Source organism: Candidatus Nitrospira neomarina, from assembly GCF_032051675.1.
Lineage (GTDB): Bacteria > Nitrospirota > Nitrospiria > Nitrospirales > UBA8639 > Nitrospira_E > Nitrospira_E neomarina.
In genome coordinates, this window is sequence record NZ_CP116968.1 from 2,017,318 (window position 1) to 2,074,988 (window position 57,671).

Annotated in this window: 42 protein-coding genes and 2 pseudogenes (2 of these 44 only partly in view); 28 read left to right on the forward strand and 16 right to left on the reverse strand. The window is 52.4% G+C overall.

The features are described from left to right. Both PQG83_RS08880 and PQG83_RS08885 read left to right on the forward strand, forming a co-directional pair. Positions 1–188 carry the 3' portion of an AbrB/MazE/SpoVT family DNA-binding domain-containing protein gene (locus PQG83_RS08880; RefSeq protein ID WP_312748617.1) on the forward strand. It extends 52 nt beyond the left edge of the window, so only the last 188 of its 240 coding nucleotides appear in the window; its start codon lies beyond the left edge, outside the window; it ends in the stop codon at positions 186–188. Next, a complete protein-coding gene (locus PQG83_RS08885; protein ID WP_312748619.1) occupies positions 185–583 on the forward strand; it encodes a type II toxin-antitoxin system VapC family toxin in 399 nt (132 codons plus the stop codon). Before PQG83_RS08880 ends, PQG83_RS08885 begins: the two co-directional genes overlap by 4 nt. A 58-nt stretch (positions 584–641) precedes the next feature. Here PQG83_RS08885 and PQG83_RS08890 read toward each other — a convergent pair whose 3' ends face one another. The 4 genes from PQG83_RS08890 to PQG83_RS08905 are packed head-to-tail and all read right to left on the reverse strand — an operon-like array spanning position 642 to position 6,901. Continuing rightward, a complete protein-coding gene (locus tag PQG83_RS08890) occupies positions 642–2,771 on the reverse strand; it encodes a site-2 protease family protein (RefSeq protein WP_312748620.1) in 2,130 nt (709 codons plus the stop codon). Then, a complete protein-coding gene (locus PQG83_RS08895) occupies positions 2,772–4,214 on the reverse strand; it encodes an efflux RND transporter periplasmic adaptor subunit (RefSeq protein WP_312748621.1) in 1,443 nt (480 codons plus the stop codon). Positions 4,215–4,265: 51 nt separating this feature from the next. Continuing rightward, complete coding sequence (locus tag PQG83_RS08900) at positions 4,266–5,123, reverse strand: efflux RND transporter periplasmic adaptor subunit (protein WP_312748623.1); 858 nt, start codon at positions 5,121–5,123, stop codon at positions 4,266–4,268. Further along, the gene (locus tag PQG83_RS08905; protein ID WP_312748625.1) at positions 5,120–6,901 is read right to left on the reverse strand and encodes a TolC family protein; all 1,782 of its coding nucleotides are present in this window, start codon (positions 6,899–6,901) and stop codon (positions 5,120–5,122) included. Before PQG83_RS08905 ends, PQG83_RS08900 begins: the two co-directional genes overlap by 4 nt. 798 nt (positions 6,902–7,699) lie before the next feature. Between PQG83_RS08905 and PQG83_RS08910 the strand changes: the two genes are divergently transcribed. The 6 genes from PQG83_RS08910 to lipA all read left to right on the forward strand — a co-directional run bounded on the left by PQG83_RS08910 (position 7,700) and on the right by lipA (position 28,148). Further along, positions 7,700–13,723: a DUF4347 domain-containing protein gene (locus PQG83_RS08910; RefSeq protein ID WP_312748627.1), complete on the forward strand. Its 6,024-nt coding sequence runs from the start codon at positions 7,700–7,702 to the stop codon at positions 13,721–13,723. A gap of 573 nt (positions 13,724–14,296) precedes the next feature. Beyond that, positions 14,297–20,671: a DUF4347 domain-containing protein gene (locus PQG83_RS08915; RefSeq protein WP_312748628.1), complete on the forward strand. Its 6,375-nt coding sequence runs from the start codon at positions 14,297–14,299 to the stop codon at positions 20,669–20,671. Beyond that, positions 20,668–23,208: a hybrid sensor histidine kinase/response regulator gene (locus tag PQG83_RS08920; RefSeq protein ID WP_312748629.1), complete on the forward strand. Its 2,541-nt coding sequence runs from the start codon at positions 20,668–20,670 to the stop codon at positions 23,206–23,208. Before PQG83_RS08915 ends, PQG83_RS08920 begins: the two co-directional genes overlap by 4 nt. A 229-nt stretch (positions 23,209–23,437) precedes the next feature. Then, positions 23,438–25,270: a putative bifunctional diguanylate cyclase/phosphodiesterase gene (locus PQG83_RS08925; protein ID WP_312748630.1), complete on the forward strand. Its 1,833-nt coding sequence runs from the start codon at positions 23,438–23,440 to the stop codon at positions 25,268–25,270. A 510-nt stretch (positions 25,271–25,780) separates the two neighbouring features. Next, positions 25,781–27,013, forward strand: a complete 1,233-nt coding sequence (locus tag PQG83_RS08930) for an EAL and HDOD domain-containing protein (RefSeq protein ID WP_312748632.1) — start codon at positions 25,781–25,783, stop codon at positions 27,011–27,013. A 220-nt stretch (positions 27,014–27,233) separates the two neighbouring features. Next, positions 27,234–28,148: a lipoyl synthase gene (gene lipA / locus PQG83_RS08935; RefSeq protein ID WP_312748634.1), complete on the forward strand. Its 915-nt coding sequence runs from the start codon at positions 27,234–27,236 to the stop codon at positions 28,146–28,148. A gap of 462 nt (positions 28,149–28,610) precedes the next feature. On the opposite strand, the gene PQG83_RS08940 is transcribed toward lipA, so the two are convergent. Together PQG83_RS08940 and PQG83_RS08945 are read right to left on the reverse strand one after the other, a co-directional pair. Next, positions 28,611–28,955, reverse strand: a complete 345-nt coding sequence (locus PQG83_RS08940) for a hypothetical protein (RefSeq protein ID WP_312748636.1) — start codon at positions 28,953–28,955, stop codon at positions 28,611–28,613. Positions 28,956–29,342: 387 nt separating this feature from the next. Beyond that, positions 29,343–29,942 (reverse strand): Spy/CpxP family protein refolding chaperone, encoded by a 600-nt coding sequence (locus tag PQG83_RS08945; RefSeq protein ID WP_312748638.1) that lies wholly within the window; start codon positions 29,940–29,942, stop codon positions 29,343–29,345. Between the two features lie 211 nt (positions 29,943–30,153). Between PQG83_RS08945 and PQG83_RS08950 the strand changes: the two genes are divergently transcribed. The 4 genes from PQG83_RS08950 (at position 30,154) to PQG83_RS08965 (ending at position 35,113) form a co-directional block, all read left to right on the forward strand. Further along, entirely contained in the window at positions 30,154–31,293 is a 1,140-nt protein-coding gene (locus PQG83_RS08950) for a citrate synthase (RefSeq protein WP_312748640.1), read from the forward strand. Positions 31,294–31,355: 62 nt separating this feature from the next. Further along, positions 31,356–33,071 (forward strand): FAD-binding protein, encoded by a 1,716-nt coding sequence (locus PQG83_RS08955; protein ID WP_312748641.1) that lies wholly within the window; start codon positions 31,356–31,358, stop codon positions 33,069–33,071. Between the two features lie 115 nt (positions 33,072–33,186). Further along, a complete protein-coding gene (locus PQG83_RS08960; protein WP_312748643.1) occupies positions 33,187–34,146 on the forward strand; it encodes a succinate dehydrogenase/fumarate reductase iron-sulfur subunit in 960 nt (319 codons plus the stop codon). A gap of 82 nt (positions 34,147–34,228) precedes the next feature. After that, a complete protein-coding gene (locus PQG83_RS08965; protein ID WP_312748644.1) occupies positions 34,229–35,113 on the forward strand; it encodes a CoB--CoM heterodisulfide reductase iron-sulfur subunit B family protein in 885 nt (294 codons plus the stop codon). A gap of 48 nt (positions 35,114–35,161) precedes the next feature. Here PQG83_RS08965 and PQG83_RS08970 read toward each other — a convergent pair whose 3' ends face one another. Next, positions 35,162–36,121 carry a DUF2891 family protein gene (locus tag PQG83_RS08970; protein WP_312748646.1) on the reverse strand — a complete coding sequence of 320 codons (960 nt, stop codon included), beginning with the start codon at positions 36,119–36,121 and terminating at the stop codon, positions 35,162–35,164. Positions 36,122–36,300: 179 nt separating this feature from the next. On the opposite strand from PQG83_RS08970, the gene PQG83_RS08975 reads away from it, so the two are divergent. From PQG83_RS08975 to PQG83_RS09015, 10 genes and pseudogenes are all read left to right on the forward strand, one after another. After that, positions 36,301–36,735, forward strand: a complete 435-nt coding sequence (locus PQG83_RS08975; protein WP_312748648.1) for a hypothetical protein — start codon at positions 36,301–36,303, stop codon at positions 36,733–36,735. Positions 36,736–37,011: 276 nt separating this feature from the next. Further along, positions 37,012–37,398 (forward strand): SET domain-containing protein, encoded by a 387-nt coding sequence (locus PQG83_RS08980; protein WP_312748649.1) that lies wholly within the window; start codon positions 37,012–37,014, stop codon positions 37,396–37,398. Between the two features lie 133 nt (positions 37,399–37,531). Next, positions 37,532–37,711, forward strand: a pseudogene (locus PQG83_RS21155) (glycosyltransferase); the annotation flags it as partial. Next, on the forward strand, positions 37,681–37,770 hold the full coding sequence (locus PQG83_RS21160) for a glycosyltransferase (RefSeq protein WP_502572807.1): 90 nt from the start codon (positions 37,681–37,683) through the stop codon (positions 37,768–37,770). The pseudogene PQG83_RS21155 and the gene PQG83_RS21160, both read left to right, overlap by 31 nt. Positions 37,771–37,954: 184 nt before the next feature. Continuing rightward, complete coding sequence (locus PQG83_RS08990; protein WP_312748651.1) at positions 37,955–38,488, forward strand: glycosyltransferase; 534 nt, start codon at positions 37,955–37,957, stop codon at positions 38,486–38,488. Positions 38,489–39,051: 563 nt separating this feature from the next. Further along, complete coding sequence (locus PQG83_RS08995) at positions 39,052–41,325, forward strand: LTA synthase family protein (RefSeq protein ID WP_312748653.1); 2,274 nt, start codon at positions 39,052–39,054, stop codon at positions 41,323–41,325. A 78-nt stretch (positions 41,326–41,403) separates the two neighbouring features. After that, entirely contained in the window at positions 41,404–42,729 is a 1,326-nt protein-coding gene (locus PQG83_RS09000) for a BamA/TamA family outer membrane protein (protein ID WP_312748654.1), read from the forward strand. Between the two features lie 60 nt (positions 42,730–42,789). Next, positions 42,790–43,311 (forward strand): ankyrin repeat domain-containing protein, encoded by a 522-nt coding sequence (locus PQG83_RS09005; protein ID WP_312748656.1) that lies wholly within the window; start codon positions 42,790–42,792, stop codon positions 43,309–43,311. Positions 43,312–43,416: 105 nt separating this feature from the next. Further along, positions 43,417–43,863 carry a Spy/CpxP family protein refolding chaperone gene (locus PQG83_RS09010; protein WP_312748658.1) on the forward strand — a complete coding sequence of 149 codons (447 nt, stop codon included), beginning with the start codon at positions 43,417–43,419 and terminating at the stop codon, positions 43,861–43,863. A 410-nt stretch (positions 43,864–44,273) separates the two neighbouring features. Continuing rightward, positions 44,274–44,645, forward strand: coding sequence for a hypothetical protein (locus tag PQG83_RS09015; RefSeq protein ID WP_312748660.1), 372 nt, complete (start codon positions 44,274–44,276; stop codon positions 44,643–44,645). Positions 44,646–44,701: 56 nt separating this feature from the next. Here PQG83_RS09015 and PQG83_RS09020 read toward each other — a convergent pair whose 3' ends face one another. Beyond that, positions 44,702–45,142 (reverse strand): HIT family protein, encoded by a 441-nt coding sequence (locus PQG83_RS09020; protein WP_376753558.1) that lies wholly within the window; start codon positions 45,140–45,142, stop codon positions 44,702–44,704. A gap of 309 nt (positions 45,143–45,451) precedes the next feature. Between PQG83_RS09020 and PQG83_RS09025 the strand changes: the two genes are divergently transcribed. After that, entirely contained in the window at positions 45,452–46,261 is an 810-nt protein-coding gene (locus PQG83_RS09025) for a dioxygenase family protein (RefSeq protein ID WP_312748663.1), read from the forward strand. A gap of 43 nt (positions 46,262–46,304) precedes the next feature. Here the strand turns inward: PQG83_RS09025 and PQG83_RS09030 are convergent, their stop codons facing one another. From PQG83_RS09030 to PQG83_RS09065, 8 genes are all read right to left on the reverse strand, one after another. Then, entirely contained in the window at positions 46,305–46,970 is a 666-nt protein-coding gene (locus PQG83_RS09030; RefSeq protein ID WP_312748664.1) for a glycerophosphodiester phosphodiesterase, read from the reverse strand. 971 nt (positions 46,971–47,941) lie between these two features. Next, on the reverse strand, positions 47,942–48,670 hold the full coding sequence (locus PQG83_RS09035; RefSeq protein WP_312748666.1) for a ZIP family metal transporter: 729 nt from the start codon (positions 48,668–48,670) through the stop codon (positions 47,942–47,944). A 124-nt stretch (positions 48,671–48,794) separates the two neighbouring features. Next, positions 48,795–49,298 carry a hypothetical protein gene (locus PQG83_RS09040; RefSeq protein ID WP_312748668.1) on the reverse strand — a complete coding sequence of 168 codons (504 nt, stop codon included), beginning with the start codon at positions 49,296–49,298 and terminating at the stop codon, positions 48,795–48,797. Positions 49,299–49,777: 479 nt separating this feature from the next. Beyond that, entirely contained in the window at positions 49,778–50,296 is a 519-nt protein-coding gene (locus PQG83_RS09045) for a c-type cytochrome (protein ID WP_312748670.1), read from the reverse strand. Between the two features lie 95 nt (positions 50,297–50,391). Next, positions 50,392–50,988 (reverse strand): superoxide dismutase family protein, encoded by a 597-nt coding sequence (locus PQG83_RS09050; protein WP_312748672.1) that lies wholly within the window; start codon positions 50,986–50,988, stop codon positions 50,392–50,394. An 82-nt stretch (positions 50,989–51,070) separates the two neighbouring features. Beyond that, positions 51,071–51,535, reverse strand: coding sequence for a c-type cytochrome (locus PQG83_RS09055; RefSeq protein WP_312748674.1), 465 nt, complete (start codon positions 51,533–51,535; stop codon positions 51,071–51,073). Between the two features lie 514 nt (positions 51,536–52,049). Next, the gene (locus PQG83_RS09060; RefSeq protein WP_312748675.1) at positions 52,050–53,336 is read right to left on the reverse strand and encodes a DUF2130 domain-containing protein; all 1,287 of its coding nucleotides are present in this window, start codon (positions 53,334–53,336) and stop codon (positions 52,050–52,052) included. 82 nt (positions 53,337–53,418) lie between these two features. Then, positions 53,419–53,907 (reverse strand): toll/interleukin-1 receptor domain-containing protein, encoded by a 489-nt coding sequence (locus PQG83_RS09065; protein WP_312748676.1) that lies wholly within the window; start codon positions 53,905–53,907, stop codon positions 53,419–53,421. Positions 53,908–54,061: 154 nt separating this feature from the next. Here PQG83_RS09065 and PQG83_RS09070 point away from each other — a divergent pair, with 154 nt between their 5' ends. From PQG83_RS09070 to PQG83_RS09085, 5 genes and pseudogenes are all read left to right on the forward strand, one after another. Beyond that, the gene (locus tag PQG83_RS09070; protein WP_312748677.1) at positions 54,062–54,754 is read left to right on the forward strand and encodes an SDR family NAD(P)-dependent oxidoreductase; all 693 of its coding nucleotides are present in this window, start codon (positions 54,062–54,064) and stop codon (positions 54,752–54,754) included. Positions 54,755–54,984: 230 nt separating this feature from the next. After that, positions 54,985–55,494, forward strand: a pseudogene (locus PQG83_RS20920) (heme-binding beta-barrel domain-containing protein); the annotation flags it as partial. A gap of 342 nt (positions 55,495–55,836) precedes the next feature. Next, entirely contained in the window at positions 55,837–56,271 is a 435-nt protein-coding gene (locus PQG83_RS09075; RefSeq protein WP_312748679.1) for a hypothetical protein, read from the forward strand. Between the two features lie 523 nt (positions 56,272–56,794). Continuing rightward, positions 56,795–57,148, forward strand: coding sequence for a TraR/DksA family transcriptional regulator (locus tag PQG83_RS09080; protein ID WP_312748680.1), 354 nt, complete (start codon positions 56,795–56,797; stop codon positions 57,146–57,148). 91 nt (positions 57,149–57,239) lie between these two features. Beyond that, on the forward strand, positions 57,240–57,671 hold the 5' portion of the coding sequence (locus PQG83_RS09085) for a class I SAM-dependent methyltransferase (protein WP_312748682.1). It continues 303 nt past the right edge of the window; only the first 432 of its 735 coding nucleotides appear in the window; the start codon lies at positions 57,240–57,242; its stop codon lies off the right edge, out of view.

Consider the following 57,671-nt stretch of genomic DNA (forward strand, 5'->3'; position numbering starts at 1 on the left):
TCCGAGAACAATTACAGCTACAACCCGGGGACCGGGTGGAATTTCTTGTGGAGCCTGATGGGCGGGTTACCGTGTGGCCGGTGACCTCAGATGTCACCATCTTAAAAGGTCTGATTCCTAAGCCCAAACAACCAGTCACTCTCGAAGCCATGCGGGCTGCCATTAAGCAACGAGATGGCCGACCATGACCGGCCTCGATACGAAGGTGCTCGTGCGCTATCTCGTCCAGGACGCGCCCGCCAAATCCAAGGCTGCTACGCAACTTATTGAAAAGCAATGCTCGCAGGAAAACCCCGGCTTTTTAAACCACTTGGTGTTGTGTGAAACGCTTTGGATTCTTGAGGGCTGTTACCGCCAAACAAAAGAGACTCTCGTAAAGACCATCGAACACGTGTTGCGTGTCGCCCAATTACGAGTGGAAGATCCTCAGTTAGTCTGGCAAGCTTTGGACGATTACCGAAAGAGCCGTGCTGATTTTGCCGACCATTTATTGAGCCGAATGAATGGTGGTCATGATTGCACCACGACTGTGACGTTTGATCGTGATGCCGGGAAATCTCCAGGATTTTCCTTGTTGCAGTAGCCAAAGAAATGGCCGCTCGAGCAGCGCATCTCCCCAACCCCACTGTTCCTTCTAACAATCAGGCTCCGCTTTCACGAATGAGAATGGAGGCCGCACGTGCCCAGAGATGTCCCATCACACTTTGCCCATTGCCCTTCACATGGACCACCCCTCGCACCACCTGATGCCAGGATGGCTCCTTGTCCGTCACATCCAGTTCCACCCGATACACGGAATGCTCGGGAATCAATCTGCCCCGCGCATCCTGGCGCACGGGCACACCTCCGGAATAGGTGGAGGCTAAATACGGTAATGCCATTTCCGATTCATCCACATGACGAAGGTCCCGAAGCTGCCCCTGTCGGGCAGGTCGCGTAGGGTCGTCCGGATAAAACCATCCTTCATTCCCCACCGAGAGCCGGGCTTTTTCTTTTTCCGTGGCGAGGGCCAGCATCACGGATGGATGTTCCCCAATCACATGGGCCACCGCCATGTCGGTATTCACCCACAGCCCTGGATGGAGTGACGACGCCAGATCCGTGACCACCCCGGAGAACGGAGCACGCAAAATCAATTGCTCCCGGAGCGTAACCAAGCCGGCCAACGCCTTTCGTTCGCCCACCAGCGTCTCCCAAATCACCAGATGATCATCCCGATCATCCTGATAGGCGACTTCTCGTTCCGCGCGCAATTCCAACGCCGCAATGCGATGTCCGATAATGTCAATCTGATGTTCCACCTGTGGCGACTGTAAGATCAAAAGCGTTTGACCGGGTTCGACCCGATCTCCCTCCTCAACCAACACCTCCACCACCATTGCCGGAGCCGGTGGAAACAGAGTCGTGCGTTCCGGAGCCTCAAGAATCGCCGGAACCTCCACTGTCGTATCCAAGGGCATCACACTCACCAGCACACATCCCATGAGCGCGACTCCGACTCCCCGCCCCCGCCAGGATTTGATCACAGCCGCCCGACGGGTCCACCAGACCTGCAGTTCTTCATAGACCGGCCATGCCAGAAACCAGCCTATTTCCACGAGAAAGAGGATGACGCCCAAGACTTTGAAAAAAAGGTAATACACCAGGACCGCAATGCCGAGGAACACGACGGCCCGATAGACCCACACCGCCCACGCATAGGCGATCAGCACCGATTGCCGTTGCGGGGGCATGTGTTCCGGAGGAGCATCTCCCCAGGCAAACAACCATTCCCGTAATTTCCAACGACCAAACCCGAAGGCCCGTGATTGCAAATTGGGAACACCCAGCCAATCGGAGAGGACATAGTAGCCGTCAAAACGGAGCAGCGGATTTAAATTGATCAGCAGCCCCGTCACCCAACTGGTGGTCGCCAAGACAAAGAGCATGCTTTTGACAATGCCCTCAGGACAGAAGTTCCACAAAAAGGTCGCGAGCATCGCCACACTGAGTTCAACCACCATTCCCGCAGCGGCAATGGCCGCGCGTTGCTTCCGGACCGTGAGCCGCCAGGAATCGGTCGTGTCGGTATAGAGGACAGGCACCATAATGAGGAATCCGAGGCCCATCGTGGGAACCCGGCACCCGTATCGAACGGCGGTGTAGGCATGCCCCAGTTCATGCAATATCTTAATGGCCACCAACCCGACGATATAACCGGTCATCCCTTGAAACGTAAAAAAGTATAAAAAGACATTGGCAAACGATTCCCACTGCCGCACGACTCCCATACACCCGATCACACCCAGGATGATTACGCACCATAAGGCCCAGCGACTAAACAGCGGAGTGACGAACGGAAGCGTTGTTCGTAAGAACCGGTCGGGATTACATACGGGAATTCTGAAAAATAAATAGTTGTGGAGCACTCTCAGCAGCCAATGTTGTTTCGCCTGTTCGGCCTGTCCTAAAAACCCCTGACTTCCACCGGCTAAGGAATCCCGGGTTAAATTGTTCCGATAGAGAAACTGGATCAACTCCATCACATTCCCGGTTGAGACCCTGGCCGAGGTGGTTCGGGTCACCAGATCCACCAGTCCCTCGGCCGTTCCCGCCTGCCAATGTGAAAGCAGTTGGAACGCGGACCATTCAATTTGGAAAAATTGATTTCGAACCGTGTCCACGATCGTCCAGGTGGGGACGCCATCGGGCGTGGGGGTACCCGGCAGGATCTGAAGATCTTCGCGCAAAGGTGGAAGGGGAACGTCTTCTTGAGGCTTTGGCTGACCCATTTAGAAACCTAACGTTTGTCGAAGAACTCCGAGAGGGCGCCGGAAGAGATGGAAAAAGAGGGTGACCGGTTCCCCATAGATTTTGGCGGTGCCTTGCCAGCCGATTCGAATATCGTCAGGCGGGTCGATGAACGCGGCTTCCACCCGATAGGCCAGGACATTCGTCGGGAGAATACTCGCATGGTAACTGGCATGGATTAATTGGGCAGGAATGGCTCGTAAGGGATTGGCATTCAAAAACACCTCGACGTCGGCGCCCTCCCGTAACACGATCGCGTCTTCCACCGGCAGATCAATTTTCAATTCAAACTCCCGGGGATCGGCCACTTCCATAATGCGTTCGCCCACCACCACCGGCTTGCCGACCCATTCCGATTTATCCGTGAAAATCACGATGCCCGCCCGGGGAGCTTTAACCTCCACTTGCTGTAACATGTCCCAGGCGTAATCCCGCTCGGCTTCTTTCAGCCGGACTTCCGAAGCTTGCACGGGCATGCCCGCACCGGTGTCATGGTCGACAAAGGCCCCCTGCGACACTTTGCGATACTCCATCCAGGTGACGGACAGATTCTTTTCCGCCACTTCAAATTGATTCCGGAATGTGGTGTCCTCATAGCGAAAGAGGGTTTGCCCCGTCTGAACCAGGGTATTCGGGTGGACAAGGATTTCTCCCAGCACCCCATCCAATGGAGCCGTCACCACCGACGGATCCCGCGGCACCACTTCCACCGGAGCCAGCGTGGACAATCGCACGGGGAGCCACATGGCGGCCATCACGACCACCAGCACTCCCCATAGCCAGTTTTTAAGAACCTTCCAGTTGTTCACTCTCCGTTTCGTGCCCCCGAGCGCCTGCCAGGCATGAGCCACCGTTTCGGCAAACCGCCGGATCAATTGCACTTCCCCATCTTGCCAGGGTATCTCCCTGCTCAACCACAGGCCACCAATCACCTGCTGATCCTGGCGGATCAATGGACACCAGAGGACGTGCGGAAATGCAAAGGACTTCCAATCAGGTTGGAGGTCTGTCGAACAATGAGTGGAGGAGAGAGGACCGGGATCTTTGAGGCTGCCTTGTTCCCATAATTCTGAAATGACGCGTTCAATCCAAGTGACCATCGGCGCATTGCGGTCAACCACGGCCACACTGGACACTGCTTCCACTCTGCCTCGCATCCGCCCCTTCGGGGTGATGGAAAAAATACAGGCTTGTCGAAAGTCCACGAGACGCCGGGTCTCATTGGCTAGAAGAAAACAGAGTTCTTTCACCGTTTGGGCCTTGCGAACCTGACTTTCCAGGTGAAGAAGTGCCAGGAAAATACTTGAATCTTTTTCTGGTTTGACCTTGGACGCGATGGAAGGGCCGCCGGCCAGACCGGAAGAGGGCTTAAAGTCCTTCCCGGTCCCTCGCGAAGGGGACTCTGTCTGGGTTGCTGTATGCACCACCCTCGTTTCCCTCCTTTGGATCAACAGAGAGGTCGATCCGGGAAGGAGTTAATGTTTGGCAGTCTGTTTACTCGTGGACGTCGGTGAGGCTGCAGGCTTCGTGCTTGGCGAAAATGTTGATTGAGCGGGAAACGTGCCTTCCGGAAATTTCGCGCTTCCACTCATACCGGCTAAGACACCTGTGGGATGTTTGTGAAATCGGCCAAAAACCCGAATGGTTTGACTCACAGGATCAACACGAGGACCAATTTCCACCACTTCCGCAGAATAGTCCTTTTGAGTCTCATCGATACTAAATGAAAACGGACTGTTCTTGGCGATCCACTGCAGCGAAGACGACGGGAGAATCAATTCAATATCCAGATCCTGATTACTGACAATACTCACCAGATCATCGTACGGATTCACGCTTTCATAAGGGTTGACCAACGTCTTGACCACATGTCCCGCAAAAGGGGCTGGAATCCGGCAACCTTGAACAATCACCTGGGCTCTGGTGAGAACCGCCTGAGCTTTTTTTAATTCGGCCAGCGAAATGTCCACTTCCAACCGGCCAATCCCGTGAAGAGCGGCCAGCTCCTCGTTATTGATGACGGTCTTTTGCCTTGCATCCAAATCCGCTTGGGCGGCCGATAATTCCGCCCGGTATTTGGCACATTCAAATTCAACGAGAATGTCTCCCTTTTTAAAAGCGTCCCCGTCTCGAAACGGCATCCGCTTCACTAATGCCTGGATTTCACTGGCAAGCACCGCTTCAACCACAGGTTTCACGATGCCCCGAATCGTCTGAAGATCCGATGAGGGCACACTGCTGCGTCCTCCGCCTTTTGCCAGACTGAGGCCTGAAGTCAGCATGATCAGACTCAGGACTAAACACAGAATCGTGATTGGGTGTCGATGTATCATGGATTAACTCTCTCTTGGGGTTGAGTGGTTGTCTCTTGGGGTTGAGTGGTTGTCTCTTGAGGTTGAGTGGTTGTCTCTTGTGATTGCGCGACAGTCTCTTGAGATTGAACCTCAGGTCCTTGAGAAAGCCCGCCAGCCTCTTGGTATTGGGCCTCAGGTTCTTGAGATAGCGCGTCAGCCTCTTGGGATTGCCCGACCGTATCTTGGTGTTGAGGCCCGGCTCCTTGGGATTGGGTGGTTGGCGCTTGAGTTTGGGCGTCAGTTGGATGAATCTGCGCGAAGACCTCGGGGCGTTCAAGCCATTCCCAACGTTCCTGTAAGGCCACGGCCAATTCTTCGACACCATCTCCCGTGATGTCCGTGGGGAAGGGGTCTTCTCCGATCGCGGCTAACACATTGGCATAGGCCATTTCCAATTTGGCCAGTGCCGATTCATACCGTAATTCGGCTACCAGGCCTTGCATTTTTTCCCGGATGACCAGATGCTCACTGAGCCGGTTCAGGGACCAGGCACGTTGGACCTGTTCGGCAATGGCCATTTGGGTCTCGAGGTAGCGCTTCCCGGTGGTCACATCCTTCATGGCTGCATGATATTGCGCCACCGACACATGGACTTGACTCATCAAAGCCATCGTCAACGCCAGGCTTTGCATCTCCAACACCTTCTCCTGGGCGTCAATGACCTGCAAGCGGACAGGATGCCGGAACACATTCAACAGATTCCAGCTGACTTTGGCTCCGTAATTCAGCCAATTATTATGAAACAGAAAATTGTTGCTATCGTAATTGCCTCCCATATACACATTAAGGTTGGGGAGCAATTCCAGGATGGCGGCTTTGGTTTCTTTGGCGTTAATGCGTTTTTGGTAGTCGACCTTTCGCAGTTCCGGACGATTCATGAGAGCCCGGTATTCCAAATCTTCCAGCTTCTCAGAGACCTTCGACACGAGGGGTGGATGGTCCGGCACCGCCAGTTCATAGGGCTCACCGGGATCCAGGTTCATGAGTTCGGCGAGGTGAATTCTGGATAGCGATAATTCCTGATACAGCTGTTGAATTTCCCGTTGCGCGCTCAGGAGTTCTCGCTCATATTGTAGTGAAGTGAGTGGATCCGCCAGGGCCCGCTCCCGGATCAGATGAACTTCACCCAGCGCTTGCGTCACCCAATCCTGAAGAAACGCCAGGCGACCCAATGCCCGTTCCGCCCCCACGGCCTTCCAAAAGGCTGAACGGACATCCTGAATAACCCGATTGGCAATGCGACGTTTATCTTCTTCGGCAATAAGCACGTCGTTGGCCGCTTGTTCCGCCCGGACATACGACAGTCCGAAATCCAGCACATCCCAGCTGAGGGCTAAATTGGCCGTGAAGATATTCTTGTCGGAAGACGTGGAGGACACGAGGGATTGTTGGCCTGTTTCTAACGACCGGCTGCTCGCTCCCGCAAAGTTGCTGCGTCCATTATAGGCCGCATCAGCCACCACTTTTGGCAGCATATCGTAATGCGCCAGATCCAGTTGCCGATGCGTGACCATTTCCTTTAAACCCTGGACACGCGTTTCCAAATTATATTTCAATGCCCGCGCCATCGCTTCAAAGAGCGTAATGGGACGAGCCACGGGTTCCTGATATTGCGTGAGTTGAGCCAGGTCCTCTTGGACCCGCTGTTGAATTTCTTCCTGAGTGAGTGGAGTGGGCATCACAGCACAGCCGGAGTCCAGCAGGACCAATCCCATCACCACCACACCGACCAGAAATTTTTGAATGTGTAATGTCATAGTTAAAAAATGCACGATCAGTCGCTACAATTTATTGGTGCACAGATCTCATGGCCCCAAGCACTTGTTTGCGAAACGTCACCACCCGCATGACTCCACAGATCCGCATGTCACATCTTCCGCAACTCAAGTCCGTCTTCCCTTATCGGTCTTTTGACCATTTTTTACACATTAGAAACCGGAACTACCCCTTTGGGGCATTCCAGTTCTGTTTCTCGGTTTTTCTTTTGTCAAGATTAAATAGCGGGTGATTTTTATTCATTCGACTCCTGGGCAGGCGTACAATAATGCGCAATAACTTCTCCCAACCTCTTGTATCCGCATACGTTGAAAGACAAGACAGCCCAAAATTATTTTTCACATCCACCTCATTTTTTCCCTCAAGTCTTTATTTCACTATCCTTATGAAGCAGATCCCGCCCGGGTTGTTGTCAACCAAGGACGAAAACTCATTGGATCAACCGGACTCCTCACTGCTGAGAATCCCTTGCATCCCCGACCAGAAGAAATGTCTATAGGCAAATTTTTCCGTATTTCGTACAGAAAGCCAAACCATTGACCGAATAAGGAGATGGCGCAATCTCGTGCCATGGGCATGCGTCAAAAGAGGCAACAAAACAAGATGTCAGATGTGCCATGGAGGATCGATAGAAATCATGTCTGCTGGTGAAATACGACAAGAAGAATGGCGACATCAGGATTGGTGCATGATATCAGGGGAACCAGCAGAAGCAGAACGAATGTCTGCAACACGCAACGTCTGCGCCAGCACCCATCGGCAGTAGGAATTGCATTGCAATGAAGGCACTGTTAGCGCTTGAACCCAGGATACTCTTTGATGGAGCCGCTTTCGTTACCGGGGCGGAAGTGGCTCAGGATCAGACCACCCAAGATCAACCTGACCCGGATATCAATGCAGATACAAAAAATAGTTCCGGTGAAAACATAGCCACTGATCATGACGCCTTCTGGGCGTCCGGTCTCTCACTGGCCACACCAGCGGATCGTCGGGAAATGGTCTTCATCGATACGCGTGTCGAAAATTACACAGCCCTCATGGACGGCATCGATCCGGCCACGGAAGTCATTCTCCTGGATGCGAGACGGGACGGGATTGAACAAATTGCAGAGGCGCTCAAGGACCGAAGTGATATCGATGCCATTCACCTTATTGGGGAAGGCACCGAGTCGGAGATGCATTTGGGAACAGCCTTCCTCACGCAAGAGGCCATCAGTGGCCGCTACGCCAACCTATTCACCCAGATTGGACAGAGTCTGTCTGCCGACGCCGATCTGTTGATCTATGGTTGCAACTTTGGCCGTGGTCAGGCCGGCCTATCCGCGATGCAAACCATAGCCCAACTCACGGGGGCGGATATTGCCGCAAGCACGGATCGAACGGGCCACATCAACGAATACGCCAACTGGCAACTGGAAGTCTCCACCGGGTTTATTGAAACATCAATCGTCATCGGCCAGGCCACCCAGGACTCCTGGGAAGGCGTGTTGGCCACTTTCACGGTAACAACGACGGCTGATGGCGGCGCCGGATCGCTGCGCCAGGCTATTCTCGATGCCAATGCCAACTCCGGCACCGACTCAATAATCTTTGTGGGAAGCGGGACCTATCTGCTCACCATTACCGGAACAGGCGAGAATTCCGCGGTCACGGGAGACCTGGACATCACGGAGAGTCTGACTATTACCGGCAACGGCGTCGGGAACACCATCATCGACGGCGGAGGGATCGACAGAGTTTTCGATGTCCGTTCCAGTTCCGTCGCCACCATATCGAACGTCACCGTTCAGGGCGGAAATTCTTCCTCAGGTGGAGGAATAAGTGTTGACAGCGGGACCAATGTGACGCTGTCAAACGTGATCGTGAGTGGGAATACCACGAGTGTTGGCGGAGGAGGAATATCTAACAAGGGAACTCTAACCCTTACGGACACCGCCATCAGCGGCAACTCTGCAGTCTGGGGCGGAGGTATTTACAATGAAAGTGGAGTCGTCACGCTTAACCGGGTGACCATCGGTCCCGGCAATACCGCCACCAACGATGGAGGTGGCATTTATAATTTTGGCGTCGGTGCCGGTTTATCCCTGACCAATGTGACGATCACCGGAAATTCAGCTGGAATAAATGGCGGGGGGATTTGGACAAACAGGACTGTCGATATCACCAACTCCACCATTGCTTCCAACACGAGTGGGGGTGGCATTTATGGATCGGGGGCTCAAGGTAACGTGACCCTCAAGAATACGATTCTGGACAATAATATCGGGGGAAACGCGAATAAAGCGATGACATCGCTTGGAAACAATATCGATAGCGACGGCACTGCAGGGTTAGGAGATCCGTTGGACGGCCAGGATCCCATGCTGGCAGGCTTGGCCGATAACGGGGGGCCTACGCAAACTCATGCTCTTCTGGTCGGCAGCCCGGGCATTGATGCCGGAACGGCCGTAGGTACACCCCTTACCGACCAGCGTGGAGTAAGCCGCGTCGGAAACGTCGACATCGGTGCATTTGAATTCACGTCGACCAACCAGGCACCGGTCAATGTGGTGCCCGTAGCTCAGACGACCAATCAAGACACCACGTTGGTGTTTTCCAGCGGTACCAGCAATCAGATCTCAATTTCGGACCCCGATGCCGGCACCAGTGAAGTAGAGGTGACATTGTCCGCCACCAATGGCACCGTGACCTTGGCTGGCACTGCGGGACTTACGTTCAGTATCGGTGATGGCACGGGGGATACAACCATGACCTTTGCCGGTACCGTCGCCGCCATCAATACCGCCTTGAATGGCCTGATGTTTGATCCCCCCACAAGCTACACCGGCCCTGCTAGTGTGGACATTACCACGCGGGATCAGGGCAATAGTGGCGCCGCTCCGCTCGATGGGGACGCCAACATCACGACGAAATACACCTTCGATGTCGATGGCACAGACGCGATCGGCATTAATGACGCCACGCTGAACAACGGTGCCGCCATTGTCACAGATGGCGAGCGCGGCAACGTCCTCAGCACCGATGGAATCAATGACTATGCGAGAGTTCCAGCCGCTGCCACGAACGGATTAGCGCAATTCACTTTCAGTTTCTGGGTGAAAACGACGGAGAGCCGAACGAACGCCACCTACTATAACCGTCCTACTCTTTTCGGGATGGAGCTCGCCGGGTTCGGCAACAACGACCTGGCGCTCAACACAAACAATGGCTTTATTGGTTTTTGGACGGGGCTGGCGGGGGCGGGGGACGGCAATTATCTCTCGACCACCACCCAAATCAACGACAACCAATGGCATCAGATCACGGTTTCCAACAATGGTGCCAGCGCTAGCCTATACGTAGACGGGGTGTTGGAGACCTCTCTGGCGACCGGAAATGGCCTGGCCAACTCCGCCTTCTTCATCGGGGCATTAAATAACAGTGGGGCTCCAGGACGCTACCACAGCGGATTTTTCGACGACGTTCGTATTTTCAATCGCTCGCTGACGTCTCAGGAAGCCAACGATCTTTATAGCCTGAGCGACACCGATAATGTGGCGATTACTGTTTCTGTTGCCCCCACGCTTGATCTGGATGCCAATGATAGTTCCGGGGCGACGGGCAATGACTACCAGTTCACCTTTACCGAAGGCGACGGCCCTACCGCTATCGCCGACACCGATACGGACGTGGTCGATCCCGACAGTACCACCTTCGCCTCGGTAAAACTGGCTGTCACCGGACTCCTGGACGGAAACGCCGAGACGCTTGTTCTCGATGGCGACACCTTTGCCCTGGCCACAGCAAATGCGGGACAAGACACCACCGGCGGCAACTATCGTGTCGTCATCGCGACTGGCGCCGGGACGGCCTCGGTCACCATCACCAAACAGGGCGGCGGCACATTTACTGAAGCCGAGACCGAAACCTTGATCGAGGCGGTGCAGTACCAGCACACGGATACCAGCACTCCCACCGACGGCAACCGGCTGATCGACATCATCGTCAATGACGGCTCCGCCGACAGCGCCCCAGCCCGCACGACCATTAACGTGAACCCCGTCAACGATCAACCAACTTTTGCCGGCCTGGACAACGCCCCCACATTTACCGAAGGCGGCACACCAGCGGTGCTTGATGGCAATGTCACGATTGCGGACCCGGAGTTGGATGCAGCCGACAATTACAACGGCGCTACCCTCACGTTGGTGCGCAACGGGGGAGCTAACGCGGAGGATATTTTCGGAGGTAGCGGCACCCTCAATTCTCTGACCCAAAGCGGATCCCTTGTGGTCGGAGGGACCACAATCGGCACAGTCACGACCAACGGTGGCGGCACACTTGTGCTCACCTTCAACGGGAATGCCACCACAGCCCGGGTCAACAGTGCACTCCAGCAACTCACCTATGCCAACAACAGCTTCACACCACCCGCCAGCGTCCAGATCAACTTCACAATTAACGATGGAAACAGCGGGGGTCAAGGTGGTGGCGGGGCCTTGAACGGTTCAGGCTTGGTCACGGTCACCATTCTCGCAACCAACACCGCGCCGGCCTTCAGTGGGCTGGACAACACCCCCACTTTTACGGAAGGCGGCCTCCCGGTGGTTCTTGATAATAACGCCATCATCGCCGATCCGGAACTGGATGCGGCCAATAACTACAACGGGGCCACCCTCACCCTGGTGCGCTACGGCGGCGCGAATGCGGAGGATCTCTTTAATGGCAGTGGCACCCTGCTACCGCTAATTGAAAATGGCAACGTTTGGATCGGTATTACCAATATCGGTACCGTCACCACCAACAGCGGGGGGACGCTCGTGCTCACCTTTAACGGCAACGCCACCACCGCTCTGGTGAACAGTGCGCTCCAGCAGCTCACCTATGCCAACAACAGCCCCACGCCCCCGGCCAACGTGCAAATCGATTTCACCATTGACGACGGCAACGCCGGCGCCCAGGGTAGCGGCGGCGCCCTTACGGGTACGGGTTCGATCACGGTCGGCATCAACGCAATCAACACTCCACCCGTCGCTGTGCTGGACGTCTTTGTGGTCAACGAAGGTTCGACCAACACCTTAAACCTTGCCGGCAATGACATCGATCTTGATGACGGCCTGGACCTGACCAGTATTACCATTATCTCCGGGCCTACCAACGGCACCATCTCCGCCATCAATCCCGATGGGACCATGGACTACCTCCACAATGGCTCCGAAACCCTCAGCGACAGTTTCACCTACACCATCAATGATCTGGCCGGGGCCACGTCCAATACCGTGACGGTGAGCTTGAATGTGACGCCGGTCAACGATTCGCCGACGCTACGAAACGTGCCGTTGGCGCTAAATCCGAGCACCGAAGATACCGGCTTCCCGGTTGGAGCCGTTGGCACGTTGGTTTCAAGCCTGGTGGATTTGGACACGATACCTGGCGGACACGACAACGTCACCGATCCGGATCCCGGCGCACTCACCGGAATGGCCGTGACTCAGGTCGACGAAACGAACGGCTCGTGGCTCTACAGTACGGATAACGGGGTGAACTGGTTGGGGCTAACCGGGGTCAACCCCAACGCAGCGCGTTTGTTGGCTGCTGATGGTGCAACCCGCCTCTATTTTCAGCCGAATCCAGACTTCTTTGGGACGGTCTTATCTGGGATTACCTTCCGAGCATGGGATCAGGTTAATGGGAGCAACGGGGCGATTGGCGATACGACACCGCCAGGGGGCACATCAGGATTCAGTACAGCGCAGGGCACCGCCGATATCACCATCAATCCGGTTGGCGATCCCCCCATCATCACCTCCAATGGAGGTGGCGCCAGCGCCACTGTGACCGTTCTTGAGGGGAGCACCGTGGTGACCGATGTGAATGCCGGCGATGCCGATGGGGATATTCTGACCTACAGCATTATTGGTGGTGTCGATGCTGCGCGCTTTAGCATCGATCCTTCCACCGGAGTGCTCACCTTCCTCACGGCGCCCGACTTCCGAACCCCGGGTGATGTGGGATCTGACAATGTCTATGACGTAATTGTCCAGGCCTCCGACGGTACCGCCGTCGATACACAAGCCCTTGCCGTCACCGTCACCCCGGCTAACGTCGCGCCTCCCATATTCAATCCCTCGCCGCCGGACTCCCCGCCTTCTTCAGATCCGCCACCGAGAGAGACCGGGGGAGAGCCAGCGGGGGACCAGGCTCCGGTCAATGGGGGCAGTCTTGATCCCGGCTCGCCCGGACAAATCGCTCACGGCGGACAGGGCTTCACAACCACTGGTGCCAGAGAGGCAGACACGGGGAATTCTCCGGGACAATACGATGTGTCCGTTAAGCAAGAGGGTGAAGAACGGATCGGACCCGTGGAGATGATGAGTGACATAATGGGGTTTCTACAGAAACCATTTGACGTCACAGCTCTTAAGAGTGAAATCCAGTCCTTACTGCACCGATCAGGATTCCTTCAGGGCCTCGATCGGGTCCGGGACGATGTTCAGGAGGTCACGGCATCCGAAAAGACCTCTTTGGCCTCCAGCATTGCCGTGTCCACAGGGCTATCGATCGGTTATGTCGTCTGGCTCCTTCGCAGTGGGGTGCTGTTGACGGCCCTGCTCTCTTCCGTGCCTGCCTGGCAGTTTGTGAATCCGCTGGTGGTGCTGGATTCGGCTGCGAAGAAGAACCGTCAAAAGGGGCAGAAAGATGTGAAAGACGATTCGGTTGAGTCCCTGTTTGAGGAATCCGCGGCAGCTACCGGAACATCTGAGGCAAAGACCGGAGACCACACCAGGCATCATCGAGCCCGGTGGTTCCGAAACAGACCATGAACATCTTGTCAAAAAACCAGCTTCACATTTGAAAATTTGGTAGTCCTCCCGGTTCAATCCTGAATTCTGAGTTTCATGAGGTTCTATCCGGATGTTGCATAACGCGTAATAATGTCCATGACCATCCATCTATGCCCTCTAATCTGAGCTGAAAACCCCCACGATATTTCAAGGTCAATTCCCTCCCTTTTTTCACGTTGAGTCAAAAAGGCTTCTCCAAGCCGTTGGTGAAAAATCACAAGCCCGATTCAGCTCTCTCAATCTAATTTGTCGTTTTCTCCGGAGTCTTCCAATTCTTGAATGAGGGAAAAAAGGGTATGGGAAAATTTTTCCTCATGAAGTCCAGTAATCATATAAATGGCCGAAAAGAAAGGGAAAGCCTTCTTCTATTTTTTGAAAGAATAAATAGGGAGAGAGTATGAACCGGGCAAAATTTGCCGTTCTGCCGGTAAAACATCAATCCCACGGCACAACGACGTTTTACTTTTCAAGTGGACAAGAATCACAGAGACGCATGGATTGGGAACAACACATCTGGGCGACCACGCACACGGGGTGGAGGCGGCCGAGGGCATGAAAACACTATTGGCTCTCGAACCAAGAATTCTCTTTGATGGAGCCGCCCTTTCCACGGGAGCAGAAGTGGCTCAAGATCAGACTGCTCACAATCAAACTATGGCGGGTACCGATGGTCATGCAGATACCGATTCCGATGCCCTCATGGCCACTGACCATGAAGCCGATTGGGCCGAGAGCTTCTCACTTGCCGCCCCCACTCAATCCGGTCGTCGGGAAATTGTCTTCATCGATACGCGGGTTGAGGATTACCAGACCCTCATGAACGGTATCCATCCTGGCGCAGAAGTTGTTCTTCTGGATGCGGGGCGGGACGGACTTGAACAAATTGCCGAGGTGCTCAAGGATCGAAGTGCTGTGGATGCCATTCATCTCATTGGAGAAGGCACCGAAGCGGAACTGCATTTAGGCACGGCCTTTCTCACCAATGATTCGATCAACAATCACTATGCGGCGCTGTTGAGTCAGATCGGGCAGAGTTTGTCTGCCGACGCCGATCTCTTGATCTATGGCTGTACCTTTGGACGCGGTCAGGCCGGCTTCTCTGCGATCCAAACCCTAGCCGAACTGACAGGGGCTGATATTGCCGCCAGCACGGACCGGACCGGGCACGTCAGCGAATATGCCAACTGGGAATTGGAAGTGGCAACGGGTTTCATTGAAACGTCGATCGTCATCGGCGAAGCCACCCAAGAAGCCTGGGAGGGTGTCCTCGCGACCTTTACCGTCACCAATACCAATGACTCTGGAGGGGGTTCACTGCGGCAGGCCATCATCGACGCCAATGCCGCGCCCGGAACCGACACGATTATCATTCCGACAGGAACCTACGTATTGACCTCGGGAAAACTTGTCATTGATGACGATGTAATCATCACCGGAGCCGGCGCCGCAACAACCATCATTGATGGCAACGCAAATGAACGAGTGTTTGAGACCACAGGAAGCACTACGACCACCATGAGCGGGGTCACGATTCAAAACGGCCGGGCGAGCGGGAATGGGGCCGGTGTGTATGTGAATAACTCGAGCATTCTGAATTTGAGCGACGCCAGGTTGACGAACAACGATGGCACGGGTGGCGACGGCGGGGCTTTCCACGTACATGGCACGCTGAACCTTAACCGGGTCCTCATTGACAATAACCAGGCAAATAACGGCGCCGGAATCTACTTTCACGGGGCCGATGGAGGCACCCTGACGAATGTCACGATCAGCGGCAACACCGCAAGCAACGAAGGGGGTGGGATCTGGACGGACATTCCGATCACGATTATGAATTCCACCATCGCGTTCAATACGGCACCTGTTGGGGGTGGCGTGTATGACAAGGATGGCATGGAAATCACGATCACGAATTCCATTCTCCATAATCCAGGATCACCCAACAGCTTTGGCACGTTAATCTCGGGTGGGAACAACATCGATAGCGACGGCACGGCGGTATTAGGAGATCCGTTGGATGGCCAGGACCCTATGCTGGGCGGTTTGGCGGACAACGGGGGGCCGACCTGGACCCATGCGCTCTTGGCGGGCAGCCCTGCCCTCAACGCGGGCACGACATCCGGTGCTCCCGCCGTCGATCAACGGGGATTGACCCGTGATGCCGCACCGGACATCGGCGCGTATGAATTTAAGTCTTCCGCCTTTGTCTCCAAGAATGAATTCATGGTCAACGCTCCTTCCGGAGACAACGAAATGACCAGCGGGCCCCTACGCGGGGCCGAGCGCGCCGTCGATATCGCCTCGAATGGCGACTATGTGGTGGTGTGGACGAACGGCACCTCCAACGACAAAGTATATGCCAAAGTCTTAGACGCCAGCGGCAACCAGAAGGTCGCACAATTTCAAGTCAACATTGGTGGTGGGACCAACAATTGGACAGATGTGGCCGTAGACGATAGCGGGAATTTCGTCGTCATCTGGACTCAAGGGAACGATGTGTTCATGCGTCGCTTCCTGGCCAATGGCACCGCCGTTGACGCCGGAGACGTATTGGTCAACACCGGCACTGCCAACACTCAACAAAACCCGTCCGTGAACATGAACGGCACCGGAGATTTCGTCATCGCCTGGGAAGGTGATGGCGGGGCCAACGAAGGCATCTTCGTGCGACAGGGCAGCTTTGGCGGAGGGTTAGTCGGCAGTGACATCACCGTGAACACTGCGGCTGCGGCCAAGGATCCATCGGTAGGTATTGACGATTCGGGAAACTTCGTCGTCGTCTGGGATAACGGATCGGATGTGTTCTTTCAGCTCTACAACAGCGCGGGTGTTCCACAAAATAGCGGTCAGGTTGACATCGTACTTCATTCAAATGCCGGAGGTGCTGCGGTCGAAATGAGCGGCGATGGCCGGTTCACGGTAGCCTATCGGGCCACGGTCTTGAATGTCGATGTGTATGTCCGGCAGTTCGATGCCGCCGGAAACCCTCTTTTCCTCCCTCAACTCGCCAATACGTCCATCCTTGGCACGCAGACCAGCCCCTCGATCGCCATGGATGATATCGGTGAATTCATCGTCGTGTGGGAAGGAGCCGGCAACCAGCTTGGGCAGAATGACACGGCCGGGGTCTTCGGCCAGAAGTTCAACGCCAGCGGCCAAAAAGTCGGCTTCGAATTTTTGGTCAATCAAACCACCGCCAACACTCAGGACCGTGCCTCGGTGGCCATGCTGGACCGGGATAACTTCGTGGCCGTGTGGACCGGCAGCGACGGCGCACAAACTGATATCTTTGCGCGCCAATACGGGAGTACAGCCGCCCCAACGTTGGACCTTGATGTGAATAACAGCAGTGGAGCTTCGGACAATGATTATGCTTTCACTTTTACCGAAGGTGACGGACCCACCGCAATTGCCGACGCCGATACCGATCTGGCGGATGTGGACAGCACCACGTTTGCGTATGTGACCTTGTCAGTCAGTGGCCTCCTGGATGGCGATGCGGAAGTCCTGATCCTCGACGGGGATACCTTTGCGCTGGCCACCGATGCGCCCGGTCAGGACACCACCGGCGGCAACTACCATGTGCGTGTGTCCACGGCAGCCGGCACGGCCATCATGACGATCGTCAAACAGAGCGGGGCCACCTTTAGTGAAGTCGAAGCGGAAACGCTCATCAAGGCGATTCAATACCAGCATACGGATACGGACGCACCTACTGATGGTGACCGGCTGATCGAGGTAAGGGTGAACGATGGCACCACGGACAGTGCGGCAGCCCGCACGACCATCAACATGAATCCAGTCAATGACCCGCCGGTGCTGGTCACCAACAATCCCCTGAATGTTCCGGAGGAATCCACCCAAACAATTACCAGCGCCTATCTGGCAGCCACGGATGTGGACAACACCCCGAGTCAACTCGTCTATACGCTGACACAATTGCCCGGCGGAACTGGTCAGGTGCGGTTGAGCGGGAGTGGCCTCGGACTGGGAGGGACTTTCACACAGGACGATATCGATAATAATCGCGTCACCTTCAGGTTCACCGATGATGACGAAGCCACTGCGACCACCTTCAACGTGACGCTGAGTGACGGGACATTTACCTCATCAGACATCACGTTTTCGATCAACGGACAACCAGTTAACGACCCACCGGCCTTTAGTGGACTGGACAATACACCCACCTATACCGAAGACGGGGCTGCCGTGGTGCTGGATAACAATGCGACCATTGCCGATCCTGAATTGGATGCGGCCAATAATTATAACGGAGCCACACTCACGTTGGCCCGTAACGGCGGCGCCAATGCCGAGGATGTGTTTGCTAACAGCGGTACTCTCAATACCCTGACGGAAAGCGGCAGTTTGGTGGTGAGCGGCACGACTATCGGCACCGTCACCACTAATAGTGGCGGCACGCTGGTATTAACGTTTAATAATAATGCGACGACAGTCTTGGTCAACAGTGCATTGCAGCAGATCACTTATTCCAACAGCAGCGATACTCCTCCCGCCAATGTCCAGATCGACTTTACGGTCAACGACGCCAATACAGGCGGACAAGGTACCGGCGGTGCCCGGAGCGATACAGGCTCCATTACCGTCATCATTAATCCTACCAATGATCTTCCGTCAATTGACCTGGATGCCAACGACAGTTCCGGCGCCACAATCAACGACTATGCGGTCACCTTTCCTGAAGGCGCCAGCCCGATCGGCATCGCCGACGTCGACACCGATCTGGTGGACCCGGACAGCAGCACCTTCGCATATGTGAAACTGGCCGTCAGCGGCCTGTTGAACGGTAATGCCGAGACTTTCGTCATCGACGGGGATACCTTTACCTTGGCCGCCGCCGTAGCCGGCCAGGATACCTCCGGGGGAAATTACCACGTCATCATGACGACCGGCGCCGGCACGGCCACCATGACCATCACCAAACAGGGTGGGGGCACCTTCACGGAAATCGAGACAGAGACGCTCATCAAATCCATTCAGTATCAGCATACGGATTCAAATTCGCCAACTGATGGCGACCGTCTGATCGATGTGATCGTCAACGATGGGACAGCAGACAGCACTGCCTCCCGTACGACGATCAACGTCAATCCCGTCAACGATCTCCCCGCATTTAGTGGCCTGGACAATACGCCCACCTTTATCGAAGGCGGTGTGGCCGTTGTGCTTGATGGCAACGCTGCGATCGCCGATCCGGAGCTGGATGCGGCCAATAACTACAACGGGGCCACGCTCACTCTGACCCGCAATGGCGGCGCACGCGCCGATGACGTATTCAACGGCAGCGGCACGCTCCTTCCTCTTGTGGAGAGCGGCAACCTGATGGTGGGCGCCACGACAATCGGCACCGTCACCACCAACAGCGGTGGCACACTGGTGCTCACCTTCAACAGCAACGCCACAACCGCCTTGGTCAATAGTGCGTTGCAGCAAATCACCTATGCCAATAACAGCAGTAATCCACCGGCTAACGTACAGATCGATTACACCTTCTCTGATGGTAATACGGGTGCCCAAGGCACCGGTGGCGCGCTCAACGATCTCGGATCCATCACCGTGAACATCACTACCGTTAATAATCCTCCCATCGCCTTGCCTGACAGCTTTCTGGTGAACGAAGGTTCGACTACCACTCTGAACCTCTCCAACAACGATCTGGATATTGATGACGGGCTGGATTTGTCTAGCATTACTATTATCTCAGGTCCCACCAATGGCACCATCACAAGCATTAATCCCGATGGGACGGTAAATTATACCCATAATGGCTCCGAAACCCTCTCTGACAGTTTCACCTATACGATCCGGGATCTCTCCGGTGCCACATCAAATACCATCAGGGTGGACCTGACCGTAACCCCGGTTAACGATGCCCCCGTCATCACCTCAGATGGAGGCAGTGCCACCGCCAATATTTCCGTTACCACCGGCAGCACGGCGGTGACTGATGTCGATGCCACAGATGCAGAGAGCAACCTCCTGACCTACAGCATAATCGGGGGTGCCGATGCGGCGTTATTTACCATCGATCCCGCGACCGGGGTCCTGACATTCATCACCGCTCCGGATTTCCAGGCGCCTGGCGATGTCGGGGCCGATAACATCTATGACGTGATCGTCCAGGCCTCCGATGGCACGTCCGTCGATACACAGGCCATCGCCGTCACGGTTACCGAAGCCAATGTTCCGCCACAAATTTTTGTCCCCCCGCCATCGGACCCTCCGCCTTCATCGGATCCCCCCCCAAGAGATGCCGGCGAAGAGACTTTAGAGGACCAGGCGCCTGGCAACGGGGGCAGTCTTGATTACGGCTCGCCAGGGAATATCCCTGACGGCGACCAGGGCTCCACAATCACTGGCGCCAAAAATTCGGTGTCGGAAAATCCCCTGGGACGACACGAATCGCCCGATAAGCAAGAGGATGGAGAACGCACGGGCCTCGTGGGCATAGTGAGTGACTTGTGGAGTGTGCTCAGGAAGCCCCTTGATATCACAGCCTTCAAGGATGAAATCCGGTCCTTGCTGCACAGATCAGGATTCCTTCAGGACCTGGATCGGGTTCGCGACGATGTTCAGGAGGTTGCCGCCACCGAACAAACCTATTTGGCCTCCAGCATTGCGGTCTCAACCGGGTTGTCCATCGGCTATGTCGTCTGGCTCCTGCGCAGTGGGGTGCTATTAACGGCCCTGCTTTCGTCCGTGCCGGCCTGGCAGTTTGTGAACCCCCTGTTGGTGCTGGATGCGGCGGGGAAGAAGAAACGACAAGAGGGACAGAAGGGCGTGGACGGCGATTCAGTAGAGTCCCTATTTGAGAAACCCACCGTATCTGCCGAGACAGGTAAGGAGAAAACCGTGGCCCCCGCTAAGACCCTTCGAGCCCGGTGGTTCAATTGGAATAAGGGATGAACATTCTTTCGACAAAGTCTCGGCTGGCCTTCGGCCAGGTCAGCCTACTTATCAGTGTGTTGCTGACCGCGAGCTTGTTTGGCTTGATGCCGGACCGAACCGGAGCGGTTCGCCAGGGACGTGCGGCCCTGGCCGAATCCATTGCCGCCAATAGCACGATTCTGATTACCCAGGATGATGTTGATCGCCTGGAGGGGATTTTGCAGTTGGTCGTGGACCGTAACCCGGACCTCTTGTCTGCCGGATTGCGGACTGAATCGGGTGATTGGCTTCTCACGATAGGTGACCATGAGAACCATTGGCGGGACAACCATTCGGACTATTCGTCTAATACCCAAGTGACGGTCGCGATCTGGGAAGGGGAAGACAAATGGGGCCAAGTCGAACTGCGATTTACACCGCTAAGTGAAGAAGGCTGGCTCGGGTACATCACCGGCCCACAGCCACAACTCCTGCTGTTTGTGGGTCTGATGTGTTTCATCGGATTTTATCTGTATTTGGGAAAAATGTTGAAGCAACTCGATCCCTCACAAGCTGTTCCTGAGCGTGTGCGATCCGCTTTGGATACGATGGCAGAAGGGCTTCTGGTGCTCGACAATAAAGGGCAAATCATGCTGGCCAATCGGGCTTTCGCCACGTTGTTAACCAAGACGCCTGAGGCGCTCCTGGGTCAGGCGGTCGGAGCGTTTCCGTGGTCGGACATCGAAGGCCATCCGTTGGCACCGGGGACACACCCCTGGCATATCGCATTGAATTCGGGAGAGGCGCAAAAGAACGAACGCGTCCGATTGACTCTGCCCGACAACACACGGCTGACGTTTATGATTAACTGCTCCCCTATCCTTGGCAGCGGAGCCAAAAATGTCGGGGTCCTGGTCAGCTTTGACGACGTCACGCAATTGGAAGAAGCGGAAATCGAGTTACTGAAGTCCAAAGAAGAGGCCGTTGCGGCCAATCAGGCCAAGAGCGCTTTCCTGGCCAATATGAGTCATGAGATCCGCACACCGATGAATGCCATACTGGGTTTCACAGAACTGATTAAACGTGGGTACGGACGTGACTCGGTTGAAACCCGTAAACACCTCGAGATCATCCATTCCAGTGGGAAACATTTGCTTGACCTCATTAACGATATTCTGGATCTCTCGAAGGTCGAATCGGGGCGTCTGGAGATCGAACGGGTACGATTCAATCCCTACCTCGTGATCATGGATGTCGTCAGAGTCCTGGGTGTGAGGGCACACGAGAAGGGCATCGAACTCGAACTCAAGATACCTGATGACGTCCCGGAGACCATCATCGGCGATCCGGGCCGGATTCGCCAGATAATCACCAACCTTGTGGGGAACGCGGTGAAATTCACTGAGCGCGGCGCGGTCACGGTGACTGCGCACGCCAAGCAGGTCGCCGGAGAGCTGATCCAATTTCATATCGATGTCGCAGATACCGGGATTGGAATGAATGGGGAAGCCACTCAGCGAATTTTTGAAGATTTCGTCCAGGCCGATGCGTCGGTGACCCGAAAGTTTGGAGGAACCGGCCTTGGATTAGCGATCAGCCGCAAATTCGCACGCGCCCTGGGTGGGGATATTACGGTGGACAGTCAGCCGGGAGTCGGCAGTGTATTCAAGATCACACTGGATGCCGGCAGTGCGGTGGAGGTGGCCTGGGTCACACCCGAGCAGGCCTTAACGATCGACGAATCGGGCATGATGCAGGAACACACCAACTGGATCTTTCCATCGGCCAGGATTCTGGTCGTAGACGATGGCCCGGAAAACCGCGAATTCGTGAAGGTGGTCCTGGGGGGTTATGGTCTGAGCATCGACGAAGCGGGGAATGGTCTGATAGGAGTGGAAATGGCTATGGCCAGCGAATATGACATCATTCTCATGGACATGCAGATGCCTGAGATGGACGGACTCACTGCCACTCGCACGTTACGCGACAGAGGCTTGCAGATCCCCATCATTTCGCTCACCGCCAATGCCATGAAAGGCTTCGAGCAGGAGTTATTTGATGCCGGATTTTCCGACTATCTCACCAAACCTATCGACATTGACCGATTCCTCGCTAAATTGGCTCAATTCCTCCATGGGCAACCAGTCCGTGAATCGTCCAGGCAATCCGTCCTCCCGGCATCCTCGCACCGTCACGCCTCAGAGATTGAGGATTCCTCACCCATTCTTTCCAAGTTAGGATCAACCAACCCGAAATTCGCCAACGTGATTACCCGTTTTGTGGGTCGCCTGGGTGAACAACTGCAGGCGATGGATACCGCCTACTCGAACCGCGACATGGAGGCCCTGGCCAAGCTGGCTCATTGGCTGAAGGGTGCGGGTGGCACTGTGGGGTTCGATGTGTTGAACAAGCCGGCTGCTGAACTGGAAGCCGCGGCCAAGGCTGCCGATCTGGCAATTATCGAGCAACACCTTCACAGTATTCACCTTCTGGCGACACGAATAGCTCATGGAGCTCAAGGCACCCCAGAGCCGGTGGCAATGGGAGTGCCCTCTGCATCCACGTCTGTTAAATAAAGCTCCGACAGACCTTTCCAACGTCGGGGGCTGCCCCGGCTGACCTTCCAACTCCATAACTGTCAGGTGGCACCAGGGTGTCCAGAGGTAGTCGCCATCATTTTTCCGATTTTTCGCCTTTAACACTTTATTTTCCATTTCGGAAGACCGAAAAGTCTCCATAGAAAAAGAACACCCTTGTCCTGAAGCCGGAGAGACCGGCCTATTTCAGCATTGAAGTGATCGCGACATGGCAACAGAGCAGACAAATCAGAGAGCATACCAAGCACACAATAACGACGGGCTGCTCTTGGCGAAACCCGTCCTCAATGAATTGGGATGTGATGAAACCTCTCTGACTCAGGCCACGATCATGATGGTCGACGATGAGGAAACGACCATGGAGATCATGCGGGCCTATCTGGAGGATGCCGGTTATCAGAACTTTGTGCTGGTGGAGGATTCGTCTCGGGCCATGCAACAGATTGAAGAATATCGACCGGATATTCTGTTACTTGATCTGATGATGCCGAACGTCCCGGGATTTGAAATCCTGCAGCTGGTACGAGACCATCCCAAACTGAAACATCTTCCTGTCATTATCCTGACCTCTTCCTCCGACGCGGAGACCAAACTCCAGGCTCTTGACCGGGGTGCCACAGATTTTCTCGCCAAGCCGGTCGATCCCAGTGAATTGAAGCTTCGGGTTCGCAACACACTCGCCGCCCGAGCCTATCAGAACCAACTTGCCTACTATGATGCCTTGACGAAATTGCCGAACCGGAGTTTGTTTCTTGACCGCTTGGCTTGGTTTATCCAGCGAGCGGAACGTCATCAAGACAACCTGGTTTTGCTCCATATTTCTCTCAACCAGTTTAAGCGCCTGTCTACGACCTTCGGGCCGGAAATCTCGGATCAGCTCATCTCACAGATCGCGGAGCGGATGAGTTCCTGTATGCGCCGATCTGATGTATTTGGGCGGGGAATACCCGATTCGACTGAGCTGGATAGCCTGTTTCGCGTGGATGGGGATGAATTCTCTTTATTGTGCCCGACCATGGCGCATGCCGAACATGCGACCAAGTTAGCTTCACGTATTCTCAAGGTCATGGAATCTCCATTTAATGCCAATGGGACAGAGGTCTATATTTCCCCAAGTATTGGCATTGCGAGTTTCCCTGCGGATGCCACAGATGTGACCGCCCTCATCCAATGCGCGGTTGGTGCAAGCACCCAGGCCAACTTGCATGGAAAGGGAGGCTTCAATTTTTATTCGAGCGAATTGAATTCTCAAAGCCTGGAGCGCCTGCGAATGGAAGCAGACTTGCGCCATGCTATCGAGGGAGACCAACTGCTATTGCACTATCAGCCGAAGGTTGAGGTTAAGAGTGGTCACATCATCGGGGTCGAAGCGCTGGTTCGATGGCAGAAACCGGACGGCACGCTGATCTTTCCGGATCAATTCATTCCCTTAGCCGAAGAGACCGGCCTGATCATCTCTCTGGGTGAATGGGTGCTCAAAGAAGCGTGTGCGCAATTAGGACGATGGCAGGCTGAGGGGCTACGGCTTCAGATGGCGGTCAATGTGTCGGCCAAACAATTCAATGACGGCTACCTGGTGCAGTTGGTGAGGGAGACCTTACAGAGCACGGGGATCGATGCAAAGTATTTAACACTAGAGCTAACGGAAAGCCTTCTTATGGGAAATGCCGAGCAGGCCGTGGAGACCTTGAACCACCTGATGTCCTTGGGACCAAAGATCTCTATGGATGACTTTGGAACAGGCTACTCCTCTCTCAGCTATTTGAAACGTTTTCCCATTCATGAGTTGAAAATCGACCGCTCCTTTTTGACCGATATTACCCATAACCCTGAAGCCCGGGCCTTGGTCTCTGCCATGATTTATTTGGCGCATGAGTTCTCTCTGACGGTTGTGGCCGAAGGGGTAGAGAATCAGGAGCAACTTGAACTGCTCACCACCTTGAATTGCGACCAATATCAGGGTTATTTCTTCAGCCGACCTATCAGGGTTGAGGCCCTGGCTACCCTGCTCCATCCCAAATGCCTTTCAGGGAAGGCATAAACTCTTTCGCTGAAAATCTCGCATTTTCGCCGGCCATCGACTCCCGTTCGCTCCGATGCCATCTCCTGTCATCCGGTCGGATCGTCTTTTCCATACACCGAAGCCCCACCCATTCCCCACTCTTGGGGTGCCAAGAAAATCCCTGTACAGAGGCAGATTTTTACTCATCTCATGATCTCCCTACCCGACACGCGTTTGTAAATACTTGAAAAAACTTCCTGAAACGTCAGATAGGTTCAACGAGCGACGCAATCGGGAAGCCCCGGGAATCGTGGAGTACGAACATAAAAAAACGGGCATTTCCAGATCCCGGTCAACGATTGGGGGTTCTTTTGCGGACTTCAATGCATTTGTATGATTTCTCAATTCTTTCCTGTGAACGACCGACAATAATGAATGGAAACCTCTAACAGCTTGGAAATCTCAGATGAGAATAATCGGTATCATCACCGGCATAGGCATGTCTCGTCCCTCTAAACCAATCAACACTATGAATCTTCGCCTGTAGTCATGAACACCGGCATTGCCAACTATGGAAATATCTTCGTCGGTCGCCAGCCCATTTTAGGCCCGAATCTGAAGACCATTGGCTATGAGGTGCTGTATCGAGATTGTGAATCCGACTCCGCAAACATCCATGATGAAGCCATGGCTACGGCCCAGGTCCTCTTAAATACCTATCTCGATATTGGTCTGGAACATGTGGTGGGAACCCACCTGGCTTTTTTGAATATTCCCGAACAGTTTTTATTAGACAGACATTGTGAAGCGCTCCCGAAACACCGCGTGGTCTTGGAGATATTGGAGACGGTGGAACCCACCCCAGAAGTCATTGAGGCCATGACCTCCCTCTCTCAGCAGGGCTATACCATTGCCCTGGATGATTTTGTCTTCCATGATCGCTTTCGACCGTTTCTGGAATTGGCCGATATCGTAAAAATCGATGTCTTAGATAAAACCTTCGAACAATTACAACACGAGACCCACCAGCTCCGGAATTATCGTGCGCGTCTCCTCGCCGAAAAAGTGGAAACACGGGAGGCCTTTGAGACCTGCAAACACCTTGGAATGTTCTATTTTCAAGGGTTCTTCTTTTATCGCCCTGATATAATTCGCGGGCACAAAATCCCCGCGAATCGTGTCGCCCTCCTGGAATTATTAGGAAAATTTCAGGATCCGAATATCTCCTTTGAGGGTCTGGTCGAGTGTATCCGAAACGATCTGTCTTTGAGCTACAAGATTCTTCGATATGTGAATTCGGCCTCTGTCGGGCTTCCCAGGCGAGTGGAGTCCATTGAGCAAGCGGCCTGTATGGTAGGCCTCGACCGGATACGCACCTGGGCCTCCCTCATTGTAATGGCCAGTGGAGAGAACCGGCCGATGGAAATGCTGGTGATTGCCTTGGTGCGAGCGAAAATGTGCGAGAGCTTAGGACAGCAGCTTGGCGCCGATTCTCCAGAAAAGTATTTTACCATGGGCCTTCTGTCGGTCTTAGAAGCCTTGTACGGATCTTCTATGGAAAAACTTGTGGGGAACCTTCCGCTCCCTGACGATATTCTTGAAGCCCTAATACTGGAAAAAGGAACAATGGGAGCCGCGTTGAGTAGCGTGAAAGCCTACGAAAAGGGGGAGTGGTTGCAACTCAAAACACTCCAATTCACCCCTGGCACGATTCGGGATTTCTATGTGCAAGCCATTGATTGGGCCAACCACTTTTCTCCGATGATTGATGAAGCCGCATGACATGTTGATAAAACCGCCTAAAGGCTCACCTTCGCCAACAGCAGCCCTCATCGCTTATTAGATTCCCCTGCCTCCTTGAGGCTCTGGCAGATCTTTTCGAGAAAGTAGGCATCCCTATACTCACGTGTTAGAATAGGCCATAGTTAGACTATCGAGTGCTTGGCGCCCTCGATGCCGCCTCAGGACACATTCACAGGTCACTATATACTCGAAGCCATACATGACATTCATTCCTACTTCAGAAATCGCTCCCGTTTCTTCTACGGTGAAGACCTCCCGCAGGAGAAACCTCCCTTCCTGGTTCAAAGTCCGTTTCCGGCCGGGCCCCCATTACCAGGAAATCCGTCAACTGATGGAGACGCACCGCCTGCATACCATTTGTGAAGAGGCACGATGTCCGAATATATGGGAATGTTGGAATAATCGGACGGCCACGTTCCTTATCCTGGGAGATATTTGTACCAGGCGGTGTCATTACTGTTCGGTGACTACCGGACGCCCGTCTGCAGTGGACCGAGAAGAGCCTCAGCGCGTAGCGGATGCCGTCAAGCTCCTTAAATTGCGGCATGCGGTGGTGACATCGGTCAATCGAGACGATCTCCCCGATGGAGGGGCCGCACTATTTGCCGAGACCATTCAACGAATCCGACATGAAAACCCCGCCTGCACCGTTGAAGTATTGATCCCGGACTTTCAGGGGCATCAGACTGATCTGGAAATAGTCATGAAGGCCAAGCCGGATATTTTGAACCATAATATTGAAAGCGTGCCTCGCCTCTTTCCTTCCTTTCGTCCACAGGGAAAATACCAACGCTCGCTTCAGGTTCTTGATTGGGCTAAAACCATGGGAGGGCGAACCAAATCCGGGCTCATGGCAGGATTAGGAGAATCAAACGATGAAATCCGGCAGGTGATGCAGGATCTTCGAAAAGTGGATTGTGACATTCTGACCATCGGCCAATACCTTCAGCCGACTCTTCAGCATGCGCCGGTTTCCCGATACTATAGTCCCGAGGAATTTGAAGAATTTAAACTGGAGGGAACGGCTTTAGGTTTTCAGCACGTAGAGTCCGGGCCCCTCGTCCGGAGTTCCTACCATGCAGAAGAGCAAACACTCAAAAAAGCTGATTCCTGAATCCCCTGTTCACTGAATGTCCCAAGGCATTTAATCTGGGTGGCCGCAAACCCTGGTCAGACCGGTTGGTGAAGATCTAATCGGGAAACAGACTTGTCTGACTTGTAATAAGAGGGATTCTGCTTCTGGGCAAGGGAATCTAAATACACGTGTTCGCAGAGGTTCCGTAGAGTAACAAAATCAAATTGCGTAAACTCTTGACAGCAGGTTTCACATTTCATCATTGGCCTTCTCTCCAATAATTTGCTAACATGCACCGAATAACTTAGAATTAGCGGAAGGACGAACACTTCGAGCTACGCACCGTGTCTCCCCCAAGTGACAAAGCGAATAATTCTGAAATGTTCACCCTTCCCGCATTCATGATATCGTAGTGTATTCTTATATCCTTCCGTGATGGCCTCTTCCCATACAATTCTTTATCACAGTTTTATCTCAGGCAACGCATTACCGCGCTTCCTGTTATCGAATGATCAACGCATGTCCGTCCTGGGCTGAGACCAGGGCATTGACGGGTTGCCCGAGTTGTTTTTGCCCATTGGGAAATGCGGTATCTTTTCCCACCTGGATTTTAATCTGTTTTTCGGCTGACGCCTCTTCAATGATAAACAGGTCTCCCTGGATGGCCTGAAGCGTCCCTTCCACATTGACATACCGTGCCGTCGAAGTCGGCGAATTCGTCTGTAGTTCCTGCCGAACTTGAGGTGCTTGAGACTTCTGTTCTCCCTCCATGGCAAGCCCCGAGAGCACTCCCTGGAAACCACCCATCACCACCATCAAGATGCAAAATTTGGTCAATGGTTTCATTTCAACCTCCTTCCACGACACATAAATGCGACTGAGGACCTTATCGTGTTTCGTTGCTGACACTTAATAGATATTGCAAGGCTCATTCCCTACCATGACATCTATTTTTTCATGAACAACATCAAGTGGTTAGATTTCTCCTGTGGCAAACCGCAACAGGATTCACATGAGGAGGTGCAGGCAATCGCCTACAACTTCCCCAATAACCCTGTAGGGAGATAAATGCAGATAGCCAGATACATGAAACACGACGGGCCCCTCCTCCTGTTGATGAAGAAGGGGCCCGGAAGGATGACTTAATCGAACCCTTGATGCGCCAAACCTGAAAACGTCCTCTCAGGTCCATAAGAAAACGAAAGAAATCTCCTCAAGAGGACATTTTTATCATTAGGGATGGTTTTTCTCTATCCCACCATCATGACCATGGGATTTTTCTGAATACTCTCCATGAGGGTTTTTTCCTTCACGCATTTCCCCTCCATGAAAGGCCATGTCTTCCATATGCTCACGAACCCGGGACCGAAACTGCTCATATTGCACGGGCGACAAGGCCTCTTTGACTTTGAGATAAACCCCGACACGATACATCATCATGTTTTTTTGTAATAGGCTGATTTCATCAACTTTTCGGGTAATGGCAGCCATATCGACTTGTTTGGCATCCATGAGAGTCCCCATATCGACCATGGCCAACCGTAAATCGGCCCCATTTTGAATCATGGTCTTCCGATAGTCCAATTCAAGCGGGCGGAGCTGGGTCACCTGATCCTCAGAAAGACCCAATTCGTCTTTCATGTCTAATGGAGAAAGACCACCATGATGCTCCATTCCTTCATGATCACTTTTGCCATATCCCATTCCCGCATGAGGCTGTTTCCCATGGGGATCGTGAGCACTCCCGGGATCCGCTCCTGCCCAGGATGTTGTTCCCCCTATGACAAGTGTCACCAAACCTACGACCACCAGGAAGTGCTTAAAACCCTGCATACTCAAATCCCCTTTCTTGAAAGTAAAATTACTCACGCTTCCGAAACCAATGATGAATGTCTCCTTCGCAATCAACACCTGACTTCAGACTAATTTCCCACTTAACTATAGCAAATTCATACAGAAAGTTGGGGGGAAGATCATCAGCAAGGTATACTAGAAATATACGTCATTTTTTCGGAGATGCCATCTAAGAGAAAGAGAAGGTGACATGGAAGATTATTTGCCAGGCCTGGCAGGGGTTCCTGCTGCGAAATCAACAATCAGTTATGTCGATGGAATCCAAGGAATTCTAGAATATCGCGGGATCCCGATTGAGGAACTTGCAACCCGAAGCACCTTTACCGAAACGGCGTTTTTATTATTATTCAACCGGCTTCCAACTCAAGCAGAACTCTCCCGGTTTCATGAGGATCTTACGCACCATCGCCGGATCAAATATCGCATCACCGATCTCCTGAAATGCCTCCCGGAGCATGGACATCCGATGGATGCTCTCCAAGCGGCAGTGGCCGCCCTCGGCATGTTTTATCCGGTGCCGGATGTCCGGGATGATGCCACCCGGTATTGGACCGCTGTCCGGCTCATCGCCAAACTCCCCACCATCGTCGCGGCGTTTGCCCGCCTGCGTCATGGTGATGAGCAGATCCAACCACGTGACGACCTTTCCTTCGCCGAAAACTTTTTATACATGCTCACGGAGAAAGTTCCTGCTCCCGACATTGCCAGGATGTTTGATATCTGTCTGATTCTCCATGCCGAACACACCATGAACGCTTCGACATTTAGCGGACTGGTGACGGCCTCCACACTGGCCGATCCGTTTACGGTCATCGCCTCCGCCATTGGCACACTGGAGGGCCCATTACATGGCGGCGCCAATGAGGCGGTCATTCACATGCTGGAGGAAATAGGAACCGTTGAGGCTATTCCTGCATACCTGGACCACAAATTTTCTTTAAAGCAAAAAATTATGGGGTTCGGGCATCGGATTTATAAGGTCAAAGACCCACGCGCCACTGTGTTACAAGAATTCGCCCAAGAATTGGATACCCGACCGGATGGCAATTCTTTATTTACTCTGGCCAGGGCGGTTGAGCAGGAAATGGAAAAACGCGTGGGACCCAAAGGGATACGGCCCAACGTGGATTTTTACTCCGGGATTATTTACCATCGAATGGGCATCGACACTGATTTATTCACGCCGGTCTTTGCGATGGCCAGGGTGGCCGGGTGGTTGGCGCACTGCTTTGAACAATATCAGGATAATCACTTGTTCCGGCCTGACCAGATTTATGAGGGGCCCCGCCATCGGTCTTACCAATCAGTGGAAACGCGTGAAACCCGTTAATCAGGGCACAAACCCCGCCGGTGTCATCGCTGTGAGAACCTTTGTGCTATTGGTTGAGGATAATGAACGCCTCCTATACTTATGATGTGCTCGTCATTGGGGCCGGTCTGGCGGGAATGCGGGCGGCTCTTGCCGCGCATAACCAAGGGGCTTCAGTGGCCATCATGACGAAAGTCCATCCTGTGCGCAGTCATTCCAATGCCGCACAAGGCGGCATTAACGCCGCCCTGACCGACCGGGGAGACCACTGGGAAGACCATGCCTTCGAAACGGTTAAAGGCAGTGATTATCTGAGCGACCAGGATGCCGTTGAGGTCCTCGCTCAAGAAGCCGGCCAGGATATCATCGCCTTGGAGCATATGGGGGTCATCTTTAACCGGAACGAGGAAGGCCACCTCGGGACGCGCCGATTCGGTGGACAAAAACGGGCCCGAACTTTTTTTGTGTCAGACTTTACCGGGCAGGCGCTGCTTCACGTGCTGTATGAACAAACGCTGCAGGCAAACATTCCCGTCTATGAAGAATGGTTTGCGACCTCCCTCGTGAAAGACGACCAGGGACGGTGTGCCGGAGTGGTGGCCTTTGAAATTCGCACAGGAACCTTCGCGCTCTTTCGAGCCAAAGCCGTGATCATGGCCACAGGCGGTTTAGGCCGGGTGTACGAACCCAGCACCAATGCCTTGATTTGTACGGGTGATGGCATGGCCGTGGCCTATCGGGCCGGGGCGCCCTTAATGGATATGGAAATGGTGCAATATCACCCGACGACGCTGAAGGGGAAGGGCCTCCTGATTACGGAAGCCGCCAGAGGAGAAGGGGCCTATCTTCTCAACAGCAAGGGAGAGCGCTTCATGGAACGCTATGCGCCCAATATGCTGGAGCTGGCTTCGCGGGATGTCGTCTCCCGTGCGGAACAAATCGAAATCAATGAAGGGCGTGGCATCAAAGGCTGCGTCCTGCTTGACTGCAGGCATTTGGGACGGGCCTTCCTTCAGGATCGTCTCGGACAAATCTATGCCGAAGCCAAAACGTTTGCCAATATCGATTTAGCCGAAGAGCCGTTACCCATCCGCCCAGGGATGCATTACCAAATGGGGGGCATCAAAACCGATACCGAAGGCCGATGTTGGGATGTCCAGGGCCAATGGGCCGGCGTGCCGGGTCTTTTCGCTGCGGGAGAAACCGCCTGCGTGAGCTTGCATGGCGGCAACAGGCTGGGCGCGAACTCTCTCTTGGACACCGTGGTATTTGGCCGACGGGCTGGAACATGTGCCGCAGAGTATGCCAGCACGATCCCTTCTCCCTCCATTCCAGACAGCGCCATTGACGCAGACAAACACCTGGTGGCCGGCATCGTGTCACGGAAAGGACCGGGAGAACGAGCGGCTGCGATGCGGCTGGAAATGGGCACCACCATGAACCGGCATGTGTCGGTCTTTCGTGAGGAGGAAGGCATGGAGACCGCCCTCCACCAAATCACCCAATTAAAAGCACGTTGGCCCGACCTCACCATCCAGGATAAAGGGCAGGTGTTTAATACCGGATTGATCGCGGCACTGGAATTGGGGTTTATGTTGGACTGTGCGGAAGCCATCATTGTGGGCGCGCTCACCAGACAGGAAAGCCGTGGGGCCCATTTCCGGACGGATTATCTTGATCGGGACGACGAACACTGGCTCAAACATGTGTTGTTGTATCATAGACCCGATGCTCCTCCACACGTCGACTATCTACCGGTGCGAATCACCCAATGGCAACCTCAAATTCGCGTCTATTAATGAAGTCAAAATGCCCATTATGGCCTCTTTGGAACCATTTTAGAGTTGCAAAGCCACCCGGTAACGGCCTAAAGGAGGTATACTATAAACATAAGCCGAGGAATCACCCCCACTGATGCACACCACTCTTCGCATACGCCGCTTTAATCCTGAACACGATCATCCCTCCTCGTACTATCAGGAATATGACCTGGAAATCGATCCTTCCGACAGTGTCCTCGATGGACTCATCAAAATCCGGGAAACCATTGATGATTCTTTAACACTTCGTTGTTCCTGTCGTGGAGCCATTTGCGGATCTTGCGGCATGCGCATTAACGGACACGCCACACTGGCCTGTAAAACCAAAATGATTTCGGTCGCCTCGGAAGGAGGGACGATCCAGGTTGAACCCATGAATAACATGCCGGTCATTAAAGATCTGGTCACGGATATGGCGCCGTTCTGGTCAAAGATTCGACAGATTCAGCCGTGGCTCCAACCGGAAGGGCCGCTTCCCACCGCTGAATATACCGCCTCCCCGGAATCCATGAGCCATCTCTCCGGGGTCATGAGCTGTATCATGTGTGGCGCCTGCGTCTCCGACTGCACGGTCTTGGATGTCGATAAGACATTCGTCGGGCCTGCTGCCCTGGCGAAAGCCTATCGGTTTGTCGCCGATCCGCGAGATGCGGCCACTTCCCAACGACTGACTTCCCTCAATCAGGCGGGCGGCATGTGGGATTGCACCCGCTGCATGGAATGTATTCAGGTCTGCCCCAAAGGGGTAGGCCCGATGGACCGAATCATGGCGTTGCGGGCAAAAGGTCTGGCAGAAAAAGTTCCTGCTACCTGTGGCTCCCGACATGCCGAGGTATTTTCGGACATCATCAAACACAAAGGGATTCTTGACGAACCGATGCTGGCGATCAGAACCTTCGGCCTTAAAAATATTGGCCGATTAATCGGTATGATCCCCATGGTTGTTCAATCGGTCTTTAAAGGCAAAGTCCCTCTCTCGGGTCCGCTTCACCGGCCGATTCCGGGAATCCAACATATCCAACGGCTCTTTAAACAGGTCAGGATTAAACGATGACATCTGCCAAAATCATTGCCATTATTTCCGGGCACAAACCTTTTCTCCCCGTAAGAGAGAGAAAACAAGAAGGGGGAGAGCAATGAAATATGCCTTCTTTCCCGGGTGCGTCTCAAAGGGAGCCTGCCCCGAATTGTATCAATCCGTCATGCAGGTCTATCCCAGATTGGGAATCGAACTCGCGGAAATGACCACCGCCTCCTGTACCGGTGCGGGTGTGTTGCAGGAAAAAGACCTGCGGCTGGGCGATGCGCTGAATGCCCGCACCTTTGCGCTGGCCGAACAACAAGGCCTCCCCATCATGACCATCTGTAGTACCTGCCAGGGCGTGATGAGCCAGGCCAACCATCGTCTCACGACTCAACCGCACTATCTTCAGGAAATTAATGGCTTGCTCCAAGAGGAAGGATTGACCTATCGGGGAACCACCACGATCAAACATTTTTTGTGGATTCTCCTGGAAGACGTGGGGGAGGAAACTTTGCGACGCCATATCACCCGTCGCTTATCGGGTCTTCGTGCCGCGCCGTTTTATGGGTGCTATATTCAACGGCCGACTAATGCCCTGGAATTCGACCGGCATCCTGATCGGGGAAAGTCCCTTGAACGGATCATCGAAATATTAGGAGCGGAGGTCGTGGACTTTCCAGGGAAAACCCGATGTTGCGGATTTCCCATTTTGACCATTAATGAAAAAAACTCGCTCACGATGGTCGCCACGCATACGCGGGATGCCAAATCACACGGAGCCGATATCATGGTTACCCCCTGCCCGCTCTGCCATCTCAACCTCGACGGCATGCAGACCAAAGCCGCCAGTCAGGAACAGGCATCTATCGATCTCCCGATTCTCCATCTTCCGCAACTGTTAGGCCTTGCCATGGGGTTGGATACCAAGAGCCTCGGATTACAACGAAACCTTATTTCTCCTGAATCGGCTCTGGCTAGAATTGGTGGCGGCGGATAACCACAGTTTTCCTGATAATAAAAGAGGTCTGCAGTGTTAGAACGGCGCCTAATCGAAGCTTAACGCAATAGCGTAAATACCGAATTGGGGCACCCAATGCCCGTGTTTTCGATAATCATCCCGCCAATACTTCGGCATCTCCATGTGCGTCGCTATATGGTTCACGTACAGCTCACGGAAAACCGGATCTTGCGTATGCTGATAAAGGGTCCACAATCCCCAGCTCCGGCTGAAGTTCAGGCCGGCTGAATGGACCGTGGGGAAAGAAGTCAGAGGAAAAAGGTTTCCGATTTCCTGGATGTAGGACTCCAGCCATTCCGCAGAGTCTTCAGGTGGAAGAATCGTAAGCAGTGCCCGGCATCGCTGGAGCGCCGCCGGGAAAAATTCATCCGTAACCTGGTCAAGGGAGGGAGAACATTTCTCATTAAGCGGCAATAGGCGGATTCGCGTAAAATTTGCCAGTTTTTCAAGCAAATCAGAATCCTGCTTCCATTTTCCCCAATGCCAGAGATTCAGCAGAGGCCAGGAAAGATTGGCATATGCCTTTTGTTGGGCATGCCAACGGACACCTTCATCTGAAAGGGAAACAAACCATGCTTCTAACCGCATGGCGATTTCATGAGCTAACGGCAGTAGGTCGAGTATTTCATAACCTTGTTCACGCTCTTGCGCAAGCTTGAGAAACCATGCAAATCCATAGGGCAACTCATGATCCAATTCGCCTCGTTTGAGCGCAGCCAACTCCTTCTCCAGACATCCAGGTGCAAGGGCCCCGTCTACAACCCTGCCCCACCGGGGTTCACTCGTCAGCCGCGAAGCCGTTAATAACGCGTAGGCGCCATGAACACTGGAATGCCAATCGATACACCCACAGAATGTCGGATGCGTCGTGTCCCGCCGGAGAAAACTCTGTTCCACCGTCTCAGCCAAGAGCCGAACATAGTCCAGCCGGGCCCCGCAAAATGCCTCCCACGACGGATAGTGTTGACCGGATTGTGCATTCACCATTGAACCTACTCCCTCCTCGAATAGTAACCTACATCCCACCATCATGGCTCAGCTAGAGAGTCTGGTTCCTCTAAAGATTTCGTTTGCCCTTGCCAGATTTTGGATACGCAAACTCGTCGGAATCTGCTACACTCCCTCGACGTTCAGATACCTCATCTTCACAGACAAAGGTGTTTCCCATGAATTTTGATCCAGCTATCGCTGCCCTGCATGCCCTACAACAGGCTGAGGAGCAAGGGGAACTTGGCGATTTTGAATCGGACATTTTAGAAGCGGAGGCGATATTTTCCACCGACCAAGGACCACAAGCCAAGCGCGCGTTTGATACTCTTCAGGAATTGGGGGCACAGCTTCCCCAGGCTCGACACCTGCAGGAGTTCCTCATTTACATTACCTGGCAGCAAGTCACCGAAGGCCCCCTGCCCCGTTATTTTCAACTTGGGCTGGACCTCTGCGATCGGTTCCTCGATCGATTCGGAAAACAAATTGAAGGCACTCCCTCACATCAACACGTGATCGCCATCCGGGAATCGTTTCAGGGCGGATTAGGCATCGAGGAAGAAGAGGATCTCATGCCGGAACATGACGAGGATGCGTTCCTGGGCGGTGATTAACCTTGAAACATTCCCTGTGCACTCACCGGTGTCTCCGGGAATGATCACACCTCCTGCGGGTTCGTCCGATCGAATGAATGAGCTTCGCTGAAAAACACATGCCGTCTCTCCTTTCCCTTCATCTCTCCTCTATCCTTGCCTCACCAACTTCCCATTTTGTACAGTTCGCTGAAATCCGTTTCCCTATAAATATTCCAACGTATTGCTTTTTACTCCCCTCTTCGAATGTCCCTAACTAATCGAGCTTCGGCCCGCAAAACCAGATGGCCCGTTCCGATGGAAGTCAAACCCAGTGGCATTGAGGGCCGAGGCTTATTCACCAAAGTGCCATTGCGATCCAGACAAAAAATCGGAGAGTATGAAGGAGAACGCATTACCCAACGAGAAGGACGAAGGCGCGCCAAAACTCAAAAGTGGATTGCCATCGTCGAAGTGAATAATGGGAAGTCGATCGATGGGGCAGCAGAGACAACAGGATTCCGGTTCATCAACCATTCCTGCACACCCAATACCTTTATGCGGATCATAGGTGAACGGGCAGAGTTTTATGCCTTGCACCCGATCAAGGCCGGAGCCGAACTCACGCTCGATTATGGCGACTCGCACCATAACGGGGAACTGCCCTGTACGTGTGGAAGCCTAACATGTCGAAGATTTCTTTAGAAAAGCTGATACGCGATCATTTCCCATATGTGCCGACTCGCCAGGCCTCCTATCAACGGTCACCACATCTTTTCTGAATGGCCTTCCGTAAGCATTCTTAAGCCCATTTGCGGTTTAAAAAAATCTCCGCACGAATTTCCGGACCACGTGCAACCAGGATTACCCTGACTTTCAGGTTGTCCTTTCGGTTCAACATCCGGACGATCCGGCAATCCCGCTATTATATGAAATCCGAAGGGAATTCGGACGAAAACGAGTCACGGGACTATTGCCAATTATCACATTGGCCCAAATGGAAAAATCAACAATCTGATCGGCGGGCTCAAACACGCTCGGGACGATATTCTGATTATCAGTGACAGCGACGTCTAATTCAGGCCTGATTATTTCAAAACCATGGTCGGACCTCTTGCCAATCCCAACCTGGGTTATGTCTGCACCTTGTACAAGGCCGTCAGGGCACAAACCTGGTGGGAGAAGATGGAACTGTTAACCGTCAATACCTAATTGATCCCCAATATGATTTTTGCACACGTCACGGGAGCATCCCGGTTTTGTGGGAGCGTCCACTGCCATACGGCGCTGCACTCCTACAGAAATTGGAGGATTTGAAAAACTGTCAGATTACCTCACGGAAGATTATGAAATGGGTCGTCTGATCTGTCACAGAGGACAACCAATGATCATTCTCCCGTATCTGGTGGAGACCATTGTCGACCTTCAAACCCCACGCGCATGGTGGAACCACTGGATCCGCATGGGTCAATCCCAACGCGCTGTTCGCCCGATGGCCCTGTTTGACACCGTGTTTTTTAAACCTATTTCCTTCGCCTGTCTCTATGTCCTTCTCTCCGGTGGGTCCCGGGTGGGGATGTCTCACCGTGGCGATCCGCCTCATGACGACAGGGATTATTCTGAAAGGCTGGCTTCAAGATCGAGAGGGACTTCTAAGTTTATGGTTATTGCCCATCCGAGATATTGCGGCACTGGCACCATGGGCAGTGGCCTATATCCAACGAACCATAAACTGGCGACACGCAACATGTATGCTGCCGGTCAATGGCCGGTAAGTCGCAGAGGGGGTGATTGACAATTCTCGCCATCCGAACCTTCTCACCAAAGCCCGTCTTATGGTCCAGACCCTCGCAACAAAACCAACCCGTGGAAGCAGGCAAGAAGATGCTCAACGGCAAAATTATATCTGAATGTGCTTCTGCAGGATCTGTGAATGTAGTGAGGCGCCTCAGCAGCCCCTCCGAAACACGCCGGAAACCCGATAGCCTCCATGGTCACTTCCTTGGAAGACTCAAAACGATCAATGGCTTAGCTTCGAAAAACATCGGGGACACCTATCAAGAAGGAGTGTCTGACCGGCCTGTCGGTCTCTCTTGTGGTGGTTTCTTTCCTAATAGATACCACTTATAGACATCGGTGGGACTTGCACGACATTCCCCACTTCAGATCTTTATGGCTGAGCTGATTATGAGCAATTTTGAACAGACTATGCCCGGTCTTTTGATCATACTGAACAGTGGCCATTTAGCAGGCTCTAGCAGATGATAGAGGGAGGACAGTTTTCCTCAAAAGGCAGTTAGCACGAAAGTTCCATACTACCCAGCCCTCATGATCCGCCAATCTTTCGGAATAGGAATTATGAATCGTTTCCTTGGCCCACATGAATTTTTCCCGCTTTTCAAGCATCCCCGGTCGCTCGCTTATCTATTGAGCTGGTGGGCGGTGATTCTTATCGGCATCCAACAAGCCGAACGGTGGTTTCTTCTTCCTTACGTCATAGCAAAAGAACCACCGACAATCAGTCTCTTGGGCAAGACTCTCCTCTTGGGGGTCCTCAGTGATGGCGTGACGGCAAGTGCGGGAATTCTTCTGGCTATGATCCTCGCTCTATCTGGTATACCCTTATGCTTGTTTATGGAAAGACCTCCTGGCTCGAAATGTTTGATTTCCATCTATCGACGGACACTTCAGTGGGCTCTCATACTATTAGGTGCATTGTTCTTAATGAGCGCCATGGTGGATGCTTCATACTATCGTATGTTTCACCATCACCTGAATTTTCCATTTTTTGAATACGTGGATGAAGCCTTCCAAGCCAGCCGGCACCATACGGAATCTCAGGGCTCCAACCAAACCATCGCGGAATTGGCTGAAGCCGGGAGTTGGCTTCGATATCTCATCACATATTTCCTTCTCCTCGCTTTGACCATCCTGACAGGAATCTGGGGAATGAATCGCCTCTGGTCTCATTCGATATTCGCCTACGCACAAACCACTCACTTTCAGTTCCGAGCAGTCCTGTTTGCCGTTCCATTTGCCCTTGGGGCTGCCGCATGGAGTCCCTTGCTTCCAGAGGCCTTTACCCTGCAAATTGAAAGTCCGGCCTATCATAACTTAGCTCAAAATCCAATCCTCTCCGCCTCACGCCCACTTCAAGAATACCTCCGATCCCAAGGGATGTGGACACCGGCGCAGCTTTCCCGACCCATGAGTGCGAACAAGGCACTAACCGTCACCCATCAGATTCTCGCTCCATCGGCAATATGGCCATCCACTCAATTTCCCCTGATCAAAGAACAATCCACCTTCCCGTCATTCATGTTTCCCTCACGAGTGAATATCCTTTTATTGTTGGTTGAAGGCCTCGATCGACGTTTTCTTGGAAAAATCCTATCCCTTTCGAATCCGGCACAGGAGCGAACGAACCTTCCCTCAAGAATCTCTCTCACTCCATTTCTTAATTCTCTGCGGCAAGACAGTGTGTATTTTGAACATTTTTTCAGCAATGGGGTGCAAACCACCCGAGGCCTCCTAGCCACCCTATGCTCAGTGTTCCCGAGGCAGGGAACCGCCGTCATCAAGACACGCAATACGCATGAGTATCTCTGCTTTCCCTCTGTGCTCCAGAAGGCCGGGTACCGGACAGAAATGATGATGGGCCTCGATAGCGATATTCCAGGTTCACGTACATTTTTAGCCAGAAATGGAATCGAGCAGATCTCCGGTGGTCAGGATTTTCCCGCGGGTGTGGAGCGAATGGGCATCGGCCTCACGGACGGCGCCTTGCTTGATGGCCTGTACCAACGAGTCGCCGAATTGCAGCAGCAGCCCGACCCCTATTTCCTTGCTGCCCTCACAACCGGGACCCATCATCCTTTTACGATTCCCTTGCGGCACCCTGAAGTTCGGGCATTAAAAGATCAGCCTGATCCCTATCTGGCAGCTCTTCGAAATTTTGATCTTGAATTTTCGCGGGTGTTTGCCCATCTCAAACGTGACGGGCTGCTGACCAACACCATACTCTTCGTCCTGGGAGACCATGGCCGACATGAAGCCGTAGGCTTCACGGAAGGCGAACGTGTGGCAGGACATTTTTCGATCCCTCTGTTCATCTGGATGGATGAGGCGCTCAGAACTCAACTCCAGATCGTGCCCCATACCGTGACAACCGTTGCCAGTCAGGTAGATATCGCACCGACGATATTGTCCCTCACTGGTCTCACACCGAACCTCACCCCTTTCATGGGAAGAGATTTGACTTGCCTCCTCATCAAGAACTGTTTGTCGGACAACCTGGCGTATCTCAGCAATATGTATGATGATGCGATTGGACTAGCCGATCATCAAGGGATCTGGTGGTATGCGTTCGATACCGGATTGCTCAACCATACCGATCTGGATCTGCAGACACCCGTCATGCACCCTTCCCTTGATGAAATTGAAGCGGCGCACGCTTACCGTTCCATGATCGGTCTCTATCTCACCGCCAATACCCTCATCGAATACAATCGGATCTGGTCGCGTGGAAAAATCGACTCACCATTCACCCCAACCGGAACTTTGCATTCCGTATCTCCAACTCGTGTCCCTGCCTCAACCCCTGGTGAAACCCCTCTTCTCCAATATGAATGAACATGATGACCACTCATCCGAAAACCATGAACCATGCACCGACAATTTTTCGGGGCTTTGAACAGGATCGTTACCTTCATGATTTTTGTGGAGTGCGGAGCGGTGTTTTCCCCGGAAACCTCCCTGGGGCGAAACGCTCCCGAGACCGAGCAGGCTTCTCAAGAGCGGCAGGAACGATTCAAATATGACCCGGATTTTCCAGTACAGGGTACGGAAGGACAGAGAGGGGAAGCGAAACAGGAAAAAGCCAAAGAGGAAGCGATCAGGTCCCTTCCGACCAAGGGAGAATTTACGGTGTTTCCCGTCCCGGCTTTCTCCTATAGCCGCAATGAAGGGGCCTATTACGGTTTCCTCGTCCCGATGCTCCGATCAAATGTGAACGGCCATTTGGAAGACATTATTGCTCCCCAATATTTGCATAATAAATATATCGGGGAAACATTGACCATGAACTACTATGGATATCCGTCTGATACCACGCAATACCGGGCGATCCTGTCCTACTCCACCAAGGTTCAGCGTGACATCGATCTGTCTTACAAAAATGTTGGGGCAGGAGGGGGGCGGTATATCCTGGCGGGACAGGGCTCCTGGTTTAAAAATCCCTTCCGACGATTTTTTGGAATCGGGAGCCAAACGAATGAATCCGATGAAACCTCTTATACTTCAAAGGAAATACTGGTGGATCTCACTGCCGGGATCCATTTGGCTCAGGATATTGCCCTTATGTGGAGCGAGCGGTACCACCAAGTACGCGTCGACGATGGAATCATCAATACGCTTCCTACCATTCAAGAGGATTTTCCAAACACTAACGGCATTGACGGAGCAGATATTCTGGGACATAAACTGACATTTCGTTATGACACAAGGGACCGCCAATTGATCTCCACGCAGGGAACCTATTTGAACGTTTCCGTCGAATGGAATCAGAATTTCAAACAACATCCTGTGACGGACTGGTGGCGAACCACCATTGATGCCCGCCATCTTGTCCCACATTTCCATAACCGTCTGGTTTTTGTTTCCCATTTGTACGCCGACACCGTCAATGGGGGAACACCCCCCTTTTATGAACAACCGACCTTGGGGGGAGAGGATTCCCTTCGAGCCTTTGGAAGAAGCCGATTCATCGACTCCACCGCCCTGGTGATCAATCTGGAAGAGCGGGTGCTGATTCGACAACAAAAAATTTTCGGATATCTCCTGGACTTCCAAGTCGCGCCATTCATTGATATCGGTCGTGTAGGATCCCATTTTAGTAGCAACACCATCCTTCATCCTCAGGTCAATCCTGGGATAGGATTCCGGTTCCTAGCCCGCCCCCATATCGTGGGTCGGGTTGATGTGGCGTATGGGAAGGATGGAGCCAATGTGTTTGCCGGATTGGATTATCCCTTTTAACGGGGTGAATGCTTTCTTGAGCGATTGGGTATGAATAGACATCCAGCCACAGGACCCATCATGAACAGATACAGTTATCGTCTTGCCTACCTGGGCATGGCCTTGATGCTTTCAGGATGCTCCTTGTCGTATTTTAACGCCGCCACCAACGGCGACACGGAAAAAGTGTTGGCCCTCCTCAAGGATGGAATCGATGTCAACACCACCTTTCCCATTGTCAGGACCCACGCACTGATGGTCGCGGCCGCATTCGGTCATGTGGACACAGTCAGCGCGCTTATTGAAAGGGGAGCAGACGTCAACGCGAAGGATTTGACAGGGTGGACTCCCCTGCATGCCGCAGCATTCAAAGGCAACATGCAAATCGTTCGCCTTCTCCTTGAAAAAGGCGCGGTCGCTGAGCCATCGACCTGGTTTTTGGAAAGTCCGTGGGTCATGGCAGAGGAATTGGGATATCTGGTAATCGTTCCCATATTGAAACAAGCTGAATGGCAAACGGTGGCAAGCCCCCTGCCCTGCATCCCCGAGGATTTCGTCACGAATAACGCCCTCATGACCGCATCTTCTCAACACGTTTGTTAATCATTGATGGGGACCCACCACACAGCTTCTTTCGGATCTGATATACTGGATAGTTTTCCCATAACCGTTCACCCTGTGTGGCATTTCTTAATCTAGGAGGTAGGTATGAAGCATTCACTCGAACACCAGATTACCCATGCCGGCCAACAACCATGGCTGTGCCGAATGATGATCGCCGGATTGTTCAGCAGCGCGATGATTTTTGGTGCCGGAGCAGCCTGGGCGGATGGAGACGGTCATGGTTACGGGCATGATCCGAAATCTCATCTGGAGAAACTCACGAAGAAGCTGGATCTCACGAAAGAACAACAGGACAAGATTCTCCCCATCATTGAGGAGAAGCACCAGAAGATGGAGGGGCTTCACCAACAAATGAAGGACATGCGCAAACAGGCCATGGCAAAAATTGAGGCCGAACTGACACCGGAACAACAAGCGAAATGGAAGGAAATGCAAGAAGAACGGGAAGCCAAGATGAAGGAATACAAAGAAAAGCATGGCAAAGATGGTGACAAAAAAGGCAAACACGGCAAGGGCGAAAAGCATGATTAAGCCTTAACTGAGAATGGGGGGCGGATCTATTCACTATCAGGTGCATATCCGTCCCTCTTCCCTACCCTTTCAGACTCCTGCTCCCTATCCTCCCCTGCAAAAGTAACCGCAGGCCGCAACCTGTCTCCCCTTCATCGACCTCCCGATGATGGCAAGTCTTAGAAGTCTACAATCCCCAACACTGTCAATCCGTAGAAGAGGTCACGGGCTCAAATGGAGGGCCGGAAACCAGCCGGGATGCCCGATTAAAATCAGGCATGAGAGTAACGGAGGGGGGAAAAGGCAAGGCCTGTCTGCCAAGACAGAAAAAAAATTCACAAGCACTCTTCTCAATTTCCCAATACACGCCATTATTGTTAGCATATGACTTTCCAAATAGGGTGTATTCGACCGCATAGGGGGATCAAGACATGCTTGAGGTGGTAGAGATTCGGGTCAGCTATCGATATGTGAAAGAGCATTCCTGGGTGGTACAGGGCATTACGGGGTTTCTTTCTGCTTATTTCATGGAAAAACCAGGCTTTACTCTGAAACGACACTTTGAAGAATTGGAAACCGGCATGCACGTCTGGTTATGTGATGTTCCTCCCAAGATGAAAGTTCCCACCCTTCTGAGGCGGCTGAAGGATGACATCCCTCCCTGCCAATATACACAGCTCGAAACAAGCCCACCCGCGCCACCGCGATTTCTCATCGATTCACTAGAGCCGGAATCCGCCTCTTCCTCTTCTACTCCAAACGAAGATTTCGAAGCCACTAAGGACGAAAGGACAAAAGGGTAACAACACGGAAAGCGCCACGAGGTGAGCGGAAATTCACGCTCGTTAGGCCGAGCAAACTAGAGGGGTTGGTTGGGATCAATGCGCAAAGCCGACCGAAGAAGGTGGACCCGTTCGGACAACTGTTCAGCGGAAAGCCGAACAGCCTCATGCGGCACACACCACACCGGTTTCAACGGATCGGGATCGGTCTTGAGCCTTGGAATCAGATGCCAATGGATGTGAGACACCTGATTCCCGAGCAGTTCATAGTTGATCTTCTTCGCGTCAAATACCTGTGTCAGTATCTGCGCCACGTGGGTGACTTCCTCCATCAACATGCCACGCGCATCTCTGGATAAATCAAACAGTTCTGAAGCATGGTCTTTCAACACCAATACGGTCCAGCCCGCAAAAAACTGGTCCTCAAACACAAACGCTCTGGTCAGACCACAATCGACAATATAATGATCTGTGAACGGCCATGCTCCAACACATATTTTGCAAGATGGCTCAGTCACGGCAGTAGAAAATACGAGGGAATGAGGAATTCACCAATAGAGAGTAAAGATTTCAGGGACACCACACGGAAGAGACGAGGCCGATTGGACCCATGACCCCTTCTGTTATCCTGAAACAACATACCGCACGTTCCCTTCATCGTGGAAGACTACATCCTGCATCATGTGGTATTTGAAAGTACGGAGAATATATGAAAAAATGACCGAAGAAGCGAACGATCCATCCATTGTCCGGAGTTGTCACCCGTCCGCAATCAGCCTTACGGTTGCCATAGTCTTGCCACTTCCATATTTGGAGAAGGGACCCATATGACAATAGAACCGCATAACTTGTCTAGAAGAACCCTGTTAAAGCGGGGGATGGGCATCTTCGGCTTGTTCGCTGGAGGCCTTATTAGCTCCTCCAGCCTTGCAGAAATACTCAAGGAACCAACTCCCCGTCAATCCCTGGGGCCATTTTTCCCCGACGAGGGAGACCCGATAGATGCCATTCGCGAAAACCACGGGATCGGGATTCCCATCAGTCAGGCGAACGATCAGGATCTCACATTTGTCAAAGGTCGCAGGGGAAAAGCCAAAGGAAAGGTCATCTATCTGAGAGGAAAAGTCTTGAGCGCAAAAACCGGAAAGGCGATACCTCACACGGTGATCATCATGTGGAGTGCCTCAGCCTCCGGCCGATACAACCACAAAAAGGATGACGGTATGTTGAGATTTCCCCATCCCACGACCGGAGAAATCATTCACCGGACCTACGATGCGTATTTTCAATACTGGGGACGAGCGGTCACCAATGAGCAGGGAGACTATTGGTTCAAAACCATTGTTCCCGGCTTTTACCCCATTGACCTGGAAGCCGGACTGTACCGCCCTTCCCACCTGCACTTTCAACTGTTCCCTCCAGAGCATCAAAAACTGGTCACCCAGCTCTATTTCCGTGGCGACCAAATACCCAACAATGAACTGAACCAGAAATTACTTCCAATGGATGTGGTCATTTTGGATGCGGGACTCACCACAATCGATTTAGAGAGAGTGATCGTGGACTATGCCCCGGACGCATCGGGAGAGATATCGGATGGCTTGGTCGGTCATTACGATTTTCTGGTGCCAAACTAGGAGAAACAGGCTTCTCTGAAAAGGCGCTTTGGCGCAAGACCGATTAGATCCGGTCGGGGAAATTGGAAATAATTCCATCGACCTCCAGCCGCTTCATTCGTGCAATATCATCAGGCTCGTCAACCGTATAAACGAATACTTTGATGTCTTTCGCCTGAAGCGCCTGTACAAGCGCAGGCGTCACAACATTCAACGCCACTCCCACATGGGTCGCTTGAGCGGCGGTGGCAAAGGCCGTGAAAGGTATGGGCACGTCTTCGATTAACGCCAATGTGAAAGCATCTCCTATCAACCTTCTCACCGGTAACAGTTCCTCATGAAAAAACGAGGCATAAATCACTGTCCCCTGAAAGTCAGCGGCCTTCACCAAAGCGCAGACGTCAGCGGCAATTCCCCTTACCTTTAGTTCAATCATGGCACCAGCCCGTCCACTGAGACAGGCGAGAGCTTCTTCAAGGAGAGGAATCCTCTCGCCCCCTCCCGCATCCAATGCCCGAAGTACGCTTAGCGATAACTCTTCAATTTTCCCCACCCCGTTTGTCGTCCGGTCGACCGAATCATCATGAAGGAGCACCAGGGCTCCATCTGCCGTTCGCCGGACATCAAACTCGACCATATCGACACCATATTTAATCGCCAGTTCCAGAGCAGCCAGCGTATTCTCAGGCGCATGGCCCGCCGCACCCCGGTGTCCAATCCGAAGAAGCATTCAGATGTGATCCGTTTCCTTGATCATACGCGTATCAGTTAAAGGTGTTGAGTGGACTATTTTCTATAGGATGATAAGGGACTCGTCAAAAATGTTCTTGCAGGAGCAACTCAAAGCCAATGACCGAAATGCAAACTAAGTTCAACGAATGTTTTTGTGGATATGCATATCTCCCATCGCTGTGCTTTCCGGGTGTATAATAAAATGTGATGCCTAGGCGTTGGTCTTTGAGATGATCTAGAGTAATCAAGGACGAAAACAACGAGAAGGCGAACTCTAAATTCCGGTAACAACGTATGGGAGCAACAGAAAAAAATGATTGTGGGAAAATCGTCTTTTGTTTTTGAACCATTACATATTGGAGGAACGGTCCTTTTTTTAATGATGAGCATTGCTTTGATTGTGCCTTTTACGTCAGCGGCGACTCCTACATTTCGGATTATCCTTAACACTTTCTCCCCGTATTATTCCCCAAAATTTGTTGAACTTGCGGCCGGCACTCCAATTTCGTGGGAAAACCCAACGGCCGATATTCATTCCATTACCCACGATGGGTGTATAAGCGGTGGACAATGTGACTTTGATTCCGGACCTATTGGCCCCAATCGTACCTTCACAGTCAACCATTTACCTCCAGGCTATTATCCCTACCACTGTTCGTTTCATCCCATCATGCGAGGAACCCTGGTAGTGCTAGAGTCCACCAGCCCCAGTGAGACCTGATCCGGCATTTTCCTGAATGCTGTAGTCTCATGGGTAAGATTGAATAAACCCATAGGCTTGGCTAGGGTTAGACGTTAGAAAGGACTTTGTGGGTTCATAGAGGATCTCCTTTTTTCACACAATTGAAGTTTTTCAATCGCATATCACGCTTTGAATTTTTCCCACGTCTGCGATTCCTTTGACCGTGTTCGTACCAATGTGTCACCCCCTCGGTTAGCACCTATAAATAATAGATGGTTTTTCTGGAATTAGCCGTGAGTAAGGATAATACCGAGAGCAACCGCAACACCGCCCCCCATGGCTGCCAGACTGTAGGGACGGTCTTCCCGCTCGGCTAAGGGCAGAAGATGCGTGGCTCCCACATACACAAACGCTCCGGCTGAAACCGCAAGCAACGCGCCCAGGACGGTCTCATTGATCTGATGGATCATGGGGATGGCCAACAATGTCCCAACCGGTGTGGTGAGCGCTGCTGCAAGAAAGGCCCAGAGCCATGACTTTTTTGGAGTGAACCCGCTGCGAAGTAACAATACATAGGTGACAATCCCTTCGGGAAACTCATGTAAGACCATACCGATACCCGCTAAGGTTCCGGTTAAGACGCTGACGCTAAACGTGATGGCATACACGACCCCATCCAGCGTCGAATGCAGGCCGATACCGAGCAGAGGAATCAATCCAATGGCTGTGTCGGGAGTACTATCGCAAACATAGGCATGAATGAACCGGTTGATCAGATGAAAGGCCAGATAGCCCGCCAGCAAATACAGGGGCGCCTGGTCGTTCATGTGAAAAGCCTGAGGAATGATATGGAGAAAGGCCACCGAGATCATCACCCCTGCTGCGAAACAGGAAAAATAGGTGGCATTGTATTGTCCCCATGATCCAAACCGACGAATGACATAAAGGCCCGCGGTCGTGACCCCGGCCGCGAGGAGACTGGCCAGGATGGCATATTCGTAATGTGTGTTCGTCATGATATCGGGTCACTTGTGGGAGGGATGCGAAAGATATCTGCCAATACCCTCTGTGCCTGACAGATAAGGAGAGAATTCTAGACTTTACTCGGAAGAGAAACAATAATGATCGCAGGAATTTGTCTTAATCCTGCAAACGAAAGACTTGATGGCATTTCACACAGGCATGGATGGTTTGCTCAAGGTGAGGGAGGATCTGTTTGAGGTCTTTGGTCGGGATCACTTCTCCCAGCGCTTCCGCAGCCTGATGATGTGCCATCGCCAGATCATGGTATTCCGGCGGGAATGTGGCACCCTGCTCACGCTGCATGGCCACATGGTGTTTCGGGAAACCCAGTTCCTCATTTGTCAAAGTAGCCGCCCCGGCAAAATCTTCTCGCCCTAATGCGCCAACGATGGCATCAATGGCTTCAAGATGCTCTCGCATGGTCAACTTCAGACCCTCCTTGGCAGCCGGAGGGAGATCCAATGTCATGAGTTTTGTTCCCGACATCTTCCGCATGGCAGGATCCCCTGGGTGTGAGGCATGATGATACATTTCGGCGCTTGAAAGACCAATGCTTACCACCAACATCACCATGATGACCATTCCAGCGCAGGCCTCCCTATTGATAGTCCGTCGAATCATGAATGGGTTTTTATTATGCGATTCTAAATCTGGTTTCAGGAGAAAATTCATTATGATGCCAACCATTTTTTACGGTTTCAGCGAACGGATGTAGACAGAGATCATTGAATTGATCATCCTTCATCACTTCCTTAAAACCCACCATAGCTGTCCCTGATCTTCCATTCATGATTACCTCTTTAAGTTGGGCGTCTGACTTGGACTTGGTATCCTCACTGGCCAGATTGGCGGGAGGAGGATTTAAGTATCCACCATTTCTCCGTCACCTTTCCCCTCCGTGACAATGGCCACAGGACTGTCGATACTATGTTTTCCCTTTTTCGATATCCCCGGTTCCGGCAACGGCGAAGCCGGCCATGATTACTCCCAACGCGAGCCCCACGAACAGCATCGCACTACTCTTCTTTGATTTACCTTTTTCATCCGGCCTCCTCTGGAATCCCTGCTATGGTTGAGTGACGGCATACGCTTTCTGTTTATTAGCGATACCTCATCATGCCCCGGCCCTGGTGCCGTCCGCCTCCCTGAGGACCTCCTCTTCCACCATGGGATCCTCCGGAAAAACTTTCCTCATATTGCATCACGGTCCATATTTCTTCATCCGAAAGCATTCCACCAAAAGGAATCATCCCGGTCCCCGGCGATCCATATTTGATCACCCAAAAAATTTCCCCTTCCGACCGATGTCTCCAAAACCCATGTGACCGGAGTACACGAGGCGGGGGGTTGAGAGTCGCCGCACCCGGGCCATCGCCGCGTCCACTCACCCCATGACAATTGACGCACCCACCCTTCCCTTCATATATCGATTTTCCTTTTTCGATAATGTCCGGTGAGGACGGCAACGGGCTCTGCAGCGCTCTGGCTTCAGCCAGCTTGTCCGCGGAGACCCGGGGCTTCATCATCTGTTGGTGCCCATGTTCTTGAGCCAACACCTGGGATCCACTCACCACCAGCGCTAAGATGAGTCCACTCGCCCATCGACATGCCTGTCTCATTGTTCCTCCTTCTGTTTTTTCTTCTCTGCATCCTACATCGACATGAGGCTTATACAACTTTTCATACCAACCCAGCGTCATCCAGGACGTTTCGCCTACATCGAGGTTACCGGTTCAATGATTCCGCAGGCATCACGAGCCCCACCGGCACATCCAGGATTGAGTTCGCTATCCTGATCGCAATAGAGATCTTCATTGGTGTGGATGATGAATGCACTGCCATCTTCATCAAACACGCTCAACCGGCCATCCGATAACGCAACCCGGGTGGTTACCGCATGCAGTTTCCCCACTCCGTTGACTACCGTGATATTGACCAAATCCCCCATGTGGAAGGGATGATTGAAGTCCGGCGCGTCAGGTGTGGACTTACCAAAGGGTCCGGGATCATGATGGCCCTTCGCAGCTCCACACGGCTGACAACTGGCAACCTCATGAATATGGACCGCATGCTTCCCATCCTTTAATCCCTTGACTTCCATCTGGACATAGAGTTTTTTGATTCCCTCTTCAGATTCAAATTCTTTGAGAGTGGCGGTTCCCGTAATGGCCGGATCCGTGCATCCTTGAATGGTCGCGTTGGCCGATTTCGATATGTCGTGGTTTCCGTAATGACTACACCCCCCAACGACCGCCAACAGAAGAACCGCAAACCCTACCAGCTTACTTCTTCTGAATTGTTGTTCCCACATGATGTCCCTCCTCTGTATATATGATTAAGAGATGAAATCCTTTTACACGACTGCGTGTCTTCTAATGAACAGAGATGGGCCATTATGTTCCTCCGAAGGTTCGGATGTAGGCGATGATCTGCCAGGCCTCCTTATCCGTAATATACTGCGGCATGTATGCCACCATGTCAGTCCCGTGACTCCCATGAATTAGAACCCAGAACAGTTCCCCATCACTTCTGGCTGCCTGCCAGGCCGCATCTGCAAAATTGGTTGGCATTTTGATATCAGGAGGAAAGGTTCGACCCGCGGTCGGTGCCCCTGTCCCCTCCCAGCCATGACAAAAGGCGCACCAGCCCTTGCCTTCATAAAGTTTTTTTCCGCTCGCAATAAATTCCTCGGTGGGGGTGAAGGGATTCGTAAAGGATAGGGCCTGCTCCATACGATCAGACGGGACTCGTGGCTGAAGATCTCCGGCACTGCCCGCCCAAGCCGAGGCACAGGCGAAAGAAACCGTTACAAGGATGATCCAGACTCTCGATTGCATCTTTTGCCTTAATATTTGCATCAGGACTGTCTCCTTGGTTGGTGATATAGACTCGGCTCTTACCTGTTTCCCCATGTTATTCCAAATTACGTGCCAATGTTAAAGTCCGGTTTTTCTACTGTTTTCAGTTTTCAATCATGGAAGTGAGGCAATTTGCATCACACCTTAGAGTACGCTGATGGACAAATATCCCCAAACCAGGATCCTGTGTTGTGAGGCCGCAATGGGTAGGACTCTAAAACGAAATCCCTTCGGTCCATTAGCAATTTTCTAGGTTGTTAAGATTTTTTAGATCGTTTAGAAGGGAGAGGATTTGGCGCGACAACGAACCAAATATTCGACAGTCCCGGCCCGAAGGCAACACGGCAGAAAGCCAGAAACGACGGGGTCATGCAAAGGGAAGAAATGTCGGTGAATCACACGAGGATTCAGGAGCAGGCTGCAATTTAACGGTAAGATCTGGTGTAGAAGTCCATATCGGCTTGATCGTATGAATGCCAAGTATTTTCTTATGACCGCAGGAGAAGGGTAAGGGTTACAATAATTTTCCGTCGGATTCGTCCGTCGGCGCGTTTAAAGCCTGAAGTTCCAGCCCTTCAATTTCCTGCAAAGTCTTTCCGGCTATGCCTTGCAGGTCCCCATACATGCCCACGGTCGCCATCATCACCCGATCAATTTGCTCTTCACGTTTAGCCCATTGTTTCATAATGACTTTCCGCTCCTTATCAAGATCCTCCTTCATCGAGGAGAACCCTTCGACGATCGCTTGAACCCGTTGCCGGAAGCGCGGACCCATCAAATACTGATAGACCATTTCCATTTTGGTTTGCTGCCCCTCCGAGGCCTGCCGGGCGCAGGCCACCTCCATGAGCGTATTACGCATGGCAATGGCCAGCGGCAGAGCGACCTTGGGATGAGTGACCCAGACGCCGTCGATGAATTCGAATGTTTCCACTTCTTTGGGTAGGGCTTGGCTGACGATGATCGCAATTTCAGCTTTGGCCTGCCGCTGATCCTCACGTAACTTGATGAGCCAGCCATCGCTCCAGTTCTTGGTTCTCTTCGATTCCCACAAGATGGTTCCGCAGGCTTGCCCAAATGGGCCGGCAACCCGGTGCAGCACATCGCCGCCATGCTCGCCTTTGGCCACGGGTGAAACCTGATCCAGAGGGAATTTCGAGATGAGCATGGCTTCGAGTTCGAGCTCCTGGACTTCGCCCTGAAGTTGTTGGGATCCCTGTTCAGCACGACGCTTGAGTTCTTCAATTTGTTTTTGCATGGAAGCAATGGTCTGCTCTTTCTCCATGACTTTAAATTTGAGCCCTTCTTCGGCTTCTTTTTTGGCCTGATCCCTGGTGGCGGTGAGTCCTTCCTGAACGCGCTTTTCTATGGTGAGATCCAATTCGCGTTTGGCGTCATCCAGTTCCCGTTGCTTTCGGAGCAGATCGGCTTGAACTTTTTGTGCTTCCGAAAGTTTTTCATCCTTTTGTTTAAGAATTTCTTGAATCTCACGTATTTCTTTAGATTTCTGATCGAGATCATTCGAGAGCGCCAGCCTGGCTTTTCTCGCTTCTTCCGCCGCAATTTTGCTGCGTTCGAGTTTCAGCTTGTCAGCCACTTGCTCTTCGAACCTTTCCTGTGATTTGGCCAGCAGAGCTTCGCGCTCACGCAAGGCCGCATCCCGCTTGGCGGCATCAGCATCTTTTTGAGCAAGTCGTTGCTCGAACTCCCGCTTGGTGGCTTCGAGAAGAGGGGCCGCGAGCGACTCAGTCAGTTTGATTTCCGTTTTACACTGCGGGCAGATGATCGTGGGTTCAGTCATAGCATTTCTTTTTGTTCTTCCATTGAATAATAAACATATCTTTTTTCAGGGATAGGATCTGAATACTCCGTCCTTTCAAAGATTATTTGACCACGATTTTATCCAAACGGGCTTCGACCTGCCGAAACAATTCCAACGCAAATTGATCACGATGAGACCCCGAACATTCACCGTAGGCTTTCGGAGAGGCGAAACGCGTGCGATCCAGCCGAAAGATTTGCGTCTGGAGTAAACCTTTCAGATCATGACGTTCCAAATCGATGGGTTGCAACATGACCGGAATGACGGCTTGCCCTCCACTCTTCACAAACTTGGGAAGTTCGTGATCCTGTATATATTGAGATCCGAGCAACGCAGGACTGATCAGGACCAATCCCACGTCGCACTCTCCCAAGGCATGTTGAATTTCTTCGTGCCATTTCTCCCCTACCAGGATATCGCTATCCCGCCAGAAGGTATAGTGATACTGCTTGGAGGGCGCGGCCTGCTCTTTAAACTTTTTCAAAAACCGAGTCGCCAGATCACGATTGGCGCGGGCATAGGACACAAACACGGTGATGTTTTTTTTCATACTCGTGTAAGCAGGGGCGGCCGATCTGTCGGACCATCCTAGCCAACACATGCAACAATGTACAGGTCAGGGTCTTGGTGGTTGCTCCCTCTTCACTTACGACCTTTTTCATGTCAGGATTGAGGCTTCAGCCACCATCTCAGTTAGCCTTTGAATGACACAGAAGATTCTCCTGATCGGCAATTCTGATGGAATCGGAGCGGCTGTGACCCGTACCCTTATTGCCCGCGGCGAACAGGTCGTCGGCCTTTCAAGAAGCCCCAGTCCACTTGGACCCGATGGCCCACGGCATATCCTACAGGATATTACCGCTCCCGAATATCCGCAGGTTCTAGCAACCCTTCTTGCCAACGAAGGGCCTTTTGACGTCTGCATATTTTGCGCGGCCATTGGCTCAAAACTAACGCTTCCTGACCTCTCACAGGAGGCCCGCGTCATTGACGTGAATTTTACGTCGATGGTACGGACCCTGGCCGCCCTCGCCCCCGGCTGGCTTGAGCGAAGACAGGGGCACTTTATCGGCCTATCAAGTCTCGCCGATGATTTTTACAACGCCGACTCCCCTGCCTATACAGCATCGAAGGCCGGGTTTAGTCATTATTTAGTCTCCATGGGATTAAAGCTCCGATTGCATGGTGTGTACGTAACCAATATCCGCTTTGGCTTTGTGGATACAAAACTGCCTAAGGCGTCCTGGAAGCCGCTGATGATGACGGCCGATCAGGCCGCAGCCCATGTCCTACGATGCTTGGAAACAAAACCCAGACAACTGAGCGTCCCCAAATTCGCAGGCCTCGCCATTCACGGTATCCGTTGGATGCAATCAATTCGAATATGGTGGTCCTAAAAACGGTTTAAAGAATTGGCAAGATTTGATGCAGTTTTGAACTTCAGATCACCAGTCACTTCGCCTCCTGACCTTCTGTGCTCACACTTTCCTGAAAGAAGCCTTTCCTAATGACCGGAACACATCATTCCGACCCTACCCATGTGAAAATCATTCCCCGCTAGGGCCTACTCACTTCTCTAGCCGGAACCTGCAAAGGCGATACGGGTGCCGATAACGCACCGGCCAAAGAAGGCAGCCATGAAACTCATTTCTGGGAACGCTTGCAGTTTTATCTCATCGGACCTGTCGTCAATGACTCGGAAAGGCTCTATGGTCTCCGTTACTCGACTGCGGTCTGGCCATTAATTCAGGAACAGCCGTTTCACGAAGAAGTCGGGTATTGGTTGTGGGATGCAGCCAGTCAACAGGTGATGCGGTGTTCCATGGTCCCTCGAGGCGCCCTGGTGCATGCAGGTGGGACTTCAGAGCCTGCTGTAAAAGAGTTTCACCTGGCCGCTGAGGCAGGGAACGGTGTGTATGGAATTCTCTCCATCCCTATCTGGATCAGGCTGCCAAAACGGTGCGATATGAATTATCTGTCACCATTCACGAAATCTGGCAATTCAGCTATACGGAAGATACGCAGGTACAGATTGCAGGACGCCCTAATGTCCTTCACCACACTGATCAAACACCCTGACACGTGTGTCAGAGCTTTTACCCGTATAAATAAAAAGGAAAATTTTGTCGCATCTTAAAAGAGTCATTCTTAGTGCTCGGGATTACGTCGTGTAATCTCAAACCTTCCTTCTCCACCTCACTACCATCAACCCTTCCCTAACTACCAGACTGTTTTTTTTCAAGACGAATTATGGGACCAAGACTTATCCTTTGGACATAATTCGGATTCTTCTTTCAAAATTATCTCTACTGCCTGTAACCAGTCGTTCATTAACATTCAATTAATCGTCTCTTCCGAAGGTTCCCAATAATTGTCCGCTTTGGACTGTCTCTTGTCGTTTTCAAAGAGTAGGGAAGAAGGGCGTGAATAGACCATATTTTATTTACTTTACACACGTGCTCAATGGAGGAGTTTGCCAATGAAAAAGTATGGGATTATTACAGTCATGATGTTTTTACTCAGTAGCACATTTGCTGCTCAGGGGATGGCTCAAAGTCATCTCAAAACCACTGATTTTTGTCAACAACATGCCGAATTATGGGACAAGGATGGGAGAATCACACTCGAGGGGCATAAACTGTTATATCTTGAGCATCCGGACTGGTGGTTTGATGCACAAAACAAAGAATGGAAAGAATGGCCCACGCAGAAAACTCATTGGTCCCTCGACGAACATCAATATCTGAACACTGATGGACCGGACTGGTGGTTTGATGCACAAAACAAAGAATGGAAAGAATGGCCCACCAACGAAAACCAGGATTCATTGGAATGCCATAAAAAAATCTATTTAAGTGGACCCCAATGGTGGTTTGATGCAAAAACTAAGGAATGGAAACCGTGGCCAAAATAACGCGTGGATGCTAACCATTGGGTGAGTTGCTCAAGGTTTTTCCATCACATCTATCTGGGCAGCCCGAATGGGTAATGGCTCACACCATTGCTCTCTTCGGGCTGTCTATTCAAAAGAAATAGTCCAAAAGACACGCCTCAATCTGAAGTCCAAGATGATGCATACCCATGCCCTCTACTTCAGCCTTCGGTTTGGGTGAGTAAGGTAGGATCGATCCGTGAATCTGAGCATGTCACAAATACGGCTCTTGGCTTTTGATGGCCGGACAACCCCGCAAAGAGCTCTTTCTTTTTTAAAAACACCTCTTCCTGAAACGTGATCAATCCTTTCAATCATTTTTCCATTTGCGCTCCCTGCTAAATAATTGATCTTATTTTCTTTTGTCGACCATTGGCGTTTTACGGTCTGGCTGGGGTACATTCAATTGACCATCGAACAAACCCAAGGCTGTTCATGGCTTGTTCCCGTGTAACTCATTTTATAGGACAAGAGACACGTAGTCCTCTTTGATTCTTTTGCCTTCATGACACAGCCACCTCCTGATTACGACCATTTTCGAACAACGCTCCTAACCCTCCAGAGAGAATTGTTGGCCGTATCCTCCACCGGACAGGAAGCAGCCCAACCAGTGGAACTGGACCAAACCGCCGTCGGGCGCGTCTCACGAATGGATGCCCTCCAACAACAAGCAATGGCGCAAGCCGCTCAACAACGCCGACACATTCAATTGCAGCGGATTGAATCTGCCCTCCAACGTCTTGAAAACGGCAAATTCGGCTGGTGTGTAAGGTGCGGGGAAGAAATTTTTAGAAAACGACTAGACGTGGCTCCCACCGTTCCCCTCTGTATCGCTTGTGCCGATGGAAGAAACCCATAAATGTCACAGATCCTGCGCACCCACCCGTCTCCCACCAAAATCCACAAACGAACGTGGATAACTGTCATGAAGCAATCTCATACTGAGACGGTTGACCAAGCCTGGCGAGATATTTTCTATCATCCCACTCCTTGTTCATCCTGAATCCTTACGCGGGGAACCTATCGCCATTTCTCATGCCTGCCCACTGTGTTTCAAACCGGAACCCACATTAGTGGGAAACGACCGGTGCCGGTCATACTTCTCCTGCAGGCAGTGTCGGCTCATTTTCGTTCCGCCCGTCTATCACCTATCACCCGAACAGGAAAAGGATCACTACGACCACCATGAAAACCATTCTGACGACCCGGGCTATCGAAAATTTTTAAACCAATTGGCCGAACCACTCCACAATCGCCTGAGACCACATAGTTCCGGATTGGATTTTGGCTCTGGTCCCGGTCCGACCCTCTCTCTCATTCTTCAAGAATCCGGACATACTCTGTCGATTTACGACCCCTTTTATGCGTACAATCCTCCTCTC

Bases quoted from the DNA above. Each gene is read 5' to 3' on its own strand.
- PQG83_RS08995 (WP_312748653.1), top strand. From the start codon at position 39,052: ATGAATCGTTTCCTTGGCCCACATGAATTTTTCCCGCTTTTCAAGCAT.
- PQG83_RS08915 (WP_312748628.1), top strand. From the start codon at position 14,297: ATGAAAACACTATTGGCTCTCGAACCAAGAATTCTCTTTGATGGAGCC.
- PQG83_RS09070 (WP_312748677.1), top strand. From the start codon at position 54,062: ATGACACAGAAGATTCTCCTGATCGGCAATTCTGATGGAATCGGAGCG.
- PQG83_RS08950 (WP_312748640.1), top strand. From the start codon at position 30,154: ATGGAAGATTATTTGCCAGGCCTGGCAGGGGTTCCTGCTGCGAAATCA.
- PQG83_RS08940 (WP_312748636.1), bottom strand. From the start codon at position 28,955: ATGAAACCATTGACCAAATTTTGCATCTTGATGGTGGTGATGGGTGGT.
- PQG83_RS09010 (WP_312748658.1), top strand. From the start codon at position 43,417: ATGAAGCATTCACTCGAACACCAGATTACCCATGCCGGCCAACAACCA.
- PQG83_RS09000 (WP_312748654.1), top strand. From the start codon at position 41,404: ATGATTTTTGTGGAGTGCGGAGCGGTGTTTTCCCCGGAAACCTCCCTG.
- PQG83_RS08955 (WP_312748641.1), top strand. From the start codon at position 31,356: ATGAACGCCTCCTATACTTATGATGTGCTCGTCATTGGGGCCGGTCTG.
- PQG83_RS08960 (WP_312748643.1), top strand. From the start codon at position 33,187: ATGCACACCACTCTTCGCATACGCCGCTTTAATCCTGAACACGATCAT.
- PQG83_RS08920 (WP_312748629.1), top strand. From the start codon at position 20,668: ATGAACATTCTTTCGACAAAGTCTCGGCTGGCCTTCGGCCAGGTCAGC.
- PQG83_RS08890 (WP_312748620.1), bottom strand. From the start codon at position 2,771: ATGGGTCAGCCAAAGCCTCAAGAAGACGTTCCCCTTCCACCTTTGCGC.
- PQG83_RS08975 (WP_312748648.1), top strand. From the start codon at position 36,301: ATGAATTTTGATCCAGCTATCGCTGCCCTGCATGCCCTACAACAGGCT.
- PQG83_RS08930 (WP_312748632.1), top strand. From the start codon at position 25,781: ATGAACACCGGCATTGCCAACTATGGAAATATCTTCGTCGGTCGCCAG.
- PQG83_RS08980 (WP_312748649.1), top strand. From the start codon at position 37,012: ATGGAAGTCAAACCCAGTGGCATTGAGGGCCGAGGCTTATTCACCAAA.
- lipA (WP_312748634.1), top strand. From the start codon at position 27,234: ATGACATTCATTCCTACTTCAGAAATCGCTCCCGTTTCTTCTACGGTG.
- PQG83_RS09065 (WP_312748676.1), bottom strand. From the start codon at position 53,907: ATGAAAAAAAACATCACCGTGTTTGTGTCCTATGCCCGCGCCAATCGT.
- PQG83_RS09035 (WP_312748666.1), bottom strand. From the start codon at position 48,670: ATGACGAACACACATTACGAATATGCCATCCTGGCCAGTCTCCTCGCG.
- PQG83_RS09075 (WP_312748679.1), top strand. From the start codon at position 55,837: ATGAAAAAGTATGGGATTATTACAGTCATGATGTTTTTACTCAGTAGC.
- PQG83_RS09080 (WP_312748680.1), top strand. From the start codon at position 56,795: ATGACACAGCCACCTCCTGATTACGACCATTTTCGAACAACGCTCCTA.
- PQG83_RS09050 (WP_312748672.1), bottom strand. From the start codon at position 50,988: ATGTGGGAACAACAATTCAGAAGAAGTAAGCTGGTAGGGTTTGCGGTT.
- PQG83_RS09040 (WP_312748668.1), bottom strand. From the start codon at position 49,298: ATGATTCGACGGACTATCAATAGGGAGGCCTGCGCTGGAATGGTCATC.
- PQG83_RS08925 (WP_312748630.1), top strand. From the start codon at position 23,438: ATGGCAACAGAGCAGACAAATCAGAGAGCATACCAAGCACACAATAAC.
- PQG83_RS09030 (WP_312748664.1), bottom strand. From the start codon at position 46,970: ATGCTTCTTCGGATTGGACACCGGGGTGCGGCGGGCCATGCGCCTGAG.
- PQG83_RS09055 (WP_312748674.1), bottom strand. From the start codon at position 51,535: ATGCAAATATTAAGGCAAAAGATGCAATCGAGAGTCTGGATCATCCTT.
- PQG83_RS09060 (WP_312748675.1), bottom strand. From the start codon at position 53,336: ATGACTGAACCCACGATCATCTGCCCGCAGTGTAAAACGGAAATCAAA.
- PQG83_RS09015 (WP_312748660.1), top strand. From the start codon at position 44,274: ATGCTTGAGGTGGTAGAGATTCGGGTCAGCTATCGATATGTGAAAGAG.
- PQG83_RS09005 (WP_312748656.1), top strand. From the start codon at position 42,790: ATGAACAGATACAGTTATCGTCTTGCCTACCTGGGCATGGCCTTGATG.
- PQG83_RS08910 (WP_312748627.1), top strand. From the start codon at position 7,700: ATGAAGGCACTGTTAGCGCTTGAACCCAGGATACTCTTTGATGGAGCC.
- PQG83_RS08965 (WP_312748644.1), top strand. From the start codon at position 34,229: ATGAAATATGCCTTCTTTCCCGGGTGCGTCTCAAAGGGAGCCTGCCCC.
- PQG83_RS08900 (WP_312748623.1), bottom strand. From the start codon at position 5,123: ATGATACATCGACACCCAATCACGATTCTGTGTTTAGTCCTGAGTCTG.
- PQG83_RS08970 (WP_312748646.1), bottom strand. From the start codon at position 36,121: ATGGTGAATGCACAATCCGGTCAACACTATCCGTCGTGGGAGGCATTT.
- PQG83_RS09045 (WP_312748670.1), bottom strand. From the start codon at position 50,296: ATGAGACAGGCATGTCGATGGGCGAGTGGACTCATCTTAGCGCTGGTG.
- PQG83_RS08945 (WP_312748638.1), bottom strand. From the start codon at position 29,942: ATGCAGGGTTTTAAGCACTTCCTGGTGGTCGTAGGTTTGGTGACACTT.
- PQG83_RS08905 (WP_312748625.1), bottom strand. From the start codon at position 6,901: ATGACATTACACATTCAAAAATTTCTGGTCGGTGTGGTGGTGATGGGA.
- PQG83_RS09025 (WP_312748663.1), top strand. From the start codon at position 45,452: ATGACAATAGAACCGCATAACTTGTCTAGAAGAACCCTGTTAAAGCGG.
- PQG83_RS08885 (WP_312748619.1), top strand. From the start codon at position 185: ATGACCGGCCTCGATACGAAGGTGCTCGTGCGCTATCTCGTCCAGGAC.